General features: G+C 71.6%; 41 protein-coding genes. 18 read left to right on the top strand and 23 right to left on the bottom strand.

What is annotated here, in order from left to right; genetic code table 11:
• Positions 1-302: 302 nt before the first annotated feature.
• A complete protein-coding gene (locus ACFVWU_RS05440; RefSeq protein WP_387615956.1) occupies positions 303-1370 on the bottom strand; it encodes a hypothetical protein in 1068 nt (355 codons plus the stop codon).
• Positions 1367-2212, bottom strand: coding sequence for an RNA polymerase sigma factor (locus ACFVWU_RS05435; protein ID WP_387615963.1), 846 nt, complete (start codon positions 2210-2212; stop codon positions 1367-1369). Before ACFVWU_RS05435 ends, ACFVWU_RS05440 begins: the two co-directional genes overlap by 4 nt.
• Before the next feature lie 300 nt (positions 2213-2512).
• On the opposite strand from ACFVWU_RS05435, the gene ACFVWU_RS05430 reads away from it, so the two are divergent.
• The 3 genes from ACFVWU_RS05430 to ACFVWU_RS05420 all read left to right on the top strand — a co-directional run bounded on the left by ACFVWU_RS05430 (position 2513) and on the right by ACFVWU_RS05420 (position 5050).
• The gene (locus ACFVWU_RS05430) at positions 2513-3250 is read left to right on the top strand and encodes a VC0807 family protein (protein ID WP_387615954.1); all 738 of its coding nucleotides are present in this window, start codon (positions 2513-2515) and stop codon (positions 3248-3250) included.
• A 168-nt stretch (positions 3251-3418) separates the two neighbouring features.
• The gene (locus ACFVWU_RS05425) at positions 3419-4156 is read left to right on the top strand and encodes a tyrosine-protein phosphatase (protein ID WP_387615951.1); all 738 of its coding nucleotides are present in this window, start codon (positions 3419-3421) and stop codon (positions 4154-4156) included.
• Between the two features lie 132 nt (positions 4157-4288).
• Positions 4289-5050: a Clp protease N-terminal domain-containing protein gene (locus tag ACFVWU_RS05420; RefSeq protein WP_387615949.1), complete on the top strand. Its 762-nt coding sequence runs from the start codon at positions 4289-4291 to the stop codon at positions 5048-5050.
• A 75-nt stretch (positions 5051-5125) separates the two neighbouring features.
• On the opposite strand, the gene ACFVWU_RS05415 is transcribed toward ACFVWU_RS05420, so the two are convergent.
• Positions 5126-5617: an NUDIX domain-containing protein gene (locus ACFVWU_RS05415; RefSeq protein WP_387615947.1), complete on the bottom strand. Its 492-nt coding sequence runs from the start codon at positions 5615-5617 to the stop codon at positions 5126-5128.
• A 113-nt stretch (positions 5618-5730) separates the two neighbouring features.
• Here ACFVWU_RS05415 and ACFVWU_RS05410 point away from each other — a divergent pair, with 113 nt between their 5' ends.
• Positions 5731-6066, top strand: coding sequence for an STAS domain-containing protein (locus ACFVWU_RS05410; RefSeq protein ID WP_387615944.1), 336 nt, complete (start codon positions 5731-5733; stop codon positions 6064-6066).
• Here the strand turns inward: ACFVWU_RS05410 and ACFVWU_RS05405 are convergent.
• From ACFVWU_RS05405 to ACFVWU_RS05385, 5 genes are all read right to left on the bottom strand, one after another.
• Positions 5974-6951 carry a sigma-70 family RNA polymerase sigma factor gene (locus tag ACFVWU_RS05405; protein ID WP_387615941.1) on the bottom strand — a complete coding sequence of 326 codons (978 nt, stop codon included), beginning with the start codon at positions 6949-6951 and terminating at the stop codon, positions 5974-5976. The two genes, ACFVWU_RS05410 and ACFVWU_RS05405, sit on opposite strands and share 93 nt — an antisense overlap.
• A gap of 70 nt (positions 6952-7021) precedes the next feature.
• Complete coding sequence (locus ACFVWU_RS05400) at positions 7022-8260, bottom strand: serine hydrolase domain-containing protein (RefSeq protein WP_387615938.1); 1239 nt, start codon at positions 8258-8260, stop codon at positions 7022-7024.
• A gap of 211 nt (positions 8261-8471) precedes the next feature.
• Positions 8472-8744, bottom strand: a complete 273-nt coding sequence (locus ACFVWU_RS05395; protein ID WP_387615935.1) for a hypothetical protein — start codon at positions 8742-8744, stop codon at positions 8472-8474.
• A 120-nt stretch (positions 8745-8864) separates the two neighbouring features.
• A complete protein-coding gene (locus ACFVWU_RS05390; protein WP_387615932.1) occupies positions 8865-9131 on the bottom strand; it encodes a UBP-type zinc finger domain-containing protein in 267 nt (88 codons plus the stop codon).
• A 34-nt stretch (positions 9132-9165) separates the two neighbouring features.
• On the bottom strand, positions 9166-10092 hold the full coding sequence (locus ACFVWU_RS05385; protein ID WP_387615929.1) for a helix-turn-helix transcriptional regulator: 927 nt from the start codon (positions 10090-10092) through the stop codon (positions 9166-9168).
• Positions 10093-10255: 163 nt separating this feature from the next.
• Here ACFVWU_RS05385 and ACFVWU_RS05380 point away from each other — a divergent pair, with 163 nt between their 5' ends.
• Together ACFVWU_RS05380 and ACFVWU_RS05375 are read left to right on the top strand one after the other, a co-directional pair.
• Positions 10256-11017, top strand: coding sequence for an SDR family oxidoreductase (locus ACFVWU_RS05380; RefSeq protein WP_387615926.1), 762 nt, complete (start codon positions 10256-10258; stop codon positions 11015-11017).
• A 218-nt stretch (positions 11018-11235) separates the two neighbouring features.
• A complete protein-coding gene (locus ACFVWU_RS05375) occupies positions 11236-13989 on the top strand; it encodes a lysylphosphatidylglycerol synthase domain-containing protein (RefSeq protein WP_387615923.1) in 2754 nt (917 codons plus the stop codon).
• An 11-nt stretch (positions 13990-14000) separates the two neighbouring features.
• On the opposite strand, the gene ACFVWU_RS05370 is transcribed toward ACFVWU_RS05375, so the two are convergent.
• Entirely contained in the window at positions 14001-14198 is a 198-nt protein-coding gene (locus ACFVWU_RS05370) for a hypothetical protein (protein WP_387615921.1), read from the bottom strand.
• A 180-nt stretch (positions 14199-14378) separates the two neighbouring features.
• Between ACFVWU_RS05370 and ACFVWU_RS05365 the strand changes: the two genes are divergently transcribed.
• The 6 genes from ACFVWU_RS05365 (at position 14379) to ACFVWU_RS05340 (ending at position 19613) form a co-directional block, all read left to right on the top strand.
• The gene (locus ACFVWU_RS05365) at positions 14379-14846 is read left to right on the top strand and encodes a carboxymuconolactone decarboxylase family protein (protein ID WP_387615918.1); all 468 of its coding nucleotides are present in this window, start codon (positions 14379-14381) and stop codon (positions 14844-14846) included.
• A 195-nt stretch (positions 14847-15041) separates the two neighbouring features.
• Positions 15042-15686, top strand: coding sequence for a class I SAM-dependent methyltransferase (locus tag ACFVWU_RS05360; protein ID WP_387615915.1), 645 nt, complete (start codon positions 15042-15044; stop codon positions 15684-15686).
• Positions 15683-16261: a TrmH family RNA methyltransferase gene (locus ACFVWU_RS05355; RefSeq protein ID WP_380608578.1), complete on the top strand. Its 579-nt coding sequence runs from the start codon at positions 15683-15685 to the stop codon at positions 16259-16261. Before ACFVWU_RS05360 ends, ACFVWU_RS05355 begins: the two co-directional genes overlap by 4 nt.
• A gap of 195 nt (positions 16262-16456) precedes the next feature.
• Positions 16457-17344: an ABC transporter ATP-binding protein gene (locus tag ACFVWU_RS05350; protein WP_387615912.1), complete on the top strand. Its 888-nt coding sequence runs from the start codon at positions 16457-16459 to the stop codon at positions 17342-17344.
• On the top strand, positions 17338-18915 hold the full coding sequence (locus tag ACFVWU_RS05345; protein WP_387615909.1) for an ABC transporter permease: 1578 nt from the start codon (positions 17338-17340) through the stop codon (positions 18913-18915). Before ACFVWU_RS05350 ends, ACFVWU_RS05345 begins: the two co-directional genes overlap by 7 nt.
• 149 nt (positions 18916-19064) lie before the next feature.
• The gene (locus ACFVWU_RS05340; RefSeq protein WP_387615906.1) at positions 19065-19613 is read left to right on the top strand and encodes a hypothetical protein; all 549 of its coding nucleotides are present in this window, start codon (positions 19065-19067) and stop codon (positions 19611-19613) included.
• 65 nt (positions 19614-19678) lie between these two features.
• Here ACFVWU_RS05340 and ACFVWU_RS05335 read toward each other — a convergent pair whose 3' ends face one another.
• Positions 19679-19915, bottom strand: a complete 237-nt coding sequence (locus tag ACFVWU_RS05335) for a DUF6059 family protein (protein ID WP_387615904.1) — start codon at positions 19913-19915, stop codon at positions 19679-19681.
• Positions 19916-20126: 211 nt separating this feature from the next.
• Entirely contained in the window at positions 20127-21143 is a 1017-nt protein-coding gene (locus tag ACFVWU_RS05330) for an ABC transporter ATP-binding protein (protein WP_387615901.1), read from the bottom strand.
• A gap of 395 nt (positions 21144-21538) precedes the next feature.
• On the opposite strand from ACFVWU_RS05330, the gene ACFVWU_RS05325 reads away from it, so the two are divergent.
• Positions 21539-22306: a MerR family transcriptional regulator gene (locus ACFVWU_RS05325; RefSeq protein WP_387615898.1), complete on the top strand. Its 768-nt coding sequence runs from the start codon at positions 21539-21541 to the stop codon at positions 22304-22306.
• A 621-nt stretch (positions 22307-22927) separates the two neighbouring features.
• Here the strand turns inward: ACFVWU_RS05325 and ACFVWU_RS05320 are convergent.
• The 6 genes from ACFVWU_RS05320 to ACFVWU_RS05295 all read right to left on the bottom strand — a co-directional run bounded on the left by ACFVWU_RS05320 (position 22928) and on the right by ACFVWU_RS05295 (position 31132).
• Positions 22928-23803, bottom strand: a complete 876-nt coding sequence (locus ACFVWU_RS05320; RefSeq protein ID WP_387615895.1) for a hypothetical protein — start codon at positions 23801-23803, stop codon at positions 22928-22930.
• Positions 23804-24370, bottom strand: coding sequence for an SLATT domain-containing protein (locus tag ACFVWU_RS05315; protein ID WP_387615892.1), 567 nt, complete (start codon positions 24368-24370; stop codon positions 23804-23806). It lies immediately after the preceding gene.
• A 462-nt stretch (positions 24371-24832) separates the two neighbouring features.
• Positions 24833-25519, bottom strand: coding sequence for a hypothetical protein (locus tag ACFVWU_RS05310; RefSeq protein ID WP_387615889.1), 687 nt, complete (start codon positions 25517-25519; stop codon positions 24833-24835).
• Positions 25516-29628, bottom strand: a complete 4113-nt coding sequence (locus ACFVWU_RS05305; protein WP_387615887.1) for a CHAT domain-containing protein — start codon at positions 29626-29628, stop codon at positions 25516-25518. The genes ACFVWU_RS05310 and ACFVWU_RS05305 overlap by 4 nt, the downstream gene beginning before the upstream one ends.
• A gap of 94 nt (positions 29629-29722) precedes the next feature.
• A complete protein-coding gene (locus ACFVWU_RS05300; RefSeq protein ID WP_387615885.1) occupies positions 29723-30190 on the bottom strand; it encodes an NUDIX hydrolase in 468 nt (155 codons plus the stop codon).
• Between the two features lie 39 nt (positions 30191-30229).
• Positions 30230-31132 (bottom strand): phosphotransferase, encoded by a 903-nt coding sequence (locus ACFVWU_RS05295; protein WP_387615883.1) that lies wholly within the window; start codon positions 31130-31132, stop codon positions 30230-30232.
• Between the two features lie 585 nt (positions 31133-31717).
• On the opposite strand from ACFVWU_RS05295, the gene ACFVWU_RS05290 reads away from it, so the two are divergent.
• Positions 31718-32410 carry a hypothetical protein gene (locus tag ACFVWU_RS05290; RefSeq protein ID WP_387615881.1) on the top strand — a complete coding sequence of 231 codons (693 nt, stop codon included), beginning with the start codon at positions 31718-31720 and terminating at the stop codon, positions 32408-32410.
• 83 nt (positions 32411-32493) lie between these two features.
• On the opposite strand, the gene ACFVWU_RS05285 is transcribed toward ACFVWU_RS05290, so the two are convergent.
• The 3 genes from ACFVWU_RS05285 to ACFVWU_RS05275 form a co-directional block, all read right to left on the bottom strand.
• Positions 32494-33048: a peptide deformylase gene (locus ACFVWU_RS05285; RefSeq protein WP_387615878.1), complete on the bottom strand. Its 555-nt coding sequence runs from the start codon at positions 33046-33048 to the stop codon at positions 32494-32496.
• Between the two features lie 147 nt (positions 33049-33195).
• The gene (locus ACFVWU_RS05280) at positions 33196-34518 is read right to left on the bottom strand and encodes a hypothetical protein (RefSeq protein ID WP_387615875.1); all 1323 of its coding nucleotides are present in this window, start codon (positions 34516-34518) and stop codon (positions 33196-33198) included.
• 14 nt (positions 34519-34532) lie between these two features.
• Positions 34533-35291, bottom strand: a complete 759-nt coding sequence (locus tag ACFVWU_RS05275; protein WP_387615872.1) for a hypothetical protein — start codon at positions 35289-35291, stop codon at positions 34533-34535.
• 60 nt (positions 35292-35351) lie between these two features.
• On the opposite strand from ACFVWU_RS05275, the gene ACFVWU_RS05270 reads away from it, so the two are divergent.
• A complete protein-coding gene (locus tag ACFVWU_RS05270) occupies positions 35352-36182 on the top strand; it encodes a glycosyltransferase family 2 protein (protein ID WP_387615961.1) in 831 nt (276 codons plus the stop codon).
• Here ACFVWU_RS05270 and ACFVWU_RS05265 read toward each other — a convergent pair.
• From ACFVWU_RS05265 to ACFVWU_RS05255, 3 genes are all read right to left on the bottom strand, one after another.
• Positions 36179-37216 (bottom strand): NAD-dependent epimerase/dehydratase family protein, encoded by a 1038-nt coding sequence (locus tag ACFVWU_RS05265; protein ID WP_387615869.1) that lies wholly within the window; start codon positions 37214-37216, stop codon positions 36179-36181. The two genes, ACFVWU_RS05270 and ACFVWU_RS05265, sit on opposite strands and share 4 nt — an antisense overlap.
• 25 nt (positions 37217-37241) lie before the next feature.
• On the bottom strand, positions 37242-37445 hold the full coding sequence (locus ACFVWU_RS05260) for a hypothetical protein (protein WP_355672218.1): 204 nt from the start codon (positions 37443-37445) through the stop codon (positions 37242-37244).
• A gap of 142 nt (positions 37446-37587) precedes the next feature.
• The gene (locus tag ACFVWU_RS05255) at positions 37588-37824 is read right to left on the bottom strand and encodes a hypothetical protein (protein WP_387615865.1); all 237 of its coding nucleotides are present in this window, start codon (positions 37822-37824) and stop codon (positions 37588-37590) included.
• A gap of 222 nt (positions 37825-38046) precedes the next feature.
• Between ACFVWU_RS05255 and ACFVWU_RS05250 the strand changes: the two genes are divergently transcribed.
• The 3 genes from ACFVWU_RS05250 (at position 38047) to ACFVWU_RS05240 (ending at position 41819) form a co-directional block, all read left to right on the top strand.
• Entirely contained in the window at positions 38047-39429 is a 1383-nt protein-coding gene (locus tag ACFVWU_RS05250; RefSeq protein ID WP_387615863.1) for a Tat pathway signal protein, read from the top strand.
• A 13-nt stretch (positions 39430-39442) separates the two neighbouring features.
• A complete protein-coding gene (locus ACFVWU_RS05245; RefSeq protein ID WP_380608635.1) occupies positions 39443-39934 on the top strand; it encodes a TrmO family methyltransferase in 492 nt (163 codons plus the stop codon).
• A gap of 343 nt (positions 39935-40277) precedes the next feature.
• Positions 40278-41819, top strand: coding sequence for a hypothetical protein (locus ACFVWU_RS05240; RefSeq protein ID WP_387615859.1), 1542 nt, complete (start codon positions 40278-40280; stop codon positions 41817-41819).
• The last annotated feature ends 137 nt before the right edge of the window (positions 41820-41956 follow it).

Raw genomic sequence — 41956 nt, 5'->3', positions numbered from 1 at the left:
CCCCGGCCTGATCACCCCACGTGGGGGGGGGGCCCCCGCCCGCGGGGGGGGGGGGGGGGCCCGCCCGCCCGGGGGGGGGGGGGCCCCCACGTTCCGGGCCCGCGGGGCCGGGGGCGCATCCGGGGTGAGCGCCTGCCGGGCCGGCCGGGGCCGGGGCCGGGTGGACGGCGGGCACGGGGGAGCCGACCGGCCACCCGGGGTCTTCGGGTGGTTGTGCGTCCTGCGGGTGGTGCGGGTGGTTCAGTCCGGGTGGGCGACGAGCCCGGGGGGAGTCGCTCGCCGCCCACCCGGAGTTCTGGGGGTCATCTCCGGGCCGACTGGTCGTCCGCGGAGGGGACGGTTCTGCTCGGACGGATGTCCGGCGGGGTGGGTGCGGCCGGTGGGGTCGGGACGGTCACGCCGCCCTTGCCGGGTTTGGCGCCGCTACCGCCGCTGTCCTGACCGTTGGTGCCGCCGCCGCTGGCGTTCTGGCCGCCGTTGGCGTTGGCCTTGCCGGGGTCCGCGCCGTTCCTGCCGTCGGTCCCGGAGCCGTTGCCGTTGCCCGTACCGGGGTCGGTACGGCCGGGGGTGCTCGGCTGTCCGGTGGCGCCCTGGTGGTCGCCGCCCGGCTGGCCGAGGTTCCCGTCGCAGTAGTCCGTCACGTGGTCCGCCCCGCCGGCCGCCGCGATCAGCTGGGCGAAGAGCGGGTCGGCGGCCAGCTGGTGCGGGCGCTCGCCCTTGCCCGTGCGGTCCGCGAAGCCCTGGCAGAGCGGGACCATCGCGGGCGGCAGGACGGGTCGGGCGCCGTGTCCGTCGGCCGTGGGGGTGCCGGGCGCGGCGGTGCCGGAGGGGACGGCCGCCTGCGGCCCGCCGGAGGCGCCGACGGACGGCCGGGCGGACCCGGACGGGGTCGAGGAGGCGGAGCCCGTGCCGGCAGCGGACGCGCCCGACGAGGTGCCGGTCGAGCCGCTCGGGACGCCCACCGTGTGCTCCGGCTCGGACGGGCCGCCGCTCAGGGGGGACGGCAGGTTGCCGGTGCCGGCGGCGACCGCGACCCCGCACAGCGCGGTGGCTCCGAGCACGGCGGCAGCGGCCTTCGTGCTGAAGGCCCTGGCCAGCGCGGCGGTTGCCATCGATCGTCTCCGGACGGGTGTCACTACGGGGTCGGGCGTGAGACTCGCCTCCCGGAACGCGGCCAGTGCGGCCTCCTCCCCGGCCAGTTCCGCCGCCGTCGCCGGGGCGGCGGCCGCGGCCAGCACCCGGGCGACGTGCCCGGGACCGTCCGGTCCGGTGAGCGAGGCGTCCTGCCCGGCCGACGGGCCGCCCACGGCACCGCCGAGCAGGTGCTCGGCGGTATCACGGTCGATCCGACGGGATCGGTTGGTGCTCATCTCATGTCCTTCAGCGTCGCGGCCCGGCGTTCTGTCACACCCTGCGGAGAACTTTTTTTCGTGGATCTCTTCGCGGGTTCCTTCGCGGACTCCCCCGCGGACTCCTTCACCGGGCCCGACGGCTGCTTTCCGGCCCCCGGTTCGACCCGGCGGGCGGCCGGGATGCCGGCCCCGGAGGCGAACGGCTGCTCCAGCAGCTTGGCCAGCCGTCGCAGCCCCCGGTGGGCGGCCATCCGGACGCTGCCGGCCCGCTTGCCGAGCACCTGGGCGGCGCTCTCGGCGTCCAGCTCCATGACCACTCTCAGCAGCACCGCCTCGGCCTGGTCGCGCGGCAGCCGGGAGATCAGCGCCAGCGCGTCGGCGGTGCCGACGGCGGTCAGCGCGGCGCCCGCGGTGTCGTCCCCGGCCGCGAGCTCCACCAGGTACTCGAAGGGCAGGTCCGCGACCGGGCGGCGGCGCCGGGCGCGCAGGTGGTCCATGGCGCGGTTGCGGGCGATGGTGGCGGCCCAGCCGCGGAAGCCGTCCCCGTCGCCGGAGAAGCCGCGCAGGTCGCGGGCGATCTGCAGCCAGGCCTCGGAGGCGATGTCCTCGGCGTCCTGCATGTCCTCGGGCCGTCCGCCGACCAGCACCCGCAGGTAGCGCAGCAGGCCCGGCTGGACGGTCCGGAACAGCAGCCGGAACGCCTCCTCGTCCCCGTCCTGGGCGGCGCGGACCGCCTCGGTCAGGTCGGGGGGAGCGGGGGCCGGGCCCCGCGGTGGGCCGGCGGGAGGGACTGGTCCGGACCGGCCGAGGGGGCTGCCGGTGCCCGCTCCGGGGCGTTCTGCACTCTGCACCCGCCACATCATGCGCCATCCGGGCGAACGGGTCGGCGCCGGACCTTCAGCCCGCCGGACGGCACCCGCCGGGCGCCGCTCGCCCCGGACGACGCCGTCGCCGCCGTCCGCCCCTGGACGCGCTGGGCCGCGAGCCGTGCGTCACCCCTTGGGAACGTGCAGGTCGGAGGGTGTGTCACGGGGCGCACCGTGACAACTGTCATGCGGATCAGGCAACGGACGGCACTGCTCTGACGGGGGGCCGGCCGGAAAGACTGGAGGCACGACGCGGGCCGGAGCCCGCGGCCACCAGTCGGGGAGGAACCCACCATGAGCAGCCAGACCGTCAGCGCCGCCGGCACCACCGCCCCCGCCGCCTCTGCGGTCCAGGGCGCCGCGCACGCCAAGGCGCCGAACCCGCTGGTCTCCGGGCTCCGCCCGCTCGCCCTCGACGTGGTCGCCCCGCTGGCCGGCTACTACGTGCTGCACTCGGTCTGCGGGCTGAGCGAGTTCGCCGCGCTGGCCTGGAGCAGCGCCTTCCCGGCCGGCCGGACCGTCCTCGGGCTGCTGAGCGAGCGCAAGCTCAACCTGTGGGCCACTCTGATGCTGGTGGTCAACCTGGCGGGACTGGCGCTCACCTTCGTCACGGGCGACGCCCGCATGATGATCGCCAAGGACGGCGGGCTGAGCGGCACCGTGGCGCTGGCGATCCTGGTCTCGGCGCTGGTCGGCCGGCCGGTGATGACCCCGATGCTGATGCCGTTCGTCACCAAGGGGAACCGGGAGCGCGCCGGCGCCTGGCAGCGGCTGGTCGAGGGCCGGGCGGCCGCCTCGCGGGCGTTCCGCCGCCACGAGCGGGTGTTCGCCGGGATCTGGGGCACCGCGCTGCTGGCCGAGTGCGTGGCCCGGGTGGTCGGTGCCTTCACCCTGCCGGTCTCGACCATGGCCTGGCTGTCCACCGTGTTCCTGATCGGCGCGATCGTGGGCGGTTCGATGCTCGGTCAGATCGCGGTCGAGCCGATCGAGAAGCTGGTCGGCGCCGAGGCCGAGCACCCGACCGCCGCCTGAGCCGTCTGCCGCCCGAGCCGCCCGAGACGCCCGATCGACCGGGCATCGACAACCGCCTGAACTGCCGGTTCCGACGATTCGAACAGTCAGGAACCATCGGAATCCCCCGGGAGTCCTTATAACGAGGGGGTAACGGGACCCCCGAAACGACGAACCGGGGAGCCCACCATGCGGACGAACGCGCTGACCACCACCGAGGACCGAACCCTCGTCTGGGACGGTTGCCTGAACGTCCGCGACCTGGGCGGCCTGCCCACCGCCTCCGGTCGACCGACCGCCCGCGGGGCGATGGTCCGGGCGGACAACCTGGACCGCCTCACCCGCGAGGGCTGGGACGCCCTCCTCGACCACGGCGTCCGCACCGTGGTCGACCTGCGTGACGCCGAGGAGTACCAGCCGCTCCTCCCGCTCCCCGAGGACGTCGAGCTGATCCGCGTCCCGCTGGACGAACTGGCCGGCTCCGCCTGGTGGGACACCTACGGCCGACTGGACGGCACCCCGCTGGCCCTGCGCCCCTACCTGGACCACTGCCCGCACGCCGCCGTCGCGCTGATCGCCGCGATCGCGGGCGCCCGCCCCGGCGGCCTGGTGGTGCACTGCGGCGCCGGCCGTGACCGCACCGGCCTGGCCGCCCTGCTGCTGCTCGCCCTGGCCGGGGTCGACCGGGCCGCGATCGCCGCGGACTACCTGCTGAGCGGCCCCAACGTCCGCCCGCTCTACGGGATGCTCGGCCTGCCGGACCCGTACCAGCGGATCGACGCGGTGCTGGTCGAGGCCGGGACCACCGCCGAGGCCGTCCTGGAGTCCACGCTCGACGAGCTCGACCCGGCGGGCTACCTGCTCGCGGCGGGGGCCACGCCGGCCCAGATCGCCGCCGTCCGGGACCGGCTGCTGCCCGCCGCCTGAGGCCTGGCCGAGGACCTCACGGGACCCGGCCCGGAGCACGACCCGGAGCACGGCCCGGGCCGCGGGAACACTACTCGCGGGTAGCGTCAACCGATGGTTGACGATCATGGATCGACAACCTATGGTTGACGCATGGAGAATCCCGTTGTTCCCAACACCACTCCGCTGCGCCTCGACGACCTGATCGCCGCGATCAAGAAGGTCCACGTCGACGCGCTCGACCAGCTCTCCGACGCGGTCATCGCCGCCGACCACCTCGGCGACCTCGCCGACCACCTGATCGGCCACTTCGTGGACCAGGCCCGCCGCTCCGGCGCCTCCTGGACCGACATCGGCCGCAGCATGGGCGTCAGCAAGCAGGCCGCCCAGAAGCGCTTCGTCCCCAAGGGCCCGGGCACCCCGAACGACCTCGACCCCAGCCAGGGCTTCTCGCGGTTCACGTCCCGGGCCCGCAAGGTCATGGTGGCCTCGCAGGAGGAGGCCCGGCAGGCGGGCAACGCCGAGATCACCGCCGAGCACATCCTGCTCGGCCTGCTCACCCAGCCCGAGGGCATCGGGCTCAAGGCGCTCGCCGCCCAGGGCGTCACCCCGGAGGCCGTCCGGGCGGCGGCCACCGCCGTCCTGCCGCCCGCCGTCGAGCAGGCGGTGCCCGCGCTGATCCCGTACGACGCCCAGGGCAAGAAGGTGGTGGAGCTGACCTTCCGCGAGGCGCTCAAGCTCGGACACAACTACGTCGGCACCGAGCACATCCTGCTCGCTCTGCTGGAGTGGGAGAACGGGCAGGGCGTGCTCGCCGGGCTGAAGGTGGACAAGTCCGAGGCGGAGACCTTCACCTCGGAGGCCGTCGCCGCCGTCATCGCCGCCCGCGACGCGGAGGCCGAGCAGCAGCGGTGAGGAACCGGCGCCCTGCCCCGGACGGAACTCCCCTCCGGGGCAGGGCACTTCCGTGCGCTTCCGGCCGAACCCGCGCTAGAACCCGGAGATGTGGGTGGTGACGATCCGGACCCGACCGTCGACGGCCGCCTCCAGCGCCGCCCGCAGTCGGGCCGAACGGGCCGGGCCGAGCAGTTCCAGGGCCTCCTCGACGGGGGCCCAGCGGTAGGTGTCCAGCTCGCCGGCCGGGACGGTCACGGGGGTGCCGTCCGGGACGGTGCCGAAGTCGAACATGAAGTGCTCGGCCGGGTGGTCCAGTTCGCCCGAGGGGTGGGTCCAGGAGACGGCCAGCAGCTCGCCGGTCTCCCGCACGATGCCGGTCTCCTCCTCCAACTCCCGCGCGGCGCACTCGACCGGGCCCTCGCCCAGGTCGATCGTCCCGCCCGGGAACTGCCAGTGCTCGCGGTACCCCGCCTTCACGATCAGGATCCGGCCGGACTCGTCGCGCAGCAGGCAGCCCGCCGCCGCGTAGATCCGGGGCAGCGAGGCCAACCATTCCTCGCGGGACCTCAAGGGCTCGGCCGTCACTGTGCTCCTCCTCGGGCAGGGTGGGTGCGGTCGCCCCCACTCTGCCATCGGACGATCCGACCCGGATCCGCCCCGGACCGATGAGTCCGCGCCCTCCCGAGGGTCCAACCGGTATGAGGACCACACCGGACGAAGCCGTACTGACCTGCGACCTGGGCGCGCTGACCGCCCCGGACCTGGCCGTCGTCGACGCCCTCGCCCGGCTGCGGCTGGCCGCCGCCCGGCACGGGGTCGGCCTGGTGCTGCTGAACGCGGGCGGCCCCCTGCGGGAGCTGCTCGCGTTCAGCGGGCTCTCGGCGCTGCTGCCGGGAGCGGCGGATCCGCTGGACCTCGCGGAACTCGTGGAGCCGGCGTGGCTACTCGGCGTCCAGCCGGGGCGGGAGGCCGAAGAGCGGGAAGAGCACGTCGGTGTCCAGGAAGTTGGTGAAGCCGGTGATCCGACCCTCTGACACCTCCAGGACGATCAGCGCCCACGGCTCGTGCCCGCCCGCCGGGCTCGGCCGGTACTGGGCGAAGGCCGGGCCGCCGTTGGCCGTCACCGGCAGCAGCCGGGAGCCCCGGCAGCCGTGCCCCGGGCCCAGCATCCAGGCCCGGATCTCGTCCTGCCCCTGCAACCACATCGCGAACGGCGGCATGTTGAGCGTGACGTCCTCGTGCAGCAGCGCGGCCAGGCCCTCCATGTCGTACGCCTCGAAGGCGCGGACGTAGCGGTCCAGCAGCGCGCGGTGGTCCGCGTCCAGTGCCGGGGCCGGGCGAACGGCCGAGGCGTCCGCGGCGAGCACCGCGCGGGCCCGCTGCAGTGCGCTGTTGACCGAGGCCACCGTGACGCCGAGCAGTTCGGCCACCTCGGCGGCCTTCCAGCCGAGCACCTCGCGCAGGATCAGCACCGCCCGCTGCCGGGGCGCGAGGCGCTGCAGCACGGCGACGAAGGCCAGCTTCACCGACTCGCGCTGGGCGGCCACCTCGGCCGGGTCCCCCGTCTCGGGGAGCACCCGGCCGTCCGGCGCGGGGCCGATCCAGGTCACCTCGGGCAGCTGGGTGCCGTTCGCGGTGGCCACCGTCACCGGCCCGGCCAGGTCCATCGGGCGGGCCCGGGCGCTCCGGCCGTTCAACGCGTCCAGGCAGACGTTGGTGGCTATTCGGTACAGCCAGGAGCGCAGCGCGGCCCGACCCTCGAAGCCCTTGTGCCCGCGCCAGGCCCGGACCATGGTCTCCTGCACCGCGTCCTCGGCCTCGAAGACCGAGCCGAGCATGCGGTAGCAGTAGCCCGTCAACTCCGTGCGGTACCGCTCCAGCTGGAGCTCGACCGGCTCCTCCGTGATCACCTCGGCCATGGCCGCCCCCGTCGTCCTGCCGTGTTCTGATGCGCCGACAGGAACCTAGCGCACGGCACTGACAGTCGGCTCACTGCTTGCCGTACGCCTGACCGGAGCCGAAGCCGGTGGTCAGCAGCTTCCACTGGGTGGGGGCCTCCTGGCCGTCGATGCCGGTCGGGTTGAGGCTGACCACCACGGTGCGGGAGAGGTCGCGGGTGGCGAAGACCGCGCTGGTGTAGCCGGGGCGGGAGCCGGTCTTGCCCCAGACCTCGGTGCCGTTGGGCAGGACGGCGCGCAGCAGGCCGCCCTTGCTGAAGCAGGCGTGGCCCGCGGTCGGGCCGATGTCGCAGTTCTTGTTGTGGTGGTTCGGCAGGTCCGGGACGTCGAACAGCTCGGCCTGCTGGGCGGGCGGCAGCAGCCGGCCGCGGAAGAGGGCGCCGAAGAAGTGCTCCAGGTCGGCGGCGGAGGAGATCATGCCGCCCTCGGCCCACGGGTACGGGCTCTGCTCGGTGACGTCCACCCGGTCCGTGCCGCCGTCGGCGGCCTCGACGTCCACGTAGCCGGTGGCGTGCGGGCCGCGGATGCCGAGGTCGTCGGCGTCCGGGACGTAGGTGGTGTGCAGGCCGAGCGGGCGGGTGATCCGCTGCCACACCTGGTTCGCGTAGCTGTCGCCGGTGACCTTCTCGATCACCATGCCGGCGATGAAGTAGTTGTTGCCGTTGTACTGCTGGGCGGTGCCGGGCGGGAAGCTCATCGGCTGGGTGAGCATGTCGGCCACCACCTGCTCGGGGGTGAACCCGTCCGCCTTGTGCGCGGCGAACCACCCCGTGCTGCCGTCCCCGGAGGTCATGCCGCCGCCCCCGGGCAGGCCGCTGGTGTGGTCGAGCAACTGCCCGACGGTGACCGGCGGGTAGTCGGCCGGGAGCAGACCGGGCAGGTACTGCTGAACGGTGCCGTTCAGGTCGACCTTGCCCTCGGCGACGAGCTGGAGCATCACCGTCGCGGTGAACACCTTGGTGATGCTGCCGATCCGGAACCTCGCGTCGGCCGGGACGTCGTCCCCGGAGGTGCCGCGCCAGCGGGCGTCCGGGCCCGCGGTGCGCACCAGGGCGCCGGTGATGTCGCCGGGGAGGGCGTGGACGGCCGCGTCGAGGGCGTCCCGGTCGAGCGGGCCGGGTCGGGACGTCGCGGTGGCGGTGGCAGTGGCGGCGGCCGCCGGGGTGTCGGCGGCCAGGGCGGGGGACGCGGCGCCGACCGTGACGGCGGCGAGCAGCGCGCCGGCCGCCGCGAGGGTGGTCCAACGACGGCTGGGCGTGGGGGCGTTCATGCGGGGACTCTCCAACGGCGATGCGCCCGGAGGGGGCTGCGGATCGGACGGGACCGAGTCTTCGGGAGAGCGGCCGCTCGGGACATCGGGGAACGCCCGGAGGAGCCCCGGAGACGCCCCGGACAACGCCCCTGATCACGCGTCAGGGGCGGATGCCCGGATCGCGGCATCCGCCCCCGCGGGGCCGTCGGGCGGCGTCGGGCGCCGCCGGTCAGTGGGCGGAGTGCTTCTCCGCGCCGCGGTGCCGGTGCCCCTTGAGCTCCGCGTGCATCGACGGTGCGGCGTGCAGCACCGAGGTCGCCGCGTCGCGCCCGCCGTGGCGGAAGGCGTCGCCGGAGAGGTACCCGGCGCCGTAGGAGGACATGGCCGCGATACGCGGCTTCGGTCCGAGGCTGTTGGGCGTGCTCGCCATGCCCCGGCGTTCCAGCAGGTCCTGGGTGCCCTGACGGAGCTTGGCGGTGCTGCCCGGGGTTCTCTTGGTCATCGTCGGCCTCCCTTCGGTGGCCACGGCCGGACGGATGCCGAGCCGGAGGGCCACACGGGCGTTATGTCCGGATTTTATCCGGGTTGCGGGCCGGTGCCACCGGGACGGCCCCCGCCCCGGTCAGCCCATGACCTCGTGGACGAAGCACCAACGCCAGTCCTCCCCCGGCTCGTAGGAGCGGATCACCGGGTGGGAGGTGTCGTGGAAGTGCGCGGTGGCGTGCCGCTGCGGCGAGAAGTCGCAGCAGCCGATGTGGCCGCAGTCCAGGCAGACCCGCAGGTGCACCCAGTCCCGGCGCCCCTGGGCCAGGCAGTCGGCGCAGCCGTCGGCGGGCGGGAGGGGCTCGATGTCCCGGGGGGCCATGGCGAGGTCTTCGCAGGCACTCATGGTCGAAGGCTATGACGGCCCGGGCCGGGTCGCCTCAGGAGACGCCCGGGGTCCCGGGGGCGGGGGCGGCGCCCGGCGCCGCATCGGCAGCTGTACCGGGTCTTGCGTCGACGGCCGTCCAACTGGCCAGCAGGGCCAGCTTCTGGGCGGTGGGCGAGTCCGCCGGGGCGGTGTAGACGACCAGGACCTGGTCCGGCGAGGCGTTGACGTCCAGGGTCTCGTAGCCGAAGTCGAGTTCGCCGACCAGCGGGTGCCGCAACAGCTTGCTGCCGCTGCTCTTGTCCCGGACCAGATGGTCCGCCCAGAGCCGGCGGAACTCCTCGCTGCGCAGCGACAGTTCGCCGACCAGGGCGGTCAGGGCCGGGTCATCGGGGTGCAGTCCGGCGTCCCGGCGCAGAAAGGCGACGGTCTCCGAGGCGACGGCGTCCCACTGACGGTAGTGGTCGCGGGCGGCCGGGTCGAGGAAGACGTGCCGGGCCTGGTTGGGCACGGCGTTCGGGTTGACCTCCGAGCGCGGCCTGACGTCCGGGCGGGCCGAGAAGCCGCTCACCGCGTCGCCCAGCGCGTTCCAGGCCAGGACGTCCATCCGGCGGCCCAGGAGGAAGGCCGGCACCCCGGTCATCAGGTCCAGCAGCAGCCGCGTCCCCGGGCGGACCTGCTGGGCGCCCCGCACCCGGGCGGCCGAGGCCTTCGGCGGGCGGGTCAGCGAACGCAGGTGCGCCGCCTCCGTCTCGTCCAGCCGCAGCACCCGAGCCACCGAGTCCAGCACCGCGTCCGAGGCGCTGCCGCCACGGCCCTGCTCCAGCCGGACGTAGTAGTCCACGCTGACCCCCGCGAGCTGCGCCACCTCCTCCCGGCGCAGGCCCTGCACCCGGCGGCGGCCGTGCGAGGGCAGGCCCACCTCCTCCGGCTGGATCCGGGCCCGGCGCGAGCGGAGGAAGTCCCCCAGGGTGTTCTCCATGACAGGCAGCGTAACCGCGGGAGTGCGGCGCGAGGGTGGTACTGCCTTTCCCAGGAAGGGAGTTCCCGGGCCGGGCTGTCCCAGGAGGGGCACGGCCCTGGGTGGGCGCGGACGCCGGGCACAGAGTGGTCGTCGTCAGCCCGATCCTCCCGAGGAGTCCTCGATGAGCTACCCCGCCCTCGCCACCCGCACCGCCGTCGTCACCGGAGCCGCCAGCGGCATGGGCGCCGCCACCGCCCGGCTGCTCGCCGCCGACGGCGCCCGGGTCGCGCTGCTCGCCCGCCGCACCGACCGGATCGAGGCGCTCGCCGCCGAGATCGCCGCCGCCGGCGGGCAGGCCCTCGCCGTCACCGCCGACATCACCGACCAGGCCTCGGTCGACGCCGCCGCCAAGGCCGTCCACGACGCGTACGGCCGGGTCGACCTGGTGGTCAACAACGCCGGGGTGATGCTGCCCAACCCGCTCGCCGACGGCCGGATCGACGAGTGGACCCGCATGGTCGACACCAACCTCACCGGCGCGCTGCGGATCGTCCGCGCCTTCACCGAGGACCTCACCGCGGCCGCCGCCGACGGCCGCACCGCCGACCTGGTCAACGTCTCCTCGATCGCCTCGCACGTCGTCTTCCCCGACTACGCCGTGTACGGCGCCACCAAGGCCGCGCTCACCCAGCTGTCCGCCGCCCTGCGCAGCGAACTCGGCCCGCGCGACGTCCGGGTCAGCGCGATCGAGCCCGGCCTGACCGACACCGAGCTCGGCGGGCACATCGACAACCCGGCGCTGCGGGAACAGCTCGGCGTCATGTTCGCCGCGATCCCGGCGCTCGGCGCGGAGGACATCGCCGACCTGATCGCCTACACCGTCAGCCGGCCTCGGCACGTCAACCTGCGCCACCAGGTGGTGCTGCCGACCCGGCAGGCGTAGGCGGCCGCGCGGGATCCCCGCCCCGGGGTCGCGGGTGGCATGGGAGCATGCCACCCGTGGCGATCGTGACGGGGAGAACGAACGGCGACACCGGCGGGGGCGGCGGTGCCTCCTCCACCGGGCGGACGGATACCGGCGGGGGCATACCTCGGCAGTCCGGAACGCGGGAGCCCGGACCCCGGGAGCCCGGGGCCGGGCAGCCCGGAGACAGCCGGTCCGTGGCCCGGCCGCCCCGGATGCGGCCGCTCACCGACACCGGCCGGATCCGGCAGCCCGTCGCCCTGCTCCGGCTGCTCACCGGCCTGCTCGCGATCGCGGTCACCCTGCTGCTCGCCGACTACGCCCGCGCCACCACCGGGGGCTTCGCCGCCGACGTCGCCGAAGCCGCCGCACTGGTGCCGCGCCCCCTGGCCGGCCTCGCCGGCGGGCTCACCACCGCCGCCGTCCTGCTGCTGCCGGTCGGACTCGCCGTCCGCCGGCTGCTCGGCCCGGACCGGCGGCGCGCCCTCCAACAGGTCTCCGACGGGCTGCTCGCCGCCGTCCTCGCGTACGGCGCCACCCTCGCCCTCGACCTGTGGGCCGACGACCTCGCCCCGACCTCACTGGTCGCCGCGCTCACCCAGCGGCTGCCCGCCGACGTACTCGCGCACACCGAACCCGTCTACGGCTACCTCGCCCCCGTCCTCGCCTTCATGACCGCCTCCGGCAGCCGCGAACGGCGCCTGCCCTGGGCCGTCCTCGCCCTCTCCGGCCTCGCCGGACTGGCCGGCGGCTACGCCACCCCCACCGCACTGCTGCTCGGCCTGCTCATCGGCTGGACCGGCGCCCACCTCACCCTGTACGCCGTCGGCACCCCGGACCCCCGGCCCCGGCCCGGCGAGGTGCTGCGGGCCCTGCGGGACAGCGGGCAGCGGCCGGTCGAGGCCCTCCCCGGCGGGCCGGACCGCTACCGGATCCGGCAGGCCGAAGGGTGGCCCGAACTCGACGTCCAGCTGCTCGACCGGCAGGCCGTCACCGCCGCCGCCGTCCGGCGCGCCTGGCGCCGACTGCGGCTGCGCACCGCCCCGCACCCCCGCGCACTGCGCTCCCCGCGCACCGGGCTGGAGCACGAGGCCCTGGTCACCTACGCGGCCCTCGCCGCCGGCGTCCGCACCCGCCGCATCGCCGCCACGGCCGGCCTCGGCCACGACACCGCCCTCATCGCGTACGAGCACCTGGCCGGCCGCACCCTGGACCAGCTCGCCGACGAGGAGATCACCGACGGCCTCCTCGCCGACACCTGGCGCCAACTCGCCCTCCTCCAGCGCCGCGAGATCGCCCACCGCGCCCTGGTCCCCACCTCCGTGCTGATCGACGACACCGGCGCCGTCCACCTGGTCGACTTCGCCGACGGCGACATCGCGGCCAGCGAACTCGTGCTCCGCTGCGACATCGCCCAGCTCCTCACCACCCTCGCCCTGCGCACCGGCGCCGCCCGCTCCGTCCACACCGCCACCACCGTCCTCGGCCCCGACCCGGTCGCCGCCGCCCTCCCCCTCCTCCAGCCCATCGCCCTCGCCCGCACCACCCGCCAGGCCCTCAAGCACCACGCGAAGCCGAAGGCCGGCGCCGCACAGGGCAACGGGCCGAGCACGCACCCGGTCGCCGTGGAGCCGGAGGAAGGGCCGAACAGGGGCGCGGCCGCTGTGAAGCCGGAACGGCGGGGCGAAGAGCCGGACACGGCCTCGGCCACCGCCGCGGCCGAGGCCGAGGCCGGGGGGCGTGCCGGTCTGCGACCTGCGAGCCGGCCGGGCGCCGGAGTCGGCGCAGCAGGCTCCGAGCCGCAGCCGGGTCACGGCAGCGGCGAACACGCCCCCGTGCCGGCGCCCCGCGCCGCGGCGCCGGTGACCGCGTCCGGCAACGGATCCGCCACGGCCGCCGACGGGCAGCCCCAGGGCCCCCGCAGCGCCGAGGGCGCGTCCGAGGGACTGTTGGAGGAGATCCGGGCGGAGGTGGTGCGGGGGCGGCCGGAGGTGGCCGGGCGGCCGGTGCGGTTGGAGCGGTTGCGGCCGCGGACCCTGCTCGCCGTGGTGGGCGGGGTGGTGGCCGGGTGGCTGCTGATCCCGCAGTTCTTCGCGGCGGAGGACAATCCGGTCGCGGCATTGGCGGACGCCGATCCGTGGTGGCTGGTGTTGGCGCTGGTGGCGGCGGGGTTGAGCCACGTGGCGGCGGCGATGGGATTCGTCGGGTTCGTGCCGGAGAGGCTGGACTTCCGCAACGCGGTGCTGGCGCAGTTGGCCGGGGCCTTCGTGAAGCTGGTGTCGCCCGGGGGTGTCGGCGGGATCGCCCTGAACACCCGGCTGTTGCAGCAGGCGAACATCCCGACCGCGCAGGCGCTGTCCAGCGTCGGGGTGGGGCAGTTGATCGGGCTGGTGCTGCACCTGTTGCAGCTGGGGGCCTTCGTCTACCTGCTGGACCTGCAGCCCGGCGGTTCGGAGCTGGACGCGCTGCCCGCGGTGGTGGGCGGGCTGGCGGTGGCGGCGATGCTGCTGGCGCTGGTGTGGGCGATCCCGTCGGCCCGGCGGTGGCTGGCGGCGCGGCTGCGGCCGTTGACGGCCGAGGTGCTGCCGCGGCTGCTGGATCTGCTGCGCAATCCGGGGCGGCTGGCGGTGGGGGTGGCCGGGCAACTGCTGGTGTCGATCTGCCTGATCGCCTGTCTGTACTGCTGCGTGCGGGCGATCGGCCGGGAACCGTCCTTCGCCTCGGTGGCGGTGGTGTTCCTGGTGGGCAATGCGGCGGGCAATGCCGCGCCGACCCCGGGCGGGGCCGGTGCGGTGGACACGGCGCTGACGCTTGGGCTGCAGCAGACCGCGTCGATGGAGAAGGGCGGGGCGCTGGCGGCGGTGGCGCTGTTCCGGCTGCTGACGCTGATCCTGCCGGTGCTGCCGGGTTGGGCGGCGATGACCTGGCTGCAGCGCCGCAAGGCGCTGTAGGACGGCGGGTCCTACTCCCGGTAGTCGTCCTCGTCGAGCTGGACCACCCGGCTCTGTTCGGCGGCGTCCGCGACGTCGGTGGCCGGGTCCGCACCGAGGGCCCGGCGTTCGGCGACCTCGTCGTACTCGCCGCCGGTGGTTTCCTCGTCGTCGGGTTCGACGGTTTCGACGACCTCGTCGATCAGGTAGTCCTCGTGATTCTGCGGCATGGCGTCCGTCCTCGCTGTTCGGAGGCTTCACGGGTGGCGGTACTGGCAGTATCCGCCGCCGGGCGCCCGGACGCGATGCGCCGGGGCCGCTCCGGCGTGTTGCCCCGAGCAGAATTGACCCACGAAACAGCTGGCTCAATGACCCGTGGAACGGGTGCATTCTGCGCCTAGGGTCGAGCCATGACGACGAACGACACCACCGCCGCCCCCGCCCGCCTCGACTACGCCCGCACCGCCCCGAAGGTGTTCCGCGCGATGATCGCCCTGGACGCCGCCGCCCGTGAAGGCCTGGACCCGGCGCTGGTCGAGCTGGTGCAGATGCGCACCTCGCAGCTGAACGGCTGCGCGTACTGCCTGGACATGCACGCCAAGGACGCCCGCAAGGCCGGGGAGACCGACGAGCGGATCTACCTGCTGCCGGTCTGGCGCGAGGCCCCGGCCGGGGTGTACAGCGAGAGCGAGCGGGCCGCGCTGGCACTGGCCGAGGAGATCGCGCGGATCGACGGCGGGGTCTCCGACCCGGTGTACGCCCGGGCCGCCGAGCACTTCGGGGAGGCGGAGCTGGCACAGCTGATCTCGGCCTGCTTCACCATCAACGCCTGGAACCGGATCAACGTGGCCACCCGCAAGACCCCGGGCACGCTGTAGCGGCCGCCCGCACCGGCGCCGGCCCGCGGGCGGGAGTCCTGGGACGGGCCCCGCGTCCGCGCGGAACGCGCCGCAGGCCACCGGGGGTACGATCGGTGCCGTACCCAGGGCTCACCCGCACCCACCCGGTGGCCCCGAGGCCCTTACGAACGACGGCCCCCGCGAACGACGGCCGCAACGAACGACGGGAAGTTCATGTCCGGCTCGCACTACTTCACCGGTGCACCCGAGGTCGCCAGCGAGCGCCGGCCGATCACGGTCTCCCTCCCGGACGTCACCCTGGAACTGACCACCGACGCCGGGGTGTTCTCCCGCAGTCGACTCGACCCGGGCACCCGGATCCTGCTGGAGCACGCCCCGCAACCACGGGTGCGCGGCCCGATCCTGGACGTCGGCTGCGGCTACGGCCCGATCGCGCTGACCTGGGCGACCCGGCGCCGACGGCTGCCGGTGTGGGCGGTGGACGTCAACGAGCGGGCGCTCGAACTGGTGCGGCTGAACGCCGAGGCACTGCGGCTGGGCAACGTCCAGGCCGCGCTGCCGGACGACGTCCCGGAGGACGTCCGCTTCGCCACCATCTACTCCAACCCGCCGATCCGGATCGGCAAGGCCGCGCTGCGCAAGCTGCTGACGCACTGGCTCGGCCGGCTGACCCCGGACGGCTCGGCGTTCCTCGTGGTGCAGAAGCACCTGGGCTCGGACTCGCTGCAGAAGTGGCTCAACGAGCAGGGCTACCCGACCTCCCGGGTCACGTCGGTCAACGGGTTCCGGATTCTGGAAGCGCGGCCCCGCCCGGATGCGGGCGAGGGCTCCGAGAGTGGACGGGGTACCACGTCGTGAAGCAGTTGCGCGGGACCGAACTGAAGCGTCTGCACCGCTCGTGGCGGCGCAGCAACGAGTTCCGGCTCGCGATGATCCTGGAGAACCTGCAGTCGCCGTTCAACGTCGGTTCGGTGGTCCGGACCGGGGCCGCGATGGGCGCCGAGAAGCTGTACCTGACCGGGGACACCCCGTCGGTGCGCTCGTCCGGTGCGCAGAAGGCCGCGATGGGCACCGACAAGTACCTGAAGGTCGAGCACTTCCCGACCGTCGCCGAGGCGGTGGCGGCCGCGAAGGCGGACGGCTTCAAGGTGGTCGGGCTGGAGCTGGCGGACGAGGCGGTGCCGATGTTCGCCGCCGAGCTGACCCCGGCGGTGGCCTTCGTCCTCGGGCACGAGGACCGCGGGATCACGCCCGAGGCGCTGGCGCTCTGCGACCAGGTGGTGTTCGTGCCGCAGCTGGGCCGGGTCGGCTCGCTGAACGTCTCGGCGGCCGCGACGGTGGCCTGCTACGAGGCGCGCCGCCAGGGGTACGCGATCAGCGGCACCCCGGACGGCAGCGACCTCGGCGGCGACCTCGGCGGCGACGAGGAGTAGGTCCGTACGACAGCGACCTCGGCGGCGGGGTGGGCCCGACGGCCCGCCCCGCCGCCGTCTTCCGCCCGCCGTTTCCCGCACGCCGCTTTCCGCACGCCGCTTCCGCACGCCGTTTCCGCACGCCGTTTCCGCACGCCGCGGATCTCTGCCATATGGCAGATGTCGGCAGCCGCCCCGACCGGAAGCATTCCGGGGGTGACCGAACTGCAGATCCTCGACCTGACCAAGGAGTACCGCGGCGGCCGGCGCGCGGTGGACTCCTTCTCACTGACGCTCCGGCCCGGGGTGCTCGGCCTGCTGGGGGCCAACGGCGCCGGCAAGTCGAGCCTGATGCGCATCCTGGCCACGGTCACCCGGCCGACCTCGGGCCGGGTGCTGTGGGAGGGCGTCGACATCGCCCGCCGGCCCGGGCCGCTGCGCCGCACCGTCGGCTACCTGCCGCAGGACTTCGGCGTCTACCCGCAGCTCACCGCCCGCGAGTTCCTCGGCTACCTGGCCGCCGCCAAGGGGCTGCGGCGGCGCTCGGCCAGGGCCCGGATCGAGGAGCTGCTCCAGCTGGTGAACCTGTCCGGGGCGGCCGGGCAGCGACTGGGCGCGATGTCCGGCGGGATGCGCCAGCGGGTCGGCATCGCCCAGGCGCTGCTCAACGACCCGGCGCTGCTGATCGTGGACGAGCCCACGGTCGGGCTGGACCCGGAGGAGCGGCTGCGCTTCGGCAACCTGCTGAGCGGGCTCGGCGCCGAGCGGATCGTCGTGCTGTCCACCCACATCGTCCCGGACGTGGCCGCCACCGCCGACCGGATCGCCGTGATGGGCGACGGCCGGCTGCTGCACCACGGCAGCCCGGAGGAGCTGCTGCGCGGCGCCGAGGGCTCGGCCTGGGAACTGACCGTGACGGCCGATCAACTCCCGTCGCTGCGTTCGCGGTTCCTGCTCGGCGGCACCACCCGCACCCCGCAGGGGGTCCGGGCCCGGGTGCTGTCCGGACACCCGCCGGCACCCGGGGCGCAGCCCGTACCGCCCCGGCTGGAGGACGCGTACCTGCTGCTCACCGCCGGGCCCGAGCGGGTGCCGGCGTGCTGACCAGGATCGGGGCGCTCGCACTGGCCGACTTCCGGGAGCGCCGGAGGCGGCCGGGCTACCTGGTGGTACTGATCGGCACGCTCGCGCTGGGGCTGCTGGCCGCACCGGTGGGCGACTCCCGCTGGGAGGTGTTCCAGGTGACCGACCTGCACGGCCGCTACACCAGCGGCTACGTGGGGACGGTGACGGCGCTCGGCGGGGCGGTCTGGCTGTCGCTGGCGGGCTTCGGGATCGCCCGGGGCACGGTCGTCCGGGACGAGGAGAGCGGCGTCGGCCAGCTGCTCGCCGCCACCCCGCTGAGCCGGATCGGCTATCTGGCGGGCAAGTTCGGCAGCAACCTGCTGCTGTTCGGCTCGATGCTGCTCGCGCTGGCCGGGACGGCGCTCGGCGTGCAGCTGGTCAAGGGGGACTCGGACCGGGTGGACGTGGTGCGGCTGCTGCTGCCGTACGTCCTGATCACACTGCCGCTGCTGGCGGCGGTGGCCGGGTGCGCGGTGCTCTTCGACACCGTGCGCGGGCTGCGCGGCGGACTGGGGGCGATGGTCTGGTTCGTGGTCTGGCTGGTCCTGGTGCTGGGCGCGCAGGCCGGCGGCGGGCCGGACCTGCTGGGCATGCGGCGGATCACCGCGTCGATCCGGGAGGTGCTCGCGGCGGGCGGGCGGCCGGTGGACGGGGTGGAGTTCGGGGTCGGCCTGACCGCGGACAACCGGGTGACCGGCACCTTCGACTGGCCCGGCCTCGGGCCGGGCGAGGCGGGCGGACCAGCAGCCACGGGGGTGCTGCTGGTCGGCGCGGCGGTGGGGATCGCGCTGGTCGGGGCGCTCTGGTTCGGCCGCTTCGACGGGGCCAGGGCCAGGGCCGGTCGAAGCGCCCACCCCGCCACGGCCCCGGACGCGCGGGCACCCGCGGTCGAGGCCGAGACCGCCCCGGCCGGCTTCGCCCTCGACCCGGCCCGGCTGACCCCGGCCCGGGAGGGCCGCAGCGGCCTCGCCGCCGTGCTCGGGGAGCTGCGGATCCTGGAGCAGGGCCGACGGCTGTGGTGGTGGGCCGGGGCGGGCGTGCTGGCCGTGGCCGCGGCGGGCGTCGCCCCGGACGGGCCGAGCCACCCGGTGCTGGCGTTCGCGATGCTCTGGCCGGTGCCGCTCTGGTCCCGGCTGGGCCACCGGGCGGGCGGCGGCAGCGTCGGCGAGCTGCTCGGCGCCTGCCCGTCCCCGCTGCGCCGGGGGCTGGCCTGGCTGCTCGCCGGGATCCTCCCCGCGCTGGCGGTGACGGCCGTGCCGGCCGTGCGGCTGCTCGGCGCCGGGCAGTCCCGGGCCGCGGCGGGGGCGCTGGCGGGGGCGCTGCTGGTCCCGGCGCTGGCGCTGCTGTTCGGCAGCCTCACCCATGGCCCCCGGCTGTTCCAGACCGTCTACCCGCTGCTCTGGTACGGGATGGTCAACCACGTCGCCGGGCTGGACTTCCTCGGCGTCTCCGGGGAGCGGGCCCCGGCCCCGGCGGCGGTCGCGGGTGTCGCCGCGGCACTGGCGGCGGCCGCGCTCGCCCTGGACGCGGTGCGGCACGCCACCCGCTGAGCCCCCCGGAGGAGGGCCGGTTCCCCCGCCGGGGGGAGCCGGTCCGTTCGTACGGCGGAGGCCGCGGCCGGGGGTCGGCTGGGAGCTTGGAGGCAGCCGGGCAGCAGCCCGACTCCCTTCTTCCCGCTTCTTCCCGTAGAGGATCGACCATGCGCAAGACCACCGCCGCCGTCGCGCTCGCCACCGCCGTCACGGCCCTCGCCGCCGCAACGGCGGGCACCGCCGCGGCCGCGCCCGTACCGGCCGGGCACCTCGCCCTGCACAGCTGGACCCTGCTCAACGAGCACGGCCCGGGCCCCAACCCGGGCGAGCGGCTCACCGCCCGCGTCGACGCCCGTACGGTCGACGGCCACGCCCGGGGGCACGCCGTCGCCCAGCACGTCTTCAAGGACGGCACCGTCCGGGTCGAGTTCGACATCGACTGCCTGACGGTCGACAACAGCGGTGCGGTCACCGTCACCGGGCCGATCGATCGCGTCACCGTCACCCCGGTCGGCAGTCGGCCGACCACCACACGGCCCGGCTGGCACCCCGAGGCCGGGCTGACCTACTACCCGGCCGACGAACACGGCGAACGCCGGGTCGGCTGGGCCGCCTCCGACTACCGGGACCCGAACGCACCGGCCAAGGTGACCAAGTGCACCCCCGTCCCGGCCGGCCTCTGGGTCATCGAAGGCGGGACCGTCCTGCACCGGTAGCGGCGCTCCGGAGCGGTCAGCCCGGCGCCAGCTGACCGTCAGCGCCGCATCCTCACCGCCCTCGCCTACCCCAACCAGTCGCCCGGCAGATCGACCAACTGGCTCCACAGCCCCCGCTCCACCGCCGTCATCCCGACGTCCCCCACCACCCGCTCCGGATGCCCCGGCCCCGGCCCCACCAACCCGCCCGCCTCAGCCGCCGCCACCGCCCCCGCCACATGCGCCTGCCCGAGCGCCACCAGCCCCGCCCCCAGCCGCCCCCAGAAGCCCCCGACCCGTCGCCACCACACCCCACGCGCCATCCCCCCAGCCTGCCCGCACCACCTCGAACCCCCCTCGACCCGCACTCCCACCAGCCGGACCACGGCGGCTTCACCGGCGCATTGCCGGGATCCGTCAGCCAGCACTGTGTCCAGGGCTTGCTCGGCTTCCTCGGCTTCCTCGGCTTCCTCGTGGGCGCATCACCTTCGGCCGCACAGCAGGGGCCACGACAGCGTCACAGGCCCGGCATCGTCAGTTCGTCGGTTGCAGTTGAGCATCCCGGTGCACGAGGGCCGCGTAGCGTCCGCCCTGTTCGAGCAGTTCCCCGTGGGTGCCGCGTTCGGTGACGTGTCCGGCGTCGAGGGCCAGGATCTGGTCGGCGCCGCGGACGGTGGACATGCGGTGAGCGATGGTGAGGGTGGTGCGGTCGGCGGACAGGGCGTCGACGGCGTCCTGCACGGCGGCTTCGGTGCGGGTGTCGAGGGCGCTGGTGGCCTCGTCGAGGATGAGGACCGGAGGGTCGCGCAGGATGGTGCGGGCGATGGCCAGGCGTTGTTTCTCCCCGCCGGAGAAACGGTGGCCGCGCTCGCCGACGATGGTGTCGCAGACCTCGGGCAGGGCGGCGATGTGGTCGTGGATCTGGGCGGCTCTGGCGGCTGCGTGCAGTTCCTCGTCGGTGGCGTCGGGCTTGGCGAAGCGCAGGTTGTCGGCGACCGAGGCGTGGAAGAGGTAGGTCTCCTGGGAGACCACGCCGACCGCCCGGGCGAGGGTGTCGAAGTCGAGGTCGCGGACGTCGACCCCGTCCAGGGTGAGCCGCCAGTCGAGGGCCACCATCGCGACGAGGGTGGCGACCACGCTGGTCAGGTTGGCGACCAGGGCGGTGGCCGTGGAGGTGACGGTGGCCTGCATGCCGCCGATGTCGTTGGCGATGCGCGACTGCACTTCTCCGCTACGCGTACGCGTGAAGAACGCGAGCGACATGCGCTGCAGACGGCCGAAGACCGCGCTGCGCAGATCATGCATGACGCGCTGGCCGACGGTGGTCGAGATCAAGGTCTGCCACACCCCGACGACGCTCGTGAGCACCGTGGCGGCGATCATGCCGAGCGCCAGCAGGCTGAGCAGGCCCGTGCGGCCCTGGGGGACGGCGACGTCCAGTGTCTCCTTCAGCAGGAACGGTGTGGCCGCCGAGATCAGCGACGAGGCGCCGACCAGCAGCCCCTCGGCGTCGATCGGCGCTGTCCGAGCGGGTTCTCGATCGGTGTGCATGGGCCCCTCCAGTGGGCGAGAGTCCGAAGCCGCGCAGCGCGAAGAGTTGGCCGTGTGATGCCGACGCTAGAACCTGACATCAGGTCAGATTCAACTCGTGCCAGATGCGTTGAAATGGTCCCTTCGCCAAGGCCGAGAAGCTGTAACCCTTGTCGGATAGCGCGACCGGCGCAGAATGGTCGGGCTTGCGATCACACATCCAGCCGGCCCGCAGGCACGGCAACCCCCCGCAGCGAGAGGTTCGCCGCCGGTGGGTCCGGCCGGGCGCGCGACCCGCTGCGGTTCTCGATGCCGAGTCTGTGGCTGCGGCTTACTGCGGGGCCCACCGGAGAACCGACTTGAACCCGACACGACGCGAGGTTCTAGGGTCGGCATCGCACAGGAAAGGCGGACGGATGCTGACAACGGGCCAGGCCTCGCAGGAGCCTGCAGGGGCCGACAGCGGCCCACTACGGATCGGCGAGCTGGCCCGGCAGACCGGTATCACGGTGCGTACGCTGCACCACTACGACCGGCTCGGCCTGCTCTCGCCGTCCCAGCGCACCTCGGGCGGGCACCGCTGCTACACCGCGGACGACGTGCGCAGGCTGCACCACATCATCGCGCTGCGCAGCTTCGGACTCTCGCTCGAGAAGATCAAGGCGGTGCTCGACACCCAGCCCAGACAGGACCCGGCCGAACTGTTGCGGACCCAACTGGACGTGGTCAACGAGCGGATCCGCCAGCTGTTCGATCTGCGCCTGCGCCTGACCGACGTACTGGACGCACTCGACCACCGGACCAGACCTTCGACCGAACAGTTCCTTCAAGTGATCGAGGAGACGATGACCGCGAACGAGTCCATCGGCCCGGAGCAACTGCCCACCCTGGTCGAGGCCCGTCGACGCAAGACCGCCCACTACAGCGACGAGGAGATGTCGGCGATGACCCGGAGGCGCGAGCCGTCCTTCGCCGAACTCGGAGAGCAGGAGCGGGCGCGCCTACGTGAGCGGTTGCACGAGTCCTACGGCCCGCCCGCCCGCCGAGGAGCAATAGAAGGCGCCTGGCTCCCACGTCTTCGACGTTCGCTGCGCTCGGCACGGGAAACCAGGGTCGACCGAGACGACGCGGAATCGCGAGCCCCGACCCGGGCCGGCCTGGGCAGAAACTGTCCCCCAGCGTGACGAAAGCGCGGGGCGGCCCACGTACAGCCTGAGCAGCCGCACCCGGCTCGCTTCAGATTGCTGCCAGTCCGGGCAAGTTTCGGGCAAGCCCAAGGGCCGCCATCACGTGGAGTATCGGTCCGCCATCATCCAAACGAAGCGAAAAGTCGCAGGTCAAAGGTCCATACCCGGAGCGACCGACATCCCCATCGTCATCCAACGCAACCGAATATCAGCGCACCTGGCATGCATTGATGCAACAGGCAAAACGGGCACGATCCCATGGCCACAAAAAAGCCCAACTCCCGCACTAAAGGCAGGAGTTGGGCTTCACCTTTGAGCCGCCTGCGGGATTCGAACCCGCGACCTACGCATTACGAGCCCGAGAGTGATCATGCTGGCTGCTGCCAGCATCGATCGCTTGGTGATGAAACCGCAGGTCAGGACGTTGCGCCGTGATCCACGATCCCGCCCGAACCGGCACGTGTTGCCCCGTCCGCTCACGCATCGCTCACGCAGACTCTCGGGCTGGTTCTGGACAACTCCAGGGCCTGGCAGCTTGTCGACGGCTGCCTGGCCGAGACCGGCCCGATCACCGCCCCGCCCCGAGTTCAACCTGAGTAGCCCCTCTGAAAGCACGGATCATCCGTACGAGGGGAAACTCTTGCCCAGGATGATGCCCCAGTGCCGAATGGCTTCCCTATGATCGCCTCGGTCTTCCGCTGCGAGGGCGAGGTCAGCGCGATCGCGGGCCGCCTTGAAGCTGTCATTCACATCCGACTTGGCGTTCCAGGTCAGATAGCTCGACAGGTCGCCGCTGTAGCCAGCCGGGTCCTGGACGGACAGGTTGTAGTGGTTGTAATCGAAGAACAAGCGCAGTGCTGTGCGGTAGTTGGTTCCCATCGAAGCGAAGGTGCGGGCAACCAACATCTCAAGGTGGAACGAGGCGAGACGAGAGCTGTGTGCCTTGTTCCATTGCTTGGCAAAGCGGACGATCTTCTTGAGGTCACCGATCAACTTGTCGTTCTGCTCGTTCAGGTACTCCTCATGCCGGATGGGGTTGGTCGTCAACCAGTTGCCCGACCCGTCGGGGATGCCGTAACCGCCGGTGTCGTACTTCACCATGGCTGCCACATCGACGGTTAGCCCGTCCTGGTAGAAGATGCTCACGGCCTGGCCTCGCGCGCCTACCTTCTTCACCTTCGACTCGCCGTTGACCGCGCGGCGCACCCGGTAGAGGAAGTCAGATGAGTCCCGCTGGTACTTTCGCCACAAGTCCGGTTCGACGTACAGCACAGTCATGAGGTCGAGGTCGTGCACTGGGTTCGTCGCGGTCTTCCGCCCGAGTGACCCGATGATCCTCGCCGACTGGAACTGTATGTTCGAGTTGGAGGGGAACGCCTTCTTGAGTACGTCAACCACCACGTCACGGCGGGCAGCGACCTTCTCCTTGGTTGCCGTGCTGGGCTTGATGGCCTCGTTGAAGTCGTCGAACGCCTTGGCTGTGGTCGTCGCCATCTACTGTTCTCCATCCGCTTCGTAGGTCTGCCCGCCACCCGTGATGTTCTTGGTTGCCCGCTTGTACGCCAGGCGGCCTGGAGCGTCAGCCGTCTTGTTCAGCTCGTCGCGCGTATTGGTCAGGTTGCGCAGCGCATCGCGGGCGTCCTCGTAGGACATGATTGCCAGATCGATCGTGAGGAACTGCCGTGCGGCGGTCTGGAGCTGGAGGTAGGCGTTGGCGGACGCTTGGGAGTGCGTCATCCTCCGCGCGGCGTTCACAGTGGTCATGACTGCACTACAGGCAGCTGCGATGAGCGCGAGAATGCCCGCCCATGGACCGAGGTGACCGGAGAGCGACGTGCCACCCGAGATGGCAGCCAGCACAGCGGCAGGCACGCCGAACATGAGGTTGACGAGTCGCCAGAACTTCGCCTGCTCGAACTGCCCTTGAGAGCTCCACAGGGCACTCTCGTGGATTCGGTCGGCTTCGGCGGCGATGGTTCGGTGCGACTCAGGTAGATCCGAGGGAATCAGTGACAAGTAGTCCTCGCTCAGGGGAGGAAGGGCGCAGAAGGTCGAGATCATCCGATCTCAGGGCGAACAGTTAACTGGGCAGTTTAGGAGCCACCACCGACAGTCGGGCGCAGCTTGTCACGATGTCCTACGACCAGGTGCCGACCAGCACTGGCTCGGGGCAGATGGTGAACCCGGTCTTCGTCTCGACCTGGTGGGCGAGACGCTCCAGGGCCCTGGCACACGCCGTGGCCGAGTTCCTGGCTGAGAGCCTGCCCCGAGCTCGGATCCACGCATCCAGGTCGAGGGCGCTCTGGTTTGGGCCTCCTTGTATCGCTAAGCTCACGCAGCCCGAGAGTGATCATGTTGGCTGGTGTCGGCATCGGTCACTTCGTGATGAACCCGCAGGTCAGGACGCTGCACCGTGATCCACGATCCCGCCCGAATCGGCACGTACTGCCCCATCCGCTCACGCATTCCGTTACTCGCCGCTCGCTGCGGGAGTGCATCGATGGCACGGCTCGGATAGGTACTTCATTGAAGATCGATTGTTCGTAGCGCGGGCGGCAAGTCCGCGCGGTAAGGGATCAAGCCCAGGCGTCGCTGCCTGACCGTGGCGGCGACGGAGACGTGGGCCCGCACGGTCGCCCCGGCTGGGGCCTTGACCACGACGGTCAACGTCTCGTCTCCGATCAAGGGGACCGAGCTCGTCGGCTTGAACCGCCATTCGGGGTCGCTGTCACGCTCGCCCATGCCCACCAGGAACAGGTGCTCCTGCTGCTGATTGGGGGTGACATCCAGGGTGGACTCGATGATGGCGAGTTTGGCTGTTAGCGCGATCCGGCCCACTCGACCGGCGGGAGCGAGGCGCTTCTTCGGGGCAATGGACCAGGCAATCGGCTGCCGGTCCGCGGGCTCGTCGGGAGCCTCCAAGCGGATACCGAGGCCGGCGTCGACGAACGGGTCGTCATTATCGGACGGCCGGAAGGCGCAGACCAGGCTGAGAAGCAGGTAGTCGCTGTGGGCGGACTCCGACTCCAGAAAGTCGAGCCACTCCTCGTCCCCCTGGGTCGCCTGCTCGGCCGTGAGCCGACATACCGCAGCCACCCCCAGGGACACCCGCCCCCGCAACGAGGCTGACGTAGTCGGGGTGTTGAGTCGCGGCACCGGAGAGAGCTCGACATCCCGCAGGACAGGTGCGTCGATGCTGACGTGGTTCACTGCGCTACTCCTCGAGGTGTGTGCGGCGCGCGCCAGTCGCCGATGAAACAGAACGAACCCCAGTCGCGGTACGCGGGGTGCTTGGTGCGCGTGTGGCACTGAGCGGAACGGAACGCGGACCGACGGTCGCCGTTTCCGCAGAGCTGTCGGTATAGCTCGGCGAAGAAGTCGGTGGCCACGTCCGGATGGACCGGCCACAGGCATCCGATGACGGCCGAGGCGCCCGCGGCCAGGAAGGCCGCCGGCAGGCCACGCAGGTTGTCGTTCACGTCGTAGCGGCCCAGGGCCGACTCGCATGAGCTCATGGTGACGAGTTCGACGCCACGCAGGTCGGTTCTGAGGATGTCGTGCGCGAATACCCGGCCGTCGTTGTCGGGATCCGGCGACAGGAAGAGGCACTGGTACCAGGAGGCCCATTCGTTGTGCGCGCCGTGCGCCGCCACGTGCACGTAGCGCGCGGTACCGAGCTCGCGCAGGAAGCGGCGAGGTGTGGCGGCGGCTCCGAGCACCGCTCGGCCACCCATCGACGTCGCCACCGAGGACGCATGACGCTCCAACGCTGTCTCGGCGACCAGTCCGTGCTGCACACCGCCGGTCGCCGACCCGAACGCCACGAGCTCGCGACCTGCAGTGGGCGGCGTCAGTTCGGCGGTGGTCGTGCGGAGCGACGCGAGGCTCGAAAGCTGTGTCACGGTCCAGTCGTCCGCCACCAGCCCGTCTGCGACGGGAAGTAGCGAAAAAGGAACGAAGTGCAGTGGCCCGTTCGGCCAGATACATAGGTGCCGCTTGCCTTGGGCGTGCCAGCGTCCCATGAGCTCCGTGAAGTCGGCCAGGCAGTATGCACGGGCGGCCTCCAGAGCGGCGCCCGCCTCGCGGCTCACCAGGCGATGCAGCGGATCCGCGGTGACGGCCTGCCGCAGCAGGGAAACGGGGCCGGCCATCGGGTGGATCAGAAGCGTGTGGAGACCCCGGGTGAGGCGGAGCAGATCGCCGCCGATGTCGTTGAGCGCGACGGTCCGCAGGCGCACTTCCTCGCGCGTCATCGCCAGGCCCACCGTCCCGGTGCGGAGGTCTGTCGCGTTCGGCCCCGGGAGCTGCCCGAGGTACAGCGACAGCAGCACCGTGTCCTCTGGGAGCAGCATCTGGACCTCGTCTAGCCCCAGAAGGGTGTTGCGCGAGAGGTTCCGGGTCAGGTGGAGTTCCACGCTGATCCGGCGGTCGACGGCCCGCTGCAGGTTGCGCTGCCGGGCGTCGGTGCCGCTCTCGGGTTCGGCCTCGCCGGTGCCGACGTAGCAGAGGATGGCGTCGTCCGGGCTCAGCGCCTGCTCCGCAGGCACCGGTTGAGAGGCGTCGAGGCTCGCCCGGCCGATCGCGTCGGCGAGCGCACGCGACGGGGTGAACGGACCGGAGCGTTCGGCCGCGATCGCGAAGTCCATGCCCTTGGCCGCTTGGTGCAACAGAAGGACGGTGGTCACATCGACGCTGGCGTGCGCGGACAGGAAGTGACCGAGGGACAGGTACAGCTCTCGGAGCTTCCAGGCGATTCCCTCATCCGCGCTCGCCCGGAGCGAAGTCATGCTGCCGAGCAGCGCGTTGGCCGCTCCACTCGCCACCGGATGGTCACAGCGCCGAACACAGGTCAGTCCGGCTTCGAAAGCGTCGAGCGCCAGGTCGTCTTGGCGGCAGATCGCGTACTGGGCGCCGGCCACGGCGAAGTACTCGGCCGCTGTCGCCCAGTCCGCCACGTGGTCGGCGCGCACGGCCAGGTCATAGGACAAGCGGCCGTACAGGTACGCCACCATCTCGACATGCTGATCCACCCAGGCCGGAGCCGTTCGGGCGGCCTCCAGGATCAGGGTTCGGCCAAGGGCCTGCTCGTCATCCTCGCCGGAGTGGGCTGCGAGGTGGACGAGCCCTGCGGCCCGCTCGGTCGGCTGCCGGGCTCCGTCTGCCGCAAGTTCCTCCGCAACTGCCCGGGTGCCGCCCAGCACCGGGCAACCGAGCGAGTCCTCGTGGAGCAGGTGCACCTCGCTGGTCCATCGCACCCGGTGCTGGGCAGGTTGCCGGAGCCGTAACCCCGCTCCGTCAGCGGCATCGAGGAGTGCGGCCTCCAGGTCTCGGCGCCCCGCTTCGGCTGCGAGAAGCAGAGCTTCGGTGAACAGGCTCGCCGCCTCATGCTCGCCCTGACGATCCCGGACTTCGCACAGTGGAACCGGGAGCAAGCCGTCCAGCTCACGCGGCAGGACCAACTCACCGAGCAGGGACAGGATCTTCAGCAGGTACAGGTAGCCGGGCGGATCGCGAAGCGGGTCCAGGACCTTGACAGCCTCCCGGACCGCCACCGTGATCTCCCGGTCGTGCGAGGTCCCGGTCAACCCGGCGAGCATGGTGAGGGCTTCGGCGAGGGCCTTGAGCGTTCGGCCACGCTGATGGCCCGTGGAGAGCACCGCCGCCTCCCTGAGCCGGGCCACGGCCTCCTCAATCGCACACTGCGGATCCGGCATGGTGGCGCCCTCCCACCGCGCGGTGTGGATGCCCGTGTGTCGGGCCTCGCGGTCGCGCCGAAGCTGCTGGGCCGCGGCGAACGACAGGTCCGCCAGCTCCCCGGTGTACGGGGTCAGGCACAACAGGCCGTCGGCGAAGAGGGTTTCCGCGAGTTCGGCAACGTCCTGCGCCGCATCACGGCCGCGTAGTTCGTCGATCTGCCGGCCGACCACCTCGCGCGCGTGCTGGAACAACGCCGCGTCCGGTTGCTCGGCCAGGGTCAGCCGGGCCGCCTCCACGTACGAGTCGGCTGCCAACCACCACGGGCCGTGTCGACCGGCCCCCCACCGCAGTTCGGCCGCCGCCAGGGCGAGGGCCAGCACGGCAACCGCTCGGCGGGGCGCGCCGGACCGGACCAGGCTGATAGCTACCGCCACCACGGCCTGCACAGCGGCTTCCGACAATTCGCAACCCGAGTCGCCGACACGCCGCAGCGCTTCCTGTTCGGTGATGACCCGTTGGGCCACCTCGTCGCTGAGGACGATCAGACGACGTGCTTGTGCCGCCTCAGCCTCGGTCGGCGGCGGTGGCGGAGTCGGGGCGTCCTGCATGCCTCGATCGGTGGCGGCCGCGCCAGCGCGCCTCAGTCGGAGGGAGTTCTCCAGCAACAGCCCGGTCGCCTTGGCCAGGTTCGCGCGGTTCGGCTGCCGGCCGTGTTCCAGGTCGAGATCCGCTGCCCGACGCAGCCAGTCGACCGCCTCCCGCAACTGGGCGACGACGTCACTCTGCTCGATGCCTGTCGCCTCGGCTTGGCGGCCGAACCCCGCCCCCACGCCGATCATCGCCGACACCTGCTCGGTAGACCCCGGTGCTGCCAGCTCCAGGGCCCGACGGTACGAGCGCGCGGCATCGGCCAGATCCGCCGGGAGTCCGGTCAGCTCGAAGCGGCCGACGTGGGCACTGCCGAGGGTCAGCAGACGCGTGGCGGCCCGCGAAGCCGACGGCTCCGGCAGCGCCGCCACAGCGCTCAACAGCTCGACGGCCCGGTCCGCGTCGGCCAGCCTCGACCGGTCGTCCCGAGCCAGCGCCGTCGCACGGTACTGATGGGCCAGGCCCAGCAGGGTGTCCTGGTACGCACCGTCCCCACCCCGGGGAATGCGCTGAAGCAGCCCAAGAGCCTCGTCCAGAGCAGCCCAGTCCTGTTGCTCCTCGAAGTCCACCACCAGGTCGGCCGCATGCTCAAGCGGATCGGCCCACGGGTCGTGCCCGGTCTCCTGTACCAGCCTGGGCCAGAGCTCACGCGGGACCTTCCTGTGGTCCGCAAGGAATAGCAGACCGAAGAGATGGATCGCCGTCTCGTGCTCCACCTGCGCGCGATCACCATCGCCAAGCACAACTGCTCGTGCCCAGTGGAATGCAGCCGCTGTGTACAGAGCCTCGGTGTCGACGTTGCGTGACCCCTGAACCTCCTCGGCGACGAGGGCCATGAGTCGCATGGCAGACTCGCGCCCCGCTTCGTCGAGTAGCGCTTCTGTCTCCGACCGGTAGGCGTACTCGGCAAGCCGAGCATCCAAGTCCTCGACAAGTGCGTCCCGCATTGCTCCCCCGTAGTGACCGACCGCCATCGTGACACGATCCGACCCACATGGCGGCGGAATGCCAGCACCGGCTCCCCATAGCCAAGGCCGGCTGGGGCAACCTATGGACGCGACGTTGGGTTCAGCCGAGGTGGGGGTAGGTGCCGGCGAGGTAGTCGCCGATCTGCTGGCGCATGCTGAGGTGGATGTCGTATTGGTCGAGTTCGGCGGGCTGGATGAAGCGGACGCCGTCAGCCTCGTCGTTGATCGTGGGCTCGCCGCCGACGGGGCAGCCGATGTAGGTGTTCTCGTACTGCTGGCGGATCTCGCCATCCGTGTAGGCGACGATGTGGTTGGGGTTGGTGTAGACACCCAGGAAGCCCGTGATCTCGGCGAGGATGCCGGTCTCCTCCAGGCATTCGCGGATAGCGCATTCGGCGGCGGTCTCGCCGATGTCCTGGGCGCCGCCGGGCAGCGCCCACTGGCCCGTGTCCCGGCGGCGCTGCAGCAGGATGGCGCCGGAGCCGTCGACGACGAGCAGGTTGCTGGCAGGGATGAGGGTGTTGGCCTTGGGGGCGTTCGGGTCGTTGTAGTACTCGGTCCTGCCCATGTGCGGTGGACCCCTCCTGGTCAGACGGTGGGCACCGGCCTACCGGTGTTCAGCAGTGAACCGTTCCAGAGTAGGGAAGGCGCCAGTGTCGATCGTGTTGGACGACTCATACTGATCAAGTCCCATCGTGAAGAGGGCGCGGCGGTACTGCCACTTGATGTGCTTGTCGTGCCGTGCGGGGTCGGTGGGCCGCATGAGGGCCAGGAAGAAGAAGCACTTGACGAGCAGGAAGTCGCCCAGGTGCTCGCTCACGCGCCGCCCAATCAGGGATGCGGTGGTCTCGTCGAGTGCGGCGGTGTAGGCGGCGCGCTGCTCCGGGGTGATCGTGTAGCCCTTGCCTCCGCCCTTGAAGGCCACGATCTCGAGCGCAGGGTAGACGTCGTAGCCGAGCGGGACCGGTCCGTGATGCTGCCAGTCGATGACCCCAGTCCGGAGGGCGTTGGGCAGGCCGTAGTCCAGGTGCCCTTGCACCATCGGAAGTTGAGCCAGCCGGTCGAGGGCATGCTTGACCGCCCCGTGAACCCGCAGATTGTCGAAGTCCGGGTTCTCCTCGAAGACCTCGGGCGCAAAGGCCGCTCTCTCGAACCACGGTGTCGAGGGCAAGGGGTGCCTTGCCTGGGCCTGCAAGAGACACGATGCGACAGCAGCAGCCGTGCTGATCACCTGGTAGCTGACCTGCCCGTCTCGCCTGGCATCGGCCAAAGCCTCCTCGTGCAGCGAGGAATCACCGATGGCTCGCTCGACGACGAAGTAGCTTCCGCCTTCGGACCCGCTGTCGACGATCTCCGGGACGGGGTAGCCCAGGCTGGCGGCCACCTGCTGGAACTCGCACTCCGCCCGCAGGTCCTCGCCGCCGATTCGCTTGTAGAGCAAGCCGTCGGCTGACCTCAACACCGCGCCTTCAGTGGCGGTTCTTGCCTTCACGAACTCCCAGTCGCTCATCCATCCATCCTTCCGTAGCGCCGAGTTGGCGTGGAGCAGGTACGACCGTGCCGGGCAGGTCGCGTGTCGCTGGGCCGGCCGCCCCGGGGCGGAAGGGCGAACCGTCCCCGTCGCCGCCCGGCTGGTGTGCCTGCGTCGACACAGGCGGAGTTGGCGGGCACGCAGCGAGCGGTCAAGGTCAGCGGGCTGGACGAAACGGACGCCGTCGACGCATCGTTGATCGTGGGCTCGCCGCCGATGGGGCGGCCGATGTGGGCGTTCTGGCACTGCAGGCGGACCTCGCCACCGCCTGCCGGGGTCCGCACCTGTCCTGATCTGCGGCGGAGCGAATCGCCGGGCGGCGGCTGGACCCAGCCGGACGGGGGCGAATGAGACCAGAACTGAGACTAGAACGGGCGGTCTGGCGGCGCCAATGTTGCCAGTAGCGGCGAAGAGGTACGTGAGCCTGCTCCCTCTCTCGTATCGCCGAGCGCGAGGATCAGCCACGGTGGCAAGATCCGTAAAGTTCCTACCGACTGAGAAGCCTCCTGAGTACAATCGATCGCACTGAGTCATCAAGTGCTCTTGGGAAACGGACCCTCCGGAGTGACAGATGCCAACCCCTTCGCGCCGCCCTCAGGGCGCGTGAACCACCCGGCGTGGTCATCCCTGGACGACCACCTGTGGCACTCGTGCGAGATCGTTGCGGATCTCCTTGGAGGCGGCCTGGCTCGCCGTCCGCTGATCGCCACGACTGCGAGACTGGAGCATGACGACCGTGCCCTCGCCGTCGGCCCCGGTCAGCGTTCGACCTGGCGAGCCTTGGGCAATGGGCGCTACCAGCACAACAGTGTGGTCGCCGTCGGCAATCCCGCATTCATCATCGGGAGTCTTTTGGGTTCCGCAGCTGGCAACTCCGCCAGGCGGCGACAGGCGGCGCGTGACGCCCAACCGCGATGGATGGTCGACGGCCCGGGAGAGGTGACGATCACCCGTCAGAAGCTCCACTTTGCGAGCAGCACGAGCGGGCTTGACCTTGAGTGGCGGGCCCTGAGCACGATCGACCTTGTGAGCGTTGCAACGTTCCAGACGAGCTTCGTCAATACTCGCGGCCAGCAGGTGACGACGATGGTGCACACACCGTGGGCGTCCCTCGCCTTCGCTGTCGCCGCCATCACCGCGTTTCCCGCGCATCCTCGTCTGCTGAGCGGTGGATGGCTCCCCCCAGGGTTCGAGCAGAAATGCGCCCGCTTCGGTCGACCGTGCCGCCCGGCCGCCACACTTGCGGCGCGCCAGTGAGCCTCCGGCTCCCGCCACGTGTGGTGTCGACTTGGCCTCGGGCGGGGTAGGTACTCAGCCGCAATCCGACAGAGCCTCGTTGATCAGTACGCCCAGGTCGAGCCCGTCCCCCGGTACTCCTCGACCGGGATCGGGCGTACATCGGGGCGCATGCGGTCGGTGTAGAGCAGGCCGTCGAGGTGGTCGATCTCGTGGGCGATGAGGCGGGCGAGGCCGAACTCGTAGGTGACCATGGTGATAGTGCCGTCGAGGGTGGTGGCGGTGACGTCCATGCGGAGGGGGCGGGGGACTATGCCGCGGACGTCGAAGAAGCTGAGGCAGCCCTCGTACTGTTCGTCGGTCTCCTCGGAGACGGCGGTGATCTCCGGGTTGAGCAGGATGATCGGGTCGGCGCCGGCGGTCGGGGGCAGGACGAGGGCGGCGGCGCGGGGGATGCCGATCTGCGGGGCGGCGAGGCCCATGCCCTTGGCGAAGGAGTGGACGCGGCCGATCTGCTCGACGGCGGTGAACAGTTCGTCGATCACGGCCTGGGCGGCGGCGTGTTCGGTGGGGAGGTCGAAGGGCTCGGCGGGGCGGTTGAGAATGGGGGTGCCCTGCTGGATCACGCCGAGGGACTGCATCTGCTGGCTGGGACGCACCTTGATCACCTGTTCCCGTGGTCTGCGTCTGGCTTGGGGCTGCCAGGAGCGAGCGTGGAAAAGCAGGACCGCGATGGCCCGGGCGAAGTGCTGGGGCCCCGTTCGGCGTGGCGACTGACGCGAAGCCAAGCGGACCTCTGATCCACGCTACCGGCGGTGCCCTGCTGCCTTCCCTGTTTCGTCTCTGCGCATGGCGGTCATCGACAACTCGGCAAGGCGCGGGAGGAATTTCACGTCGAGCTGTTCCACCGGATGCAGGAGGCCACGCTCGCAGGTCTCAGCGATCCACATCGCGCAGTTGGCTCGCGGGTAGGCGGGGTTGATGCCGACCTCTCCCTTCGGGACCGTCCCGTTGAACGGGGCGGGGATGCCCTCGGTGTTCCAATAAGCCCATGCCTCCATGGCCTTGGCCTGCTCGAAGGTGAGGTAGAGCTGCGGGTAGCGGTCGATGACCCGTAGGTCGCGAAAGACGAGCTGTCCCAGCAGCCCCGGCGCCGCTTTGGTGAGAGTGTCGAAGTCCGAGTGGTGGAAGGTGAAGGAGGCCGCGTCCTGACCGGGGGCGAGCGCCACGGTGGCGAACAGGTGCGACAGGCGCCTCCTCGTGTACTGGGCGACTCCGGCGGTGAGGCCGGTCTCGATCTGGCCGACGAGGTCGAGGAGGCGGTCGTGTCCTGGGTTGAAGCGGGATAGGTCGAAGAGTTTGTCCATGCCCTGGACAGCGGTGAAGGCGAGCTGCTTGTAGAGGCGGTTGTTCATCTCTCCAAGCTGGGCGTACGCCTTGGTCTCATAGCTGGTGGAGTGGAGCATCAGGTATTCGGAGAGCACCTCGAAGTAGAGGTAGCCGAGGAACGGGAGGGCTGGCACGGTGGCGGCGAGCTGGTCGATGAAGTCGACGTCCGGCGTTGGTGTTCCGGTGGCGTTGGCGAGGGCGGTGTCGAGGAAGGGCGCCGCCGCCTGGATGCGTCGCAGGACCGTCTGGCGGAGCTGGGCGTCCTCGTGCTCGGTGAGGAAGCTGCGGTGGGTGAGGTAGGTCCGCAGGTGGATCGCACCGAGGCGGAGGTAGTCGATCCCCTTGGGTGGCACTGGAGCGTCGGGGGTGATCTCGAAGACGAGGGTGCGGGTGTGCTTCTTGGTCTCCAGGAGGTAGGAGCCGAGGTTGTGGGGGCGCAGGCCGGCGGGCTCCGGCGTGAGGGGCGCGCAGTAGAGGGCGGCGACAAGGCAGCCCGTGGAAGCGTAAAGGTGGCCGCTGGCGCGGATGGCGTCGAGGGCGACGGTGGTGTGCATCAGGTGGATGGGGCGGCCGGAGGCGAGCGTCTCGGTCATGGCGTTGCCGCGTAGGAGCCAGCCGTTGGGGGTCTGGTGTTCGAGGTGGGATCGCCAAGCGGATTCGGTCTCGGTGAGGCCGGCGAGTCCGGGGCGGGTGGGGGTGGTGGTGTGGTCGGTGTGGGCGTTGTCCCACTCGGCATGCATGAGGTGGCCTCCTACTACGCGGGGTCGAGGATCTGGCGGGCGTGGATGAGTGCGCTGTAGTTGCTGGCGCCGTCGAGGCGGGCCTGTTCACTGCGGACGACCAGGTCGTGGGCGACGGTATGGAGCCAGGCGGGCGGCACGAGCCGCAGGTGGGACGGGTCGGGCCACCAGCGGGCGAGGGGGAGCCGGTAGCGGTCCAGGCAGTCGGCGGCCTTGAGCAGGTCGATCAGGTGCGGTGCTCGCTGGTAGAGCTGGTTCTGCTGCGGGGTGAAGCGCTCGTACGGCACGTCGTGGAGGCTGATGGCGGTAGCGGCCTGCACGAGGACGTCCTGCGGCAGCTCCCAGCCGACCAAGTCGGCGACGGCGGCGTGGTTGCGGGTGAACCAGGCCGCTGCCCGCCGGCCGTGACCGGGGTCGTCCCGGTCGTTGTGGCGCCGGCAGTCGTGGACGGCTGCGGCGACGCACAGCGCGGCTCTGTGGTCGCGGTCGAGCCCGTACTCCTGGGCGAGGATCGACGAGAGCAGCGAGACGCGGGCGTTGTGCCGGGCGCCGTGGATCGAGTCGGCGCACCGGGGCTCCGCGAACCAGGTGACGTCCGGTACCAGCATGAGCGGCGGGTGTGGCAGGGTGGGCGGCGCGGCGGAGACCTCGGGCCGCATCCCGGCGATCCAGTTCAGTGTGGACTGATCCATGACCTGGTGGTCCGGAAGCATCCGGTTCTCGGCGAGTTCTCTGAGCGACGCGGCGCCCGAGCGGTGCGTTCGTTGGGTCATGTCTGCTTCCTCGAAGGGATGGGTTCGGTGGGCGTCAAGCTGGGCGTGGCGGTCCTGACCATGGGCACACGGCCGAAGGAACTGGCCGAGCTGTTGGGCTCGGTGGAGATGCAGACCGTCCCGGCCGCGAGGGTCGTGGTGGTTGCCCAGGGTTGCCCCCTGCCGGAGCTACCGGCGTGGGTGGAGGGCGTCGAGCTGGCCGAGAACCTCGGGGTGACCGGCGGCCGGAACGTGGCGCTGGAGCACCTGCGTGACGTGGACGTGGTGATCGACCTGGACGACGACGGCCTGCTGATCGCCGACGACGTGTTCGCGAGGATCGAGGCCCTCTACGAGGCCGACCCCCGGCTGGGCATCGTCTCCTTCCGGATCGCCGACGAGACCGGGCTGACCCAGCGCCGCCATGTCCCTCGGCTGCGGGCCGGCGATCCGATGCGCGGCGGCGAGGTGACCAGCTTCCTCGGAGGCGGCCACGGGCTGTCGACGAAGATGCTGCAGCAGGTCGGAGACTGGCCAGACGCGTTCTTCTTCGCGCACGAGGAGACCGACATGGCCTGGCGGGCACTCGACGACGGCTGGAGGGTGCTGTACGTCCCGGAGCTGCTGCTGCAGCACCCGCGGACCAGCCCGACCCGGCACTCGTTCTTCTACCGGGTGAACGCCCGCAACCGCGTGTACCTCGCGCGCCGTCACCTGCCCGCGTTGCTGGTGCCGGTCTACCTCGGGGCGTGGGTGGCGCTCACCATCGCCCGCACCCGGGACATGGCCGGTCTGAAGGCGTGGTTCGCGGGCTTCGTCGAGGGCTGGCGCACACCGTGCGGTCGGCGCAAGCCGATGCGCTGGCGCACGGTGTGGACCATGACCCGGCTCGGCCGGCCCCCGATCATCTAGGCCGCAGCGGCTCGGGGCATCCATTCCGGGATCGCGCTGGGGTTCGCCCGCAGCCAGGCCACGTACCGGGCGACGCCCTCCTCGATGCCGGTGGTCGGCCGCCAGCCCAAAAGCTCCTCCATCCGCTCGACGGACGCGTACCCGCCTTCGGGGTCACCGGGCGGCATCGGCGTCTCCACGAGCTGCGTGTCGGGGTAGTGGGCACGGACCAGTTCGGCGACCTGCCGGATCGACGTCCCGGTGCCCGTACCGATGTTGACCGTCTCGTTGTGCGCGCGGGGAGCTACCAGCGCGTACAGGGTGCCGGTGGCGATGTCGTCCACGTGGACCAGGTCGCGGATCTGGTGGCCGCCGCCGTTGAGGTGCAGCGGCAGCCCGAGCGCGGCCCGCATGGCGAACCAGGCGACCACCCACGAGTGGCTGTTCTCCTTGACGACCTGCGGCTCGCCGTAGACGGAGAAGTACCGCACTACGGCGTACGAAGTGCCGACGCCGCCGAGCACGGCGGCGGTCTGGTACTCGCCCCAGACCTTGCTGTTCCCGTACACCGAGACCGGGGAGACGGCCGCGCCCTCGGTGAACTGCGCGGGCACGTAGTTGTGCACGGGCTCCGGCGAGGTGCCGTTGCCGTAGACGCTGGCGGAGGAGACGAACACCATCCGCTGCACCTGGTCCGAGGCGGCCACGGCGTCGAGCACGCGCTGGGTGCCGATGATGTTGGTATCGATGGCATCGAGCGGACGGCGCGTGCAGGCGGCGACGTCGGCCAGGGCGGCGGCGTGGATCACGTAGTCGCAGCCGGAGATCGCCTCGCTCATCAGCTCCGGGCCGGCGATGTCGCCGACGATGAAGTCCGGCTCGGTGGTGTTGATGCCGAACCGGTCGCGGTAGACCTCCGGCGGGTAGGCGTCGAGCCTGCACACCGAGATGGGGCGGGCGCCGAGCCGGCGGAGCTGGGAAGTGATGCGGCTGCCGATGAGGCCGCCCGCTCCGGTGACCAGCACGGTCTTTCCTGAAAGCTGTTCGAGGGACAAGGGAGCTCCTCTGCTCGGTGGTTGATCAGCCCTCGCGGTGCTGCGGGCACTTGCAGATGGGCCAGGTCGCGGATGCGTGGTAGGCCGCCACGTCGGGTTCCGAGTCGACGAGGACGACTCCGGAGTCGTCGTAACGGGTGCCGTCGGCCGCGACCCTGAAGGTCCGGATGTACAGGCCCTGGCGCCGTTCGGCGGGGAGCTTGAAGTCCGGGGAGTTCTCGTTCTTCACGCCGCCGACTCCCGGTACTGCTTGCGGCGACGTCGTCCAAGGGCGAGCTGACGCAAGACCTGGGCGCGCCTTCGGGCGCGTTCCCGGTCCGGAACGAAGACCGCAGCCCGGTCGCCGGCCTGGATGCAGAGGTCCACGGTGTTCACGTCGCACCCCCGGACCTGATGCCCCTGGTCACGTCGCAGGGCCACGGGCTCCCGCACCGCACGCACTGCCCGTTCTCGCTGCGGTGCTCGTCCAGCAGCATCCGGTCGTTGGTGGCCGTGGTGCTCTCGGCCGTCGAACTCGCAGTCCGGCGCGGGGTCGACGGGTTGGGGTCCACCAGCGTGGAGGAGCCGTTGAGTCTCCACGGGTGCTGTGTGCGGTCGGCAGTCGTCATCAACCTCTCCGGGTTCGCGAACTGGCGCGGCTGCCCGTCGGCGTCGAGGGACGCAACGACGGAGCTTGCCGCAGACAGCCGCGCCGCGGGCTCCCTGCCGGTGTCGGCTGCACCCTGCGGAGCGGCATGTCAGTTAGTGAACCGCCCAACCGCTACCAGGAGTACGGTGTTGGACACGCAATGCGGTTTAAGCGGTTTAACGGCCAGTCAGGCAGGTGGGCGTTGGCGTCGGCGAAGGAACCGAACGAGAAGCTGCGGGCGCTCATCGACGAGACGAAGCTCTCGGGTGATGCGATCGCGCGCCTGGTCAAGCGGGTTGCGGCAGAGCACGACGAGTTCCCGGAGACCAACAAGTCGAGCATCACGCACTGGAAGAACGGCGGCCAGCCGTCCGGGAACGTCGGGCTGTTCCTGGCCGAGGCGCTGGGCCGTGCGCTGGGCGGCCGCGTCGTGACCCTGGAAGAGATCGGCCTGATCGCCCCCTCACCCCAAGTTCCCGACTGGGACGCCGATACGCTGGGCGCGCTGGCCGAACTCGGGAGAACCGACGTGGACGTGGAACGCAGGCGGGCGCTGGGGATGGCGGTCTACTCGGTGGGCGCCCTCTCGCTACCCGGCGAGGACTGGTGGAGCCGCATGTCCGAGCGGGGCAGCGCGCGCAGCTCGGCCGCAACCCGACGGGTCGGCCCCGGAGACCTCGCCGCCGTCCGGGACATGACCACTCTGTTCTCCCAGGTGGACCAACGGCGTGGCGGCGCCCACGCCTGGACGTCCGTGGTCCAGTACCTGACCACCGACGTCACCGCCTACCTGCGCGGGAAGTTCGCCGACGAGCGCGTTCGCCGTGACCTCTTCTCCTCCGCCAGCGAACTCGCCTACCTGGCAGGCTGGATGGCGTTCGACAGCGGTCGACACGCGACCGCGCAGCGGTACTTCACCGAAGCCGTGAAACTGGCGGCCGAGGCCGGCGACCCACCCATGGCCGCCCACGTGCTGCGAGCGATGGCACACCAGGCGATCGACCTCGGGCACCACCAGCAAGCACTGGCCCTGGCCGCCGCGTCCGTCGACGGCGACCGGTACACGCTCGCCTCCCCACGGGAGCGCGCGCTCCTGGGCGTCGTCCACGCCCGGAGCCTGGCCGCCGCGGGCCGCAAGAACTCCGCCGCCAAGGCGCTGCTGCGGGCAGAGGACGACCTGTCCGCCGCCAGCGACGGCATCGCGGAACCGGACCGGGTGTTCTTCTTCGGCGAGGCCAGCCTGGCCCACGAGACCGCGTGTGCCCTGCGCGACATAGGAGACCTCGACGGCTCCGTCCGCGAGTTCCACCACAGCGTCCGCACCCGCAAGACGACGAAGTTCACCCGCACCCACGCGGTGACACTGGGATACCTCGGCTCCGTGTACGCGCAGATGAACAACATCGACCGCGCCTGCGCCACTTGGTCGCAGGCGCTCGACGCCATGGACGGCGTACGGTCCGGCCGCACCCGGCAGGCCGCCGCCGACATGCGCGCCCTGCTCTCCCCTTACCGCCGACGCGGCACCTCGACCGTCAGCGAGATCGACGCACGCGCTGCCGCGTACCTGTCCGAAACAGCCTGATGAGGAGTCACTGATGGCAGACCGTGAGACGTTCGAGGTCGAGGCCCTCGGCCACGTGGTCGGCGGCCGGACCGAACCCACTGACGACTTCTGGGGCGGAACCCGAGCGGTCATCCGGTTGGACGGATCCCTCTTCACGCCCGACGCGACCAAGGGCCTGGAGGACTTCTCGCACCTTGAGGTCGCCTTCCGGTTCCACCTCACCGACCCGACCGACCTGAACCTCGGAGCCCGCCGGCCCCGGGACAACCCGGACTGGCCGGAGGTCGGGATCTTCGGTCACCGCAACATGCGACGCCTGAACTGGCTCGGGGTGTCGCGCTGCCGCCTGATCAAGGTCGACGGCCTGGACCTCCACGTCGAAGACCTCGACGCGGTCGACGGCACCCCGGTCCTGGACGTGAAGCCGTGGTTTGCCGAGATGGGGCCGCGCGGAGAGCACCGCCAGGCCGACTGGACCACCATCATGCTCCGCGACTACTTCGCGCCAGCAGTCAGCGACTGACAGGGGCGAGGTTCACCGAAGCTGCAGGCCGCCACTGCTCAGTGGCGGCCTGCAGCTTTGGGCCGGTCAGGTTGGTGACGAGCACGTATTCCACGGATGTCGCATTCGGGCGGATGGGGCCGTCACGTGGGCGGGCGCCGTGGCTTGATGCCGCTGGCCGCCGTTCCGTGTTGACGGCCGGCGCGCGTACGGCACCGGGCAGGTGCGCTTCGGCCGGTAGTGGGCCGTCCGCAATTGAGCTTCCCCTGAGCTGGAGTTAGCTATTGCTGACAACTTGTCAGTAGCATGCCGAGGGCAGGCCTGCCCGTCCCCCTGACCACCCACGTCGAAGGTGCCCCTCTGCATGTTCATGCGCACCCTCCGGCTGTCCGCGCTCGCCGCATCCGTGGTGCTCGCGCTCAGCGCCTGTGACCCGTCGACGCCGACTGCCCAGTCGGCCGGCCCCGCCTCCGCGTCTGTCTTTGCCGTGCCCAGCCCGACCGGCGAGGTCCTGCCCGAGGCCGCCACCGGTAGCCAGAAGGTCACCCTGGTCGCCCCGTCCACGGCGCCGTCGGCCGCGGCGGCCGCTTCTGGCACAGCGAAGGCGTCTGCTGCTGCGTCCCCGTCCACGGTGCCGTCGGCCGCTCCGGCTGCTTTTGGCACGGCGAAGGCGTCCGCCGCTTCGTCCCCGTCCCCGTCCGGGACACCCGCCGTGGTGGCGGGTGCTCCCGACCTCAAGCTGGACGCCTACGACAAGGGGACCGGCAAGGCCGTTCTCGCTGTGGCCGACACCGGCAAGGGCACCCCGAGCCCTGCCGCCACGGCGGCGGCCACCGCCGCCGTCCAGGTGGGGCAGGTGATCGACAGCCCTCCGTCGGCCGTCGCGCCGCACGGCGCGCTGCTGGCGATCACCGACGTCAAGCCGGCGGGTGACGGGAAGCTCGCGGTAAGCACCCGCCCGGCCTCCATATCCGAGCTGCTCGGGTCGGCCTGGGCCAACATCAAGACCGCCCTGGACCCGCACAAGATCCAGGTCACCCCGAAGGTCAAGGACCTCAAGGCGTCCTACGTCCCGAAGCCCGGTGGCGGCGAGGGTTCGGCCTCCGCTGTCCTGCAGTTGGACGCGAATGCCACCGTCCCGCTGCCCGGCGGTGCGAAGGCCTCGCTCACCGGCTCGCTCGAACTCGACCCGAGCGTCATGTTCTCCTACCAGGGCACCCACGGCATCCTCGCCCCCGAACAGGCCAAGGTCGGTTTCGACCTGGGCGCGCGCGCCAACTGGCACCTCACCGCCGGCCTCACCGGCTCCACCGGGCAGGTGAAGATCCCGATCGCCACGCTCACCGCCACCCCCACGGTGATGGTCGGCACGGTTCCCGTCGTGATCGTCCTCAACGTCACGGTCTACGCCACGGCCCACGCCGACGGCACCGTCAGCGTCGACGTCACCCAGGAGATCACCGGTGACTGGGCCCTGCACGCCGACTACACGAAGGCGGGCGGCTGGACCTCCACCACCGAGCCCGTCAAGACCAGCGTCTCCCCGGTCAAGGCGTCGTTCGAGGGCCGGGCCTCGGTCAGCGCAGGCCTCGTCGCCGAAGGCTCCGTCGCCCTCTACGACACGGTGGGCGTGAAGGCCACGGTCGAGCCGTATCTGCGGGCGGACGTGGACGGCTCGGTCAGCATCGACTCCAGCGGCGGCAAGCCGACCGTCCATGGCAAGGCCGGACTTTACGGCGGCCTCGACGTGGACGGAGCGGTGCTGGCGCGGATCGCCATCATGGGTACTCCGCTGATCGAGAAAGACATCCCGTTCAAGCTCTACCACAACGAATGGCCCATCGTGGCCCGGGAGTTCACCTCCCCGACCGTGGGTGCCCAGCCGAGTGCCTCACCGGCGAACTGACGGCTCCTGCTGTCACCTGATGCTGCGGGGGCGCGGCCCCCCCGCCCCGGCCACCGGGCCAAGGGGGGGATTAGCCCCTTGGGCGGGCGGCCCCGCCGCGGCCCCACCCGGGGCCGGGGGCGGTGTTAGTGGGGCGC

It is taken from the genome of Kitasatospora sp. NPDC058190 (assembly GCF_042883685.1).
Taxonomy (GTDB): domain Bacteria; phylum Actinomycetota; class Actinomycetes; order Streptomycetales; family Streptomycetaceae; genus Kitasatospora.
Note: the sequence above shows the minus strand (reverse complement) of the source record. Positions and strands in the feature narration are given on the sequence as shown.

Excerpts from the sequence above, each read along its gene's own strand:
- ACFVWU_RS05440 (WP_387615956.1), bottom strand. The coding sequence starts at position 1,370 with ATGAGCACCAACCGATCCCGTCGGATCGACCGTGATACCGCCGAGCAC.
- ACFVWU_RS05435 (WP_387615963.1), bottom strand. The coding sequence starts at position 2,212 with ATGTGGCGGGTGCAGAGTGCAGAACGCCCCGGAGCGGGCACCGGCAGC.
- ACFVWU_RS05430 (WP_387615954.1), top strand. The coding sequence starts at position 2,513 with ATGAGCAGCCAGACCGTCAGCGCCGCCGGCACCACCGCCCCCGCCGCC.
- ACFVWU_RS05425 (WP_387615951.1), top strand. The coding sequence starts at position 3,419 with ATGCGGACGAACGCGCTGACCACCACCGAGGACCGAACCCTCGTCTGG.
- ACFVWU_RS05420 (WP_387615949.1), top strand. The coding sequence starts at position 4,289 with ATGGAGAATCCCGTTGTTCCCAACACCACTCCGCTGCGCCTCGACGAC.
- ACFVWU_RS05410 (WP_387615944.1), top strand. The coding sequence starts at position 5,731 with ATGAGGACCACACCGGACGAAGCCGTACTGACCTGCGACCTGGGCGCG.
- ACFVWU_RS05405 (WP_387615941.1), bottom strand. The coding sequence starts at position 6,951 with ATGGCCGAGGTGATCACGGAGGAGCCGGTCGAGCTCCAGCTGGAGCGG.
- ACFVWU_RS05400 (WP_387615938.1), bottom strand. The coding sequence starts at position 8,260 with ATGAACGCCCCCACGCCCAGCCGTCGTTGGACCACCCTCGCGGCGGCC.
- ACFVWU_RS05395 (WP_387615935.1), bottom strand. The coding sequence starts at position 8,744 with ATGACCAAGAGAACCCCGGGCAGCACCGCCAAGCTCCGTCAGGGCACC.
- ACFVWU_RS05390 (WP_387615932.1), bottom strand. The coding sequence starts at position 9,131 with ATGAGTGCCTGCGAAGACCTCGCCATGGCCCCCCGGGACATCGAGCCC.
- ACFVWU_RS05385 (WP_387615929.1), bottom strand. The coding sequence starts at position 10,092 with ATGGAGAACACCCTGGGGGACTTCCTCCGCTCGCGCCGGGCCCGGATC.
- ACFVWU_RS05380 (WP_387615926.1), top strand. The coding sequence starts at position 10,256 with ATGAGCTACCCCGCCCTCGCCACCCGCACCGCCGTCGTCACCGGAGCC.
- ACFVWU_RS05370 (WP_387615921.1), bottom strand. The coding sequence starts at position 14,198 with ATGCCGCAGAATCACGAGGACTACCTGATCGACGAGGTCGTCGAAACC.
- ACFVWU_RS05365 (WP_387615918.1), top strand. The coding sequence starts at position 14,379 with ATGACGACGAACGACACCACCGCCGCCCCCGCCCGCCTCGACTACGCC.
- ACFVWU_RS05360 (WP_387615915.1), top strand. The coding sequence starts at position 15,042 with ATGTCCGGCTCGCACTACTTCACCGGTGCACCCGAGGTCGCCAGCGAG.
- ACFVWU_RS05340 (WP_387615906.1), top strand. The coding sequence starts at position 19,065 with ATGCGCAAGACCACCGCCGCCGTCGCGCTCGCCACCGCCGTCACGGCC.
- ACFVWU_RS05335 (WP_387615904.1), bottom strand. The coding sequence starts at position 19,915 with ATGGCGCGTGGGGTGTGGTGGCGACGGGTCGGGGGCTTCTGGGGGCGG.
- ACFVWU_RS05330 (WP_387615901.1), bottom strand. The coding sequence starts at position 21,143 with ATGCACACCGATCGAGAACCCGCTCGGACAGCGCCGATCGACGCCGAG.
- ACFVWU_RS05325 (WP_387615898.1), top strand. The coding sequence starts at position 21,539 with ATGCTGACAACGGGCCAGGCCTCGCAGGAGCCTGCAGGGGCCGACAGC.
- ACFVWU_RS05320 (WP_387615895.1), bottom strand. The coding sequence starts at position 23,803 with ATGGCGACGACCACAGCCAAGGCGTTCGACGACTTCAACGAGGCCATC.
- ACFVWU_RS05315 (WP_387615892.1), bottom strand. The coding sequence starts at position 24,370 with ATGATCTCGACCTTCTGCGCCCTTCCTCCCCTGAGCGAGGACTACTTG.
- ACFVWU_RS05305 (WP_387615887.1), bottom strand. The coding sequence starts at position 29,628 with ATGGCGGTCGGTCACTACGGGGGAGCAATGCGGGACGCACTTGTCGAG.
- ACFVWU_RS05300 (WP_387615885.1), bottom strand. The coding sequence starts at position 30,190 with ATGGGCAGGACCGAGTACTACAACGACCCGAACGCCCCCAAGGCCAAC.
- ACFVWU_RS05295 (WP_387615883.1), bottom strand. The coding sequence starts at position 31,132 with ATGAGCGACTGGGAGTTCGTGAAGGCAAGAACCGCCACTGAAGGCGCG.
- ACFVWU_RS05280 (WP_387615875.1), bottom strand. The coding sequence starts at position 34,518 with ATGCATGCCGAGTGGGACAACGCCCACACCGACCACACCACCACCCCC.
- ACFVWU_RS05275 (WP_387615872.1), bottom strand. The coding sequence starts at position 35,291 with ATGACCCAACGAACGCACCGCTCGGGCGCCGCGTCGCTCAGAGAACTC.
- ACFVWU_RS05270 (WP_387615961.1), top strand. The coding sequence starts at position 35,352 with ATGGGCACACGGCCGAAGGAACTGGCCGAGCTGTTGGGCTCGGTGGAG.
- ACFVWU_RS05255 (WP_387615865.1), bottom strand. The coding sequence starts at position 37,824 with ATGACGACTGCCGACCGCACACAGCACCCGTGGAGACTCAACGGCTCC.
- ACFVWU_RS05245 (WP_380608635.1), top strand. The coding sequence starts at position 39,443 with ATGGCAGACCGTGAGACGTTCGAGGTCGAGGCCCTCGGCCACGTGGTC.
- ACFVWU_RS05240 (WP_387615859.1), top strand. The coding sequence starts at position 40,278 with ATGTTCATGCGCACCCTCCGGCTGTCCGCGCTCGCCGCATCCGTGGTG.